Below are 57,671 nucleotides of genomic sequence, written 5' to 3' on the forward strand. Positions count from 1 at the left end.
CGTGGCTGCGATCGCGATCGGTTCGTCGAGCGGCTCGCATCGGCGCTTGGATTGCTGTGATGGAACCGCCCACCGCGGGCCCCGCAGCACCGAACATCCCACCGCAGGCTGGGGCGCCATTGCCCATGGAACCCGTGCCGCCCATGCCGATGCAGGAAGTTCCGCAGATGGAGCCCTCCGAGCCGGAACGACGTCCGAACGAGATGACTAGAGGATTCGCCATCGCGGGCATCGTCCTTGCGGTCATCGCCGCGGTGTTCGCGATGATGCCGCTGTGGGACGATGTGTCCGTGTTCGGCGTCGTCGGCCTAGCGCTAGACGTCATCGCCGCCTGCTCGCTTATCTCCGACCGCAACCGGACGCCGGTGTGGATCAGGACCGTGGTGGTCGCCGCGTTGCTCTGCATCGCGTCCATCGTGGTCGTTGCCCTCACCTGATCCGTTCTGCCCCGGTTCGATGCTGTTTTCGATTCACCATCGTTCATGATTCGGTGTCCCGAATTTTGGGCGGATGGTCTTTTCCCTTCATCGGCATGCGTTAGCCTGTAACTACCAGCGATTAAAGCTGTTGCGACACGCCGGGGAAACCGCTTGATAGAGCCGTTTCCATAGGTTCTTGTGTCCTTTCGCTTGCATCATGACGCCATCGGGTGTAAGTTTATCTCTTGCTGCTCAGCACGGGGGTTGGTCCCCTGGATTAAGCCTTTCGGGCTGGTGCTTGGTGGTTTGAGAACTCAAGAGTGTGTTTGTACTACTTCTTTATAGTCAATGATTGCCAGTCCGTTGCAGGCCTGCCTGTTTTGGGTGGGTTCCCTTGGTTGGGTTGAATTGCGGCGGGGTTTTGTGTGAATGTCCTTCCTTAAGGATGTTCTCGTCTTTTTTTGTTTTGAGAGTCATCTGTCGATGCTCTTTCGCATGTTTTTTTGTGGAGGGTTCGATTCTGGCTCAGGATGAACGCTGGCGGCGTGCTTAACACATGCAAGTCGAACGGGATCCCGGGTTTCGGCCTGGGTGAGAGTGGCGAACGGGTGAGTAATGCGTGACCGACCTGCCCTGTACACCGGAATAGCTCCTGGAAACGGGTGGTAATGCCGGATGCTCCAACATGCTGCATGGTGTGTTGGGAAAGATTTATCGGTATGGGATGGGGTCGCGTCCTATCAGGTAGTCGGCGGGGTAACGGCCCACCGAGCCTATGACGGGTAGCCGGCCTGAGAGGGCGACCGGCCACATTGGGACTGAGATACGGCCCAGACTCCTACGGGAGGCAGCAGTGGGGAATATTGCACAATGGGCGCAAGCCTGATGCAGCGACGCCGCGTGCGGGATGACGGCCTTCGGGTTGTAAACCGCTTTTGATTGGGAGCAAGCGTGAGTGAGTGTACCTTTCGAATAAGCACCGGCTAACTACGTGCCAGCAGCCGCGGTAATACGTAGGGTGCAAGCGTTATCCGGAATTATTGGGCGTAAAGAGCTCGTAGGCGGTTCGTCGCGTCTGGTGTGAAAGTCCATCGCTTAACGGTGGATCTGCGCCGGGTACGGGCGGGCTGGAGTGCGGTAGGGGAGACTGGAATTCCCGGTGTAACGGTGGAATGTGTAGATATCGGGAAGAACACCAATGGCGAAGGCAGGTCTCTGGGCCGTTACTGACGCTGAGGAGCGAAAGCGTGGGGAGCGAACAGGATTAGATACCTGGTAGTCCACGCCGTAAACGGTGGATGCTGGATGTGGGGCCCTTTCCACGGGTCCCGTGTCGGAGCTAACGCGTTAAGCATCCCGCCTGGGGAGTACGGCCGCAAGGCTAAAACTCAAAGAAATTGACGGGGGCCCGCACAAGCGGCGGAGCATGCGGATTAATTCGATGCAACGCGAAGAACCTTACCTGGGCTTGACATGTTCCCGGCGACGGCAGAGATGTCGTTTCCCTTCGGGGCGGGTTCACAGGTGGTGCATGGTCGTCGTCAGCTCGTGTCGTGAGATGTTGGGTTAAGTCCCGCAACGAGCGCAACCCTCGCCCCGTGTTGCCAGCATGCAGTGATGGGAACTCACGGGGGACCGCCGGGGTAACTCGGAGGAAGGTGGGGATGACGTCAGATCATCATGCCCCTTACGTCCAGGGCTTCACGCATGCTACAATGGCCGGTACAACGGGATGCGACAAGGTGACTTGGAGCGGATCCCGAAACCGGTCTCAGTTCGGATTGGAGTCTGCAACCCGACTCCATGAAGGCGGAGTCGCTAGTAATCGCGAATCAGCAACGTCGCGGTGAATGCGTTCCCGGGCCTTGTACACACCGCCCGTCAAGTCATGAAAGTGGGTAGCACCCGAAGCCGGTGGCCTAACCGCAAGGATGGAGCCGTCTAAGGTGAGACTCGTGATTGGGACTAAGTCGTAACAAGGTAGCCGTACCGGAAGGTGCGGCTGGATCACCTCCTTTCTACGGAGATTTCAGGCTCGTGTTTGCGAGTCGTTGTGGGCCCGGCGGCCGGATGTTCCGGTTGGTCCGGGTTGCTGGTGTGGAAGAGATCGTTGGCTTGTGGTCGTGGCCGTCGTTGGTCGTGGCCGGTGGTACGGGCATGCTTTTGGGTTCCCGGATCGCCACTTCCCGTGGTTGTTCGCGGGGGCGGGTCCGTCGTCGCGCGGCGTGGTCGTCCGGTCGTTTGGCCGGGTGGTCGGGTCGTGTGTGCGGTGGTGGTTTGAGAACTGGATAGTGGACGCGAGCAAGTGACAACTTTTGTTGTTTCTTGCTGTTGATTTCGAAGAGCACTTTTTTGTGTTCGTCGATCGTTTTGTGATCATTCTAGTTGTATTGATGTGTCGTCTGGGAGTTCGCTATGGCAGTGCTGGCGGCCGGCATCCTTGTTGGGTGTGGGTTGCTTGCAAGGGCGTAGGGTGGATGCCTTGGCAGACAGGACCGATGAAGGACGTTTGAGGCAGCGATATTCCTCGGGGAGCCGCCAACAGGGCTTCGATCCGAGGGTCTCCGAATGTGGGAACACGGCCGTCGTTATGGGCGGTCACCGGCTTCGGCCGGGGGGTACGCAGGGAAGTGAAACATCTCAGTACCTGCAGGAAAGGATATTCCGTGAGTAGTGGCGAGCGAAAGCGGATCAGGCCAAACCGCGTGCGTGTGATACCCGTCGGGGGTTGCGTGCGTGGTGTTGTGGGAGCGTGTGTCCCGGTGCCGACGTGCCGGGCGGGAGTGATAAAACCATGTGTGAGGCGAACCGGGTTGGATACCGGGCCGTAGAGGGTGATGGCCCCGTAGCCGTATGCGCATGGTCTCCTGATCGCGTGTCCCAAGTAGCACGGGCCCCGTGGAATCCCGTGCGAATCCGTGCAGACCGTTGCATAAGCCTAAATATTCCTGTCTGACCGATAGTGTACGAGTACCGTGAGGGAAAGGTGAAAAGTACCCCGGGAGGGGAGTGAAATAGTCTCTGAAACCGTGCGCCTACGATCCGTCGGAGCCTTCTTGTGGGGTGACGGCGTGCCTATCGAAAAATGAGTCTGCGAGTCAGTGGCATGTGGCGAGCGTAAGCCGTGTGGTGTACGCGTAGCGAAAGCGAGTCTTAAAAGGCGTTGTAGTCGCGTGTCCTGGACCCGAAGCGGGATGATCTAGCCCTGAGCAGGTTGAAGCGCGGGTAGGACCGTGTGGAGGACCGAACCCACCTGGGTTGAAAACCGGGGGGATGACTTGGGGTTAGGGGTGAAAGGCCAATCAAATTCCGTGATAGCTGGTTCTCTCCGAAATGCATTTAGGTGCAGCGTCGGTTGATTGCTTCCGGGGGGTAGAGCTACTGGATGCTTGCGGGCCCGTACAGGGTACCAACAGCAACCAAACTCCGAATACCCGTGAAGTGTATTCCGGCAGTGAGTCGGCGGGGGATAAGCTCCGTCGTCGAGAGGGAGACAGCCCAGATCGTCGTCTAAGGTCCCGAAGCGTGTGCTAAGTGGGAAAGGATGTGGAGTCGCATAGACAGCCAGGAGGTTGGCTCAGAAGCAGCCACCCTTGAAAGAGTGCGTAACAGCTCACTGGTCTAGTGGTTCCGCGCCGACAATGTAGCGGGGCTCAAGCACACCACCGAAGACGCGGCAGCAGTTTTTCTGCTGGGTAGGAGAGCGTCCCACACCGGGTCGAAGCGGCCGCGTAAGCGTGTCGTGGACTGTGTGGGAGTGAGAATGCAGACATGAGTAGCGAGAGCGGGGTGAGGATCCCCGCCGCTGGATGACCAAGGGTTCCAGGGCCACGTTCATCGTCCCTGGGTGAGTCGGGTCCTAAGGCGAGGCCGACAGGCGTAGTCGAATGGATGAACGGGTCGATATTCCCGTACCGGCTTGCAGCCGCCCGATCCGAGGCAGCGAGTACTAACCTCCGTCGTCGTGTGATGTTCCCTTCGGGGTTCGGATCGTGGCGGTGTTGGGAGCGTAGTTGTAGTAGGGTAGCGCGAGGAGTGACACGGACGGGTAGCCGGCCGCGGAGGTGGTTTTCCGTGGTCAAGCACGCAGGCCGTTCCCCAGGCAAATCCGGGGGGCGTCAGGGCCGAGGTGTGATGATGGGCGCCGTTGGGCGCGAATCCGGTGATCCCGACCGTCGAGAAAAGCTTCGGCGCGAGGCTGTTTGCCGCCCGTACCCCAAACCGACACTGGTGGTCTGGTAGAGTATACCGAAGCGATCGAGCGAATCCTGGTCAAGGAACTCGGCAAATTGCTCCCGTTCCTTCGGTTTAAGGGAGACCCCCGGTGGTGAGGCGCCTCGCGCGCGGAGCTGTTGGGGGTGGCACAGAAGAGGGGGTAGCGACTGTTTACCAAAAACACAGGTGCATGCGAAGACGTAAGTCGCTGTATATGCACTGACGCCTGCCCGGTGCCGGAAGGTTAAGAGGATCCGTCAGCTCACGCGAAGCGGTGAATTCAAGCCCCGGTAAACGGCGGTGGTAACTATAACCATCCTAAGGTAGCGAAATTCCTTGTCGGGTAAGTTCCGACCTGCACGAATGGCGTAACGACTTCCCCACTGTCTCGACCAGGAGCTCGGCGAAATTGCAGTACGAGTAAAGATGCTCGTTAAGCGCAGAAGGACGAAAAGACCCCGGGACCTTTACTATACCTTGGTATTGGCATTCGGTGTGGATTGTGTAGCATAGGCGGGAGGCTTCGAAGCATTGGCGCCAGCCAGTGTGGAGCCGCAAGGTGAAATACCGCTCTGTTCGCATTGGATGTCTAACCACGAGCAGTGATCCTGCTCTGGGACAGTGCCTGGCGGGTAGTTTAACTGGGGCGGTTGCCTCCCAAAGAGTAACGGAGGCGCTCAAAGGTTCCCTCAGCCCGGTTGGCAATCGGGTGGCGAGTGTAAGTGCACAAGGGAGCTTGACTGCGAGAGCGACGGCTCGAGCAGGGACGAAAGTCGGAACTAGTGATCCGGTGCCGGTGTACGGACGCGGCATCGCTCAACGGATAAAGGTACCCCGGGGATAACAGGCTGATCATTCCCAAGAGTCCATATCGACGGGATGGTTTGGCACCTCGATGTCGGCTCGTCGCATCCTGGGGCTGGAGCAGGTCCCAAGGGTTCGGCTGTTCGCCGATTAAAGCGGCACGCGAGCTGGGTTCAGAACGTCGTGAGACAGTTTGGTCTCTATCCTCTGCGCTCGTTGGAATCTTGAGGAGACCTGCCCATAGTACGAGAGGACCTGGGTGGACGAACCTCTGGTATGCCGGTTGTCACGCCAGTGGCACGGCCGGTTGGCTACGTTCGGAAGGGATAACCGCTGAAAGCATCTAAGCGGGAAGCCCGCTCCAAGATAAGGATTCCATGAGGCCTTCGGGCCTCGAGACCCCCCATGAAGAACACGTGGTCGATAGGCCGGACGTGGAAGCCCCGCGAGGGGTGGAGCCGACCGGTACTAACGGGGAAAAGGCAATCACACATCCTCCCGTTTGGGAGGGCGTCACGCACTGCGTGAACCACCCGGTACGACACTGAACAGGTCGAACGGGTCACAGAACGTCAACACTTTTCGCGTCCGCCGTCCGGTCCCCGAACCGTCACGGTTCCATCCCCCGCCCTTGTGGTGGGATGCTAATTGAAGATTTGCGGCGACCATAGCCAAGGTGAGACGCCCGGTCCCATTCCGAACCCGGAAGCTAAGGCCTTGCACGGCGATGGTACTGCACCCGAGAGGATGTGGGAGAGTAGCACGTCGCCGCTACCAAACGTAACCGAATCCCCGGCAGGACACACAGTCCCCGGGGATTCACTGTTTTCCGGCCACAGGGGAGGACCCGACCCCAGTAATAACGGCCAGGAGCACGTTCCACCGGACATTCCCGGGGAACATCCGGAGGAACGTACATTCACGGCTGGTAGGAGTACGTTCGGCCGGGTATTCCCGGGAGACTTCCGGACAACCGTACTCCTACAATCGGTATCCGTACGGTTATCCGGAAACGGGTTGAAAACACCCGGAGGAACGTACGTCCACGATTGGTAAGCGTACGTTTGGCCGGACGACCTGTGGAAGTATCCGAAGATACGTACACACATATACGGGCATGTTTGTGTTCGGCCGGATACTTTCGTCTGTGGTGTCCCGGGACATACATCCACGATTGTCCGCGTACGGTTATCCGGACATTCCTGGAGGACTTCCGGGGGAACGTACACCTACGGTTGGTAGGAGTACGTTTGGCCGGAAACGGGTTGAAAACACCCGGAGGAACGTACACCTATGGTCGGTAGACGTACGTTTGGCCGGAAGACCACCGAAAACATCCGGGGAAACGTACGCCGATGGTTCCCCCCCCACCACTGATGGTTCCCACTACCGGATGGTTCCCCTATTAACGGGGTTGTGTTTCTACGGGTTGGGGAACATGGTAACTCCCTGTGTTCCGTGTACGGTACGGAACGTGCCTATCCCGGTTTGTTTGGTTATCCCCTCACGGTGATATCGCTACCATAAATGGTGTCTTGTGTTGATGGGACAGATACACGATACGACAGATACACGAGTATGGGTGGTGAAGGATATGGGCACGAATGACATGGATAACGTAGCTCGTAAGGACATGGGACTTCCCTATCACTACGACGATCCGGCCATCATGGACGGGCAACTCGAATGGCAGAACAAGCTGTGGGAGTACAACCAGACCAAGCCCACCGAGCAGGATCGTCGTGCCGAACTGCTCAAGGGCATGTGCGCCGAGGTCGGGGAGGGCGTACACATCGAGACCCCGTTGCACGCGAACAACGGATGCCGTCGTGTCCACCTCGGCAAGGGCATCTACATCAATGCGTTCATGAGCATGGTCGACGACGCCGAGATCTGGATCGGCGACTACGCGATGTTCGGTCCGTCGGTCACCATCGCCACCGCCGGTCACCCGATCCTGCCGATCATGCGCGAGCATCACTATACGTATGCGTTGCCCGTGCACATCGGACGCAACGTGTGGGTCGGCTCCAACGTGAGCATCCTGCCCGGCGTCACCATCGGTGAGAACAGCGTGATCGGCGCCGGATCGGTTGTCACGCATGACATCCCCGCGAATGTCGTCGCAGTCGGCGTACCGTGCAAAGTCGTGCGGCCGATCGGCGAGCACGATCGCGAATACTACTGGCACGACCGTCGTCTCGACGTACAGGAGTAAGGAGACAGACATGAACGAGCTCGACAAGTGCATGGCAGGCGAGATCTACGACTGCCACGACGCCATATTCCTCGACTACAAGAACACGGCAAGGCGACTATTGGGCGAGTACAATCGACTGCCCTACGACGCGAAGACCCGCAAACGCGAGATCCTCGAATCGTTGTTCGGTCAGATCGGAGAGAACGTGTCGGTCGGACTGCCGTTCATCTGCGATTACGGGCGGAACATTCGCATCGGCAGCAACGTGTCGGTCAACATGAACTGCACGTTCGTGGACTGCAACACGATCACCATCGGATCGGACACCTTGATCGCGTCGAACGTGCAGCTGTACACGGCCACGCATCCGGTCGAGCTTGCGGATCGTCTCGTCGAAGGCTGGAAACCGGGGGATGCACACTACCGCTGGAACACGTATGCCAAGCCGATCCATATCGGCCGCGGCTGCTGGCTGGGCGGCGGCGTCATTGTGCTTCCCGGCGTGACCATCGGAGACGGCACAGTGATCGGCGCTGGATCGGTCGTCACGCATGACATCCCCGCGAACGTGGTCGCAGTCGGCAATCCGTGCCGCGTATTGCGTCCGATTAACGGTTCCGATCGCCCTGATTCCGATCATTCCGCAGTTTGACCAGACGCCGTGACAGCGACTCGATGACGAATACGGCGGGCAGCTGACTGGTCGCGTTGTATCCGCCGTTGACGCGTTCGGACGACAACCCGGCGGCGAACGACCAATCGCACATCGCGGCGAGCGTGCTGTCTGTCGCATTCGTCAACGCGAGCAGGGTCGCACCACGGGAGGCGAACCCCTCCATCAGCTCCAGAAGCTTCGGCGTCTCGCCACTCTCCGACACGGCGATGACCGCCATGGATTGGCGGGCGAACGTGGCAGTCGGATAGAACGCATCCGTCAGACCGATGGCGAACAATCCCAGATTGGCGAACGGACGTGCCCCGTAATCGGCGATCGTGCCGGATGAGCCCTCGCCGACGAACACGATCGGATCGGCATGCTCCAATAGTGAGGTCGCCTCGCCGAGCATGGCTTCGAACGCGGGGGAGTCGGCGCGCGAGAAGAACAAGGACAACTCGCTCAGATCGGCTTGGGGAACTGGGCTGCTCTTCCGTGCGGATGCGGCCTCGTGGACCGCGGCCTTGAACGAATCGAATCCTTCGAAGCCCATTTTCACGCACCAGCGCATGATGGTGGACGGGGATACGTACGTGGCGGCGGCCAGCTCGCGCACCGACATATACGCCACCGATTCCACATGCGTGGAGACGAACCGGCATATCATAAGCTCGGTCCGGTTGCAGCGCGTCAACTGTTCGAAGGTGAACATGGGCTCCACTGTAGTACGGCGACGTCGTCCGTTGGCCGTCCGCCGTCGACACCGGTCGACAGTAGGCGTACGTTCCTCCGGGTGTTTCCATGGATCTTCCGGGGGAACGTACGCCTACCGGACACGAGCGTACGTTCCCTCGGGTGTCTTCATGGGTCTTCCGAAGGAACGTACGCCTACCAGTCGTAGGAGTACGTTCTTCCGGAAGTTCACCGGGAATATCCGGAAGAACGTACTCCTGATCGTTGTTGCCAGGGGTTGTTCAGTGGAGCCCGGGGCCCATGGGGCCGTTGACATAACGTACATTATGTCAGAAGGCTACTTCTCCAGATGGAAGCCCTGGGCCGTGGCCTTGTCCAACAGCGACTTGTCGTTCACGTTCTGGGTGCTGACCTTGGAGATCTGGTCGCTGAAGGCGTCGCCGGACGATCAGTGTTGCGCAGATCGTAGTACTGATGCACGGTCCCGTCGAACTCCTCGAGACCATCCAACATAGCGGCATCGTCCGCGGTCGGGTACTGGTTCTCGAAGAACTGCATCGTGCGCGGCATGCGCGGCTTCAATGCCGGCTCCTGATCGGGCTTGCCGATCGCGAGGCCCAATACCGGGTACGTGTACTTCGGCAGGTGACACAGTTCGATCAGTTCCGGAATGTCATTGAGCAATGAGCCGAGAATCACACAGCCGAGACCGAGCGAATACGCGGCGGTCTCCATCGCGTGCAGAGCCAGCACGGCGTCGTTCTGTGCCTGCGTGAACCGGTAGCTGGACGCGAGACCCCAGTCGGGCGAAGACGTGTCGACGCCCTTGCGCTCGGCGATGCGCGCGTTGCGCTGTTCATCGAGGATGAACAGGTACAGCAGCGGCGCCTCGGCGATGTACGGCTGGTGGCCGATCTCGGCGAACTTCGCCTTGATGGACGGATCGGAGATGCGGATCGCGGACCAGTCGTTGAGATACTGGCTGGAGGCGGCATGCTGGGCGACGGTCTCCAGGACGGCGCGGGTGTCGTCGTCGATCGGATCGGCCTTGAACTTGCGGATGGAACGACGGTTCAGCAGCGTGGCGACCGTCTCATTGACGGCGGCAACATCATCAGAATGTGTGGTCATACGGCCATTATCGCAGTCGCGGAGGTTGCAGGGAAGGGTGATTCCGCTGTCGGCGGCATGCGGTTGCTCGCCACGGCAACTACCCCTCAGTCCCGCTTTGCGGGTCAGCTCCCCTGACAAGGGGAGCCAGGGAAGTTGGGACGCGCCGCGCGCGGCTTTTGGTGGCTCGCCTATCGGTTCGCACGTTGCCTGCAAACAGCTCCGCTGTTTGCTTCACGGCAACGGTCCGCCAAAGGGAGGCGGGGAATTGGAATGACATCGTTTACGTAATGGACATCAATGAGATGTGAAGGAAACATCAGGGCAACGGCGGGGAAAGCGGGAGGTGCGATGCTGTCCCCTACAAGCGTTCAGGGTGGTGCGCGGGGTGGCGCCCATCCGGCGTGATCCCGCGCACCTCACATAACGCGACAACACGTTGTCAACACATTGTGTCAACCAACCAACGGACGTCAACCACGTCGTACGCGTAAAAAAGAGAGGGACCGTATGACTACATCACGTGCCAGGAAGATAGGTGCCAGACTGGGGGCCATGGCATGCGTGCTCGCGGCAGTGCTGTCCACCGCCGGCTGCGGCTGGGGGCGTACGGTCGCCGAGAAGGAGGCCGCCGACGCGGCCGGCAACGGTGGATCGGCGGACGCCACGTCGTGCGTCGACACGTCCGGCAGCACCATCAAGGTCGGATTCGTCAACTCGCTGTCCGGCACGATGGCGATCTCCGAACAGACCGTCTCCGACTCGCTGCACATGGCGGTCGACGAGATCAACGCCAAGGGCGGAGTGCTCGGCAAGAAGATCGAGGTCGTCCAGCAGGACGGCAAGTCGGAGCCGGCCGTGTTCGCCGAGAAGGCGAGGACCCTGATCGAGAAGGAGTGCGTGGCCGCGGTGTTCGGCGGCTGGACCTCCTCCTCGCGCAAGGCCATGCTGCCGGTGTTCGAGGCCGATAACGCGCTTCTGTTCTACCCGCTGCAGTACGAGGGCATGGAGGCGAGCCCGAACATCTTCTACTCCGGAGCCGCCCCGAACCAGCAGATCGTGCCCGCCCTCGACTACCTCAAGGAGAAGGGCTACAAGAAGCTGTTCCTCGTCGGATCCGACTACGTGTTCCCGCAGACCGCGAACCGCGTGGTCAAGGCGTACGCGGAGGGCAACGGCATGCAGGTCGTCGGCGAGGAGTACACCCCGATGGGCTCCACCGACTTCACCACCATCGTCAACAAACTCAAGTTCTCCGGCGCGGACGCGGTCGTGAACACTTTGAACGGCGACTCCAACGTCGCGTTCTTCAAGGAGTACAAGGCGTCCGGCCTCAAGGCGGACACCGTGCCGGTCATCTCGATGTCCATCGCCGAGGAGGAGGTCTCCGCCATCGGCGTCGACAACGTCAAGGACCAGCTGACCGCTTGGAACTACTACCAGACGCTCGACAACGCGCAGAACAAGACGTTCGTGAAGAACTTCAAGGCCAAGTACGGGCAGAACCGCCCGACCTCCGACCCGATGGAGTCCGCATACACCTCCGTCTACCTGTGGAAGGGCATGGTCGAGAAGGCCAAGTCGTTCGACGTGGACAAGGTCAAGGCGGCGGCCGACGGCGTCACCTTCAATGCGCCGGAGGGCAAGGTCAAGGTCGACGGCGAGAACCACCACATCTACAAGACCTCGTACATCGGCAAGATCGGCACCGACAAGCTCATCCACACCGTGTGGAAGTCCGACGGCCCGATCCAGCCGGATCCGTATCTGAAGACCTACGACTGGGCGAAGAGTCTGAGCGCAAGCGTCGAAGACTCCGGTTCGAGCAACTGACGAGAGAGAAGGACACGAAACAATGGATATGCTATTTCCTCAGATCGTAGCGGGTCTGTCCAACGGATCGATCCTGCTGCTCGCCGCACTCGGCCTGTCGCTGACCTTCGGCCAGATGGGCGTCATCAACAACGCCCACGGCGAGTTCATGATGGCCGGCGCGTACACCGCGTACGTGATGAGCACGGTCATCGGCAACAAGACCGTCTCGTTGGGCGTCGCCCTCGTCGTCGGATTCGTCGTTGCCGGCCTGCTGGGCCTGCTGCTCGACGTGCTGCTGCTCGAACGCATGCGCAATCGCCCGCTCGACACGCTGCTCGTCACCTTCGGCGTATCGCTGGTACTCCAGCAGCTGGCGCGTGACATCTTCGGCGCGACCCCGGTCTACGCCTCCGCGCCCGACGCGCTGACCAACCCGGTCACGGTGTTCGGCTACAGCTTCTCTGCCGGCCGACTGTTCATCTTCATCCTGTCGATCGTGTGCGTGGCCGCGCTGTACGCGGTCCTGAAGCTCACACCGCTCGGCCGCCAGATCCGCGCGACCTCCGAGAACCGCGATCTCGCCGAGGTATCCGGCATCTCCACGAAGACCGTCGACCACGTGACGTTCTTCCTCGGCTCCGGCATCGCCGGCATCGCCGGCGTGGCGCTGAGCCTGCTCAACTCGATCAGCTTCAACTTCGGCACCACGTTCATCGTGCAGGCCTTCCTCGTGGTCGTCGCCGGCGGCGTCGGCCAGCTGAAGGGCGCAGTCATCGCCTCCTTCGTGCTGGGCCTGTGCCAGTCCTCGATCGAGCTGCCGACCTCCGCATCGATCGGACAGGTGGCCGTCTTCCTGATCGTCGTGATCTTCCTGCAGTTCCGTCCGCAGGGACTGGTCGCCATCCGTTCGAGGAACCTCGCGTGAACCGCGTGAACGTCGAAGAGAGGGAACAACAATGAACGCTACTGGTATTGGTGCTTTCTACCTCAAATACAAGCCGTGGATCGGCGCCGTCATCGCCATCGCGCTGATCTTCCTCGCGCCCGCGGTGCTGAACGTGTACAATCTCGGCCTCCTGTCGAAGTACCTGTGCTACGCGATGGTCGCCATCGGCATCGGACTGGCCTGGGGCCAGGGCGGCATGCTGACGCTCGGCCAGGGACTGTTCTTCGGCCTCGGCGCGTACGTGATGGCCATCCACATGAAGCTCGAGGACATCGGCCCCGGTCAGGTGCCCGACTTCATGGCCCAGTACGGCATCACGCAGGTGCCGGGCTTCTGGGAGCTGTTCCGCAACCCCGTGATCGCCGTGATCGGCGTGGCCGCGGTGCCGGGAGCGATCGCCGCGATCCTCGGTCTTGCGGTGTTCGGCCGCGGCGTCAGGGGCGCATACTTCGCGATCCTGTCGCAGGCGCTCGTCGCCGCCTTCGCGGTGCTGCTCATCGGCCAGTCCAAGACGACCGGCGGCACCAACGGCCTCAACGACTTCAAGGGCTTCTTCGGCTACGATCTGACCGATCCGGCCAACAAGCGCATGATCTACTACATCTGCGCGTTCCTGACCTTGGCCATGGTGCTCATCGTCTACTGGATCCGCCGCTCGTTCATGGGCAACCTGATCATCGGCGTGCGCGATCAGGAAAACCGCATGAAGTTCCTCGGCTACAACCCCGCATCCATCAAGGTGTTCGCCTTCTCGATGGCGGCCATGTTCGCCGGCATCGGCGGCGCGATGTTCGTGCCGGTCGTCGGCATCATCTCGCCCTCCGACATCAGCGTGACGCCGTCCATCCTGATGCTCGCCGGCGTGGTCATCGGCGGACGCACCACGCTGCTCGGCCCGCTGGTCGGCACGCTGATCATCCGCTTCGCCGAAACGCAGCTGTCCGAGGCGTATCCGTCCGCGTGGACGTACCTGGAGGGCCTGATCTTCATCCTGGTCATCGCCTTCGTGCCGATGGGCTTGGGACAGTTCAAGGGCGTATGGCCGTGGATCAAGGACAAGCTGGGACTCGGCGGTGCCGGGGCCATCGGTGCCGGGGCCGCTGACACGACGACCGGCGTTGCGAAGACCGCAACGGTGAACGCATGAGTGAGGAGAGGAACATGAGCTCGAACCCTACGACTCCCGCCTCGAAGGAGGATCTGGAGCAGCTGCGCGCCGAAATGGTGCAGATGCGTGACGAAGCCAAGCGCATGCGCGACGAGGCCGCGGCCATGAAGGCCGAGATCGTCGAGGAACGCACCAAGCTGCACGACCAGCTTGCGGTGCTCGACGATCGCGGCGGCCAATGGAACGACTATCTGGAGGTCAAGGGCCTCCACGTCGAATTCGACGGATTCGTCGCGGTGAAGAACCTCGACCTGACCGTCGAACACGGCGACCTGCGCTTCCTCATCGGCCCGAACGGCGCCGGCAAGACCACGATCATCGATGCGATCACCGGCCTCGTGCCGTCCACCGGATCGGCGAAGTTCCGCGGCGAGGAGCTGCTGGGCAGGAAGCCGAACGACATCGTCAAACTCGGCGTCGGACGCACGTTCCAGACGGCGTCGGTCGTCGAGGAGCTGTCCGTGCTGGAGAACCTCCAGCTCGCCGAGGGATTCCGCAAGAAGGGCCGCGACCTGTTCCGCACGGTCGGCGGCGTCTCGCAGAACATCGAGTACATGCTCGACGTGTGCAACCTGACCGACGACATGAACACGCCCGCCGGCATCCTGCCGCACGGCAAGAAGCAGTGGCTGGAGATCGGCATGCTGCTCGTGCAGGACGCGCACCTGCTCCTGCTTGACGAACCGGTCGCCGGCATGACGCCCGCCGAACGCGTGCAGACCGGCGAGCTGCTCAAGCGATGCAGCAAGAACCGCACGGTCATCATCGTCGAACACGATATGGAGTTCATGCGCCAGTTCGCCGACTCCGTCACCGTGCTCAACCAGGGTGAGATCCTCGCCGAAGGCTCGGTCGAGGAGATCCAGAACAACGAGGAAGTCGTGAACATCTACCTCGGAGGAGGCGATCAGTGATGGCAATGCTGGAAGTGAAGGACCTCAACACCGGCTACGGCAAGGTGACGGTCGTCAACGACATCAGCTTCGACGTGGCGGCTGGCCAGTGGGTCAGCATCGTCGGCAACAACGGCGCCGGCAAGACCACGCTGCTCAAGGCGTTGCTGGGGTTGCTGCCGGTCACGTCCGGGTCGATCACGTTCGACGGCGACGACATCACCAAAGTCGCGCCGAACCAGCGCATCCGACGCGGCATGGCGTTCGTGCCGCAGGGGCAGCAGTCGTTCGGCACGATGACCGTCGACGAGAACCTGCATGTGGTAGCCGACCGGTACGGTGCCGAGGCGAAGGCCCGCTACGACGAGGCCGTGGAGATGTTCCCGATTCTCAAGGAGTTCGCCGGACGCCGCGCCGGACTGCTCTCCGGCGGCCAGCGCCAGCAGCTGTCGATCGCCCGCGCATTGATCACCCGTCCGAAGCTCATGATCCTCGACGAGCCGACCGAAGGCATCCAGCCGAACATCGTCGCGGAGATCCAGAAGGCGATCCGCACGATGGCCGAGCAGAAGGGCATCGGCGTGGTGCTGGTCGAGCAGAAGGTGCAGTTCGCGGTCGAACGCGCGGACCGCTACTACGTGCTCGCCTCCGGGCGATTCATCGCCAGCGGCGAGGGCGGCGCCGATCAGGTCGAGGCCGCGAAGGAGGCCATGCGCGTGTGATGTTGTGAGTGGTGGGTTTGACCGGTGGCCCACGGTGCCGTCGAGGTGAGATGCGGGAACATCATCGCCATGACTGCCAGCAGACAGCCGATCATCACCATCAGAATCACATCCTCGTGACCGTGCGTCTGCAGCAGCGCGCCGGTCAGCGCGCCAAGCGCCAACGCGACCATCACCACTGCGCGACGGCCTAGCTTCGACTTTTCGTGGCCGTGCGCGGAGGTGTCCGCGACGACGCCGGTCAGCGTCATCGTCAGAACCGTGGTGGGCAGATCCGGAACCGACAGCTTGCGGGCCGTCGAGTTCTGGATGCCCATCGCCGGGGCGAGTAGCACGATCAGCAGGATGATATGCAGATCGATATGGTTCGCGGTCGGGAAGTTGAGACTCGGGCCGGATGAGGTGGCGGCCGCCGGCATGAACTGGTTGAGCAGACGGATGCCGACCAGCGCGGCGATCACGAACAGCGCCTGCACGCCGGTCGAAACCAGCAGATGGCGGGCGCGATGATGGCCGAAATAGTGGATGATGCGCCCGCCGATCAACGCACCGACCATGAACGCGACCAACGTCAATGCCGACGTCCACCAGACGAATCCCTGCGCATGGGCGATCGAGAATCCAAGGAAGACGATGTTGCCGGTCACGTTCGCCACGAACACATGCCCCAACGCCAGGTAGCTCAACGCATCCACCAATCCCGCGACGTACGTCAGGATCACCAGCGCGGGGGAGAGCAGGCCGTACCTGTCATCCTTGCGCGGGATCAGCGTGCGACCGGCTTCGGCGAGATGCGATGTCATGGTTGGGGAGGAATCCTTCGTACGTGGAAAAAGACCACATACAACGTACGCTGAGCCATGGGCAGGGTCGGTGCCGGGTGGTGTTCGGTGATCGAGTGGTGTCCGGACGAGAGGCGGCGTACGTTCCCGGGGGTTATCCGGGGAGGAGCCACGATCAACGTACGCTGAATGGCGGTGAGCGTACGTTGATCGTGGGCATAAAAGGGAGATCACCCGTATTCGTACGCCTACTCGTGGTGAGCGTACGAAAACGGGTGATCGAGTGGTTATCCTCCCGATGAACGTACGCTGAGCGGGAGTCAGCGTACGTTCATCGGGATTAAGTATGTTCCTTGGGGGATTAGACCGGCGCGGGACTCATAGTCGAGGCAGTGGGACCCGACTGGTGCTCAGCCCCGGTTGTCGAACATCTGCAACAGCATCTTGCTGGGTTCGAGCGCGTAGACGGTGTGCGGCAGCCGGGCGCTCAGATAGACGATGCCGCCGGGGGTGAGTTCGACTTCGCGCTCGCCGCCACCGATACGCAGTCGGCCTTCGAGCACCTGGATCGTCACGGGCATGGCCGCGGTGTGCTCGCTCAGCGCCTGATCCTTGTCGAAGGCGAAGAGCACGGCGCGCAGTCCATCCTCCCTCAGCACCGTTCGCGAGACGGTGGCCTCCTCCTGGATGTCGATCAGCGAGGCGAGATCGGCGACATAGCCCAGATGCGGGTCGACGGCGATGGCATGGCCCTCGGCATCGTGCCTGCACTTGCAGTGATGCCCGTCGTCCTGCTTGCAGCAGCCCTGCTTGATTTGCTGGTTGTCATCGGTCATGATGTGCTCCTTTGTACTTGGTGTGATCTTACGCCACGATGTCACGCTTGGGGCTTGCGTACCACGAAGGCGATGCCCGTGAGCTCGTCGCGATACTTGTCGAACGTGGACTTCATGCCAAGCACGCGGGCGCGAATGTCCTTGTTCCCCAGCACATTACGCATGATGCGCAGTACGCCGCCGATGCCCTCGTCGGCGATATTGCGCCGCATATCCAGCAGGGCCATCGGCTCCTTGCCGCTCCACAGCACCTCGAATCCCGCGGATTCCAACAGATCTCGCCATTCCGCCTCGGTGAGCGGTCGCGCGTTCACCTTGATGCTGCGTGCCAGCGCCTTGCGGATCTCGTCCTTGACGGAGTCGTCCAGATCATCCGGCTGCAGGCCGAGCTCGTGGATCGAGTAGGTGCCGCCTGCGCGCAGCAGTCGGAACGCCTCGTCGATGATCGCCCGCTTGCCGCGATCGCTCTGCATCGTGAGCATGGCCTCGCCGATCACCACGTCGGCACTGTCCGTGTCAAGTCCGGTGTCGGCGGCGTCGCGCAGGACGCAGCTCGCGGGGATGGGGCGCTGTCCGGACTGTCCTGACTGTTCCGCAGTCAGCCGGGTGATGATGTCCACAACTTGCGGATCTCGGTCCACGCCGCGATAGCTCTTCGGCCCCTGAGCCAGAATCGCCCTAGTGGTCAGACCGAGTCCCGGCGCGAACTCGACGACGTCCTTGCCGGCGATATCGGTGTTGGCGAGCATGCGTTCGGTGAGCTTCTTGCCGCCGGGGCGCAGTACGCGCTTGCCGATGCGGGCCAGCAGCCAGTGTCCCTGCAGGTGCGCGGGATCGCGATCGGACTGGGGAAGCGGTAGGGCATTGGTATCGGTCATGAGTCGCGATGCTATCGGGCTCGGCCACGCGGCACAAGAGTTTCGCGGGAAAAGACGATGAAAGATCGCGCCAAGCAAAGCGGAAGCGGCGGAGGCAGCGGGTGCCAAGTCACGCGAGAGGGAGCGGTCGTCAGGCCGCGAGTCTGGTTTTGTAGTCCTCAGCGAGAACAGGACCGCCGCCCAGCACGTCCTGTCCAAGGATCTGTTCGACCTGACTGCGGCCGATCTGGCCGGCTTCGACGCGGTCATCGACGCGTTCGGCACATGGGCGCCGGAAGCTCTACATCAGCATTCCACCTCGATCCAGCACTTGGTCGACATCCTCTCCGGAACCGACACCCGCCTGATCGTGGTCGGCGGTGCCGGCAGCCTGTACCTTGACGCCGCGCATACGCTGCAGCTGAGCCAGTCCGAGGGATTCCCGCCCGAGTTCAAGCCGCTCGCCACCGCGATGGGCGAATCGCTCGCCGAACTGCGCAAGCGTTCCGACGTGAAGTGGACGTACGTCTCGCCGGCCGCCGACTTCCGCGCCGACGGACCGCGCACCGGCGAGTACGCGCTCGCCGGCGAGGAGTTCACTACGAACGCGGATGGCGAAAGCGCGGTCAGCTACGCCGACTACGCCATCGCCATCGTCGATGAGCTGTCCAAGGCGCCCGCCGACGCGCACATCGGCGAGCGCATCTCCGTGCGCTGGTAACGCCGTCGCACACGGAGACGCTTCCCCATCCGTGCCGTGAGTCGGTGTGTGCTCCTGCGGGTCGGCGTCCGATTGGCGGAAAATGCAGCTGAGCGGCAGAATGTCTTGTTGCGCTGGTGCGGATGCGATTTGGGGGAGTTTGGACGTGGTCTGGCTCGTGCGTGGATGTTGACGCGAGTATGAAATCATACTATTTTGTGAGTATGATTTCATACTCGAGGTGTGTGCGGGAGGACATAATCATGGAATTCAGGCAGAACGAGACCTTGCGGGAGTTCGATCGGCTGAACCGGCAGATCGAGGGGCTCTACCATGAGATAGCCGCCGCCCGCGGCCTGTCCGATAGTGCATACGGTATCCTGCAGGCGATGCTGGTCCTGGGGGAGGGATGCACCCAGACCGCCGTGTGCCGGTATGCGTGCCTGAACAAGCAGACGGTGAACTCGTCCGTCAGAAGGATGGTGCAGGACGGGCTGATCGAGCTGCGTCAAGGCGAAGGTCGGGAGATGCGCATGCATCTGACCGTGCAGGGGGAGCGTGTGATGCGCGAGCGGGTGCTGCCGGTCGAACGCGCCGAAAGCGAGGTGTTCGACGAGATGCCGGTCGAGGACCAGCAGGCGATACTGCGACTGGTGAACCGCTATCTTGATTCCTTCCGCCGCAAGCTCGACGAGCTGGAGGCTGCGCGTTGACTCACCGGATGCTGAATACGATCGGGCTGGGAGTGCTCGGCATCGACCCCATCACCGCGGCGTACATGATGTCGATGAGGCTGCGAGGAGAGAGGAAGTCCCGAATCACATTGTTCTTCCTGTCGTTCGCAATCTCCACGATTCTTGTCGGCACGGTGCTTGCGGCGTCGATGGGAGCCGCGGCGGCCGGTTTCCTGCAAAGCGTCCTGCCTGATGACGGCAGTCGGTTCTGGGCGATTGCGGAACTTGCCGTATCCGTCGTCATCCTGCTTTGGGTGGCGAGACGGGTCTTTGCCGGTCCCAAGCGCGAGAAGAAGCAGCCACATGAAGCCGTCCGCGGCGGTGCGTTGGGACATATAGCCGTGGGCTTCGTGTTCGCGGTCACCTCGTTTACCGATCCCACGTTCTATGCGGTGATGCTCATCGGAGGGGAATCGCATAGTGTCGTCATGGCCGCGCTGCTGCTGGCCCTGTGGTTCGTGGTCAGTCAATGTCTGGCGATGGTCGTGTATGCAGCCATCCAATGCAATCGCCTCGACGCGCTCGCCGCTAGGCTGGACGAGTGGAAGGCGCGAAACCAGACGATGTTCAACCACATGCTGCATGGCGCGCTGATCGTTGTCGCCATCCTGCTGACTGCCGACGCGACGGCCTATTGGCTTACCGGCGGGTATCTCCTGTAGCCGCTGCCGTGCGTCCGACATTGCGTTAGTTCCCGGTTCCGCAATCCTATCCGGGCGATGAAACTCTGACAATAAAAATGCCGGGGTTCCCGGCTCTTGGAGGTCTCACGTTGCTGCGGACCCGTGTATGAGACATGGTCAGGTCTTTACCGTTGATTGGGTTCGCCTGCGTAGTTGATCATTTCCAGTTCCGGTCCCATGTCTTCGGTTTGCGTGTGACCGGTTTCGTGGAATCCGATATGTCGGTAGAATCCTTGCGCGTTCGCGTTGAATGCCATCACCCATAAGGCAAGTCGATCGTTGCCGATCGCGTGTTTGCCGGCTTCGACCAGCATCCGTCCGACGCCTTTGCGGTGATGGGCGGTCAGCACATAGAGCGAGGCCAGCTCCGCTGCGTCGGGCCGGTTGATCGGCGGTCGTGGAGTGCGCAGCAGTTCCGCAAATCCGATTACCTGATTGTCGTCCAACGCCACCAACGTCGCTTGATTGCTGTTGTTCGCAGCGTTACGCGTCAGTCTCAGTGCGAAATCGGGGGTGATCGCGTCTGCGATTTCCTGAGGGATGTGGCCTTGATTCAGCTCATGCCATGTATGTGACTGGACTTGTGCTTTCTGTCCGAACCACTGCGGTTCAATCGGAGCAATGCGAAGCGTCATGAGTTTCATTGTAGGACCGGTGTTCGCTTGTTTCGTGGGGGATTCAGTGCGAGAAACCGGGGTGGTTGCGTTGAGTTCTTCGGATTCGCGGGACTCGGGGCCGGAATCGGCGTCGGGGCGTTGGGTCTCACGAGGCGGCGTGGTTCGTTGGTTTCGTTCATGGCTTTTTGCGCGTGTTTGCCGGTGGATGCCCTGTGCTCGCGGTGTCATTGGCGCTGCGTGGGTTTGTCGTTGAGTTGGGTGTGGTAGTCGTCGATGATGTCCGCCAGCGTGATGGAGCGCATGGCCTCGGCTGTGGCGTGTTCGATCTTCTCGTAGGAGGGGGCGAGCGTGGCGTGGATATTCCGCGCCACGGGGCATGACTGTCCCTTGTATTGGTGGACGCCGATCATCGTGGCCAATCCATCGGGTTCGACGGCGTTCTGGATGTCGAGCAGTGTCACGTCCTTGGGGTCTTGGATCAGGTGCGCGCCGACGTTGCCTCGTTGGACGTCGATGATGCCGGCTTTTTTGAGCGCGGCGAAGAGCGCTCGAATGCTTGCGGGGTTGCATCCGGTGCTTTCGGCCAGCAGCGTGCTGGTGACGCGGTCGTCGCTGCCGGCCTCGTTCATGAAGATGAGGCAGTGCACTGCCACTGAGCATTTCATGCTGATGTGCATGCGTCCTCCCGTCCTTCGTGCCGTCGTTCCATGTGTTCACGCGTTGCGTTGCCGCTGTGTTGACGATATCCCGGCGTCACGATATGGTTTAATGTAATTCTAAATATTACATTACTGGGTCGTCGGAAATCCAACACCTGCGGAATCGAAGAAAGGACGCGCCACCATGCGAGCAGCGCAGATCAACCGTTACGAGAAGGACGTCGCCAAGGCCATTGCGGGGGTTGAGGTCAACGAGATCCCCGAACCGTCCATCGGCGACCGCGACATACTGATCCGCGTCAAGGCGGCGGCTGTCAATCCGCTGGAATTGCTGGTCGCCGCCGGCGCAGTCAAGCTGATCCAGGATTATCCGATGCCGGTCACGCTCGGCAACGAGGTCGCCGGCGTCGTGGAACGCGTGGGTGATGCGGTGCGCGGATTCCAGCCGGGTGATCGCGTGTATGCCCGCACGCCGATCGACCGCCCCGGCGCGCTCGCCGAATTCGCCGCATTGCCCGCCGACGCTGTGGCACCGATGCCCGAGGGCTATGATTTCGACGAGGCCGCGACCATCCCGCTCACCGGTCTGACCGCGTGGCAGGCGTTCACGGAGGTCCTGGACGCCAAGCCGGGGCAGAGCGTCCTCATTCCCGGAGGCTCGGGCAGCTTCGGACGCATGGCCGTGCCGATCGCCAAATCGCTGGGGCTGGACGTCACCGTCACCGGTAACGAGCGCTCGTGCGACGAGATCCTCGCCCTCGGCGCCGACCGGTATCTCGACTACCGTGCGGAGGATTACTGGCAGGCCGGCGTCAGTGTCGACTACGTGATCGATACGCTCGGACCGGCCGAGTTCGACCGTGAGCTGTCCGTGCTGAAACCCGGTGGCACGCTGCTCAGCCTGCGTGGCGTGCCCAACAAGGCGTTCGCCGAACGCATGCGGATGCCGTTCCTCAAGCGCGCGCTGTTCTCGCTCGCCGGATCGAAGCTCGACAAGAAGGCGCAGGCGCAGGGCAAGCGGTACGAATTCATCTTCGTGCGGGCGGATGGCGAACAGCTGCGTCATGTCACCGACATCGTGAAGGAGCGTGATGTGCGCCCCTCCATCGACCCGCACATGCTCCGTCTTGACGACATTCAAGCGGCGCTCAAGCTTGTCGCCGGCATGGGAGGACGCGCATCAGGCAAGGTCGTGGTTCGGTTCTGATCGTCGGGTAATTGACGAACGCGAATGAAAGGGAGGGGATCGGCAATGCCTATCGCTATTATCACCGGCGCAAGTTCTGGCCTTGGCCGGGCGTATATTGATGCGATCATCCGTGAGTGCCCGGAAATCCGGGAGATCTGGATAATCGCTCGCAGCAAAGGCAAACTCGAACGAATCGCCTCTGAATATCAGAGCGTTCGCATCGTGCCGGTTCCGCTCGATCTGACCGATTCGCGCAGCTTTGACGAACTGCATGACAGGCTTGACGCCGCCAAGCCTGTCATCCGTATGCTTGTCAGCAACGCGGGCGTCGGTGCGAGCCGGCCGTTCGCCGATGAGGATCCGCAGCGCCTACTGCAGTTGGTGCAGCTCAACGTCACGGCGGCCACGATGGTCACGCGCCTATGCCTGCCGTACATGCAACGCGGGTCCATGATCTTGGAGACCGGCTCCATTCTTGGAGCCTCACCTGTGGGCAACCTGGCGGCGTACAGTGCCAGCAAGTCCTATGTGCGCACCTTGTCCGTCGTGCTGCGGCAGGAACTCAAGCCGCACGGCATCCATGTCACCGTGGCGCAACCAGGACTGATGGATACGCCGATGCTGTCGCGTGGTTCTGAACCGTCCGCCGGTGCGGTCTCGGATGCGAGGCCGAGGAAGCGGACGTCGCTGCCGGTGCTGGACCCGCGTGATGTGGCGATCGGTTCAATCCGTGCAGTCAAGCGGAACAAGGCCATCTACCTGCCGCATCCGTTCAACAAGTTGCTCGCGTTTCTGGCCAAGATCCTGCCGATCACGTTTGGCGTATCTGTCGCGAACATGTGACCATACGCTGACTGCCGCGGTTCGACGGCGTCGATGAAAGGTGCCTATGCGGTGTGGATGCCGGCTTGGATGAGATTTACTGAGCCGTCAGCTGATGCTTCCGTACCTTTTTGAGGAAGTTCTTCTTGAAGGTGCGTGCCGATTCGAAGAAGCGTTCGTCGGTTGCGGTTTGCTCGTGGTTCTCGTACGTGAGCGCAGTCAGTTCGATGGTGCAGATGAAATGCCGGGGGATTACCCCCGGTTCTTGGAAGTCTCACATTGCTGCGGACATGTGTAGGGGCATACTATCAGGCCCGCATCGTTGATTGGGGAAAATCGTGGGTGCGCAGATCGGCGGAATGGCTTGAAACCGTTGAAATACCGCCGTTTTGGCAATGAAAAAGCCCTTTTCCTTTGGGCGGGAAAAGGGCGATGGCGGAGGATACGAGATTCGAACTCGTGAGGCTGTTACACCAACACGCTTTCCAAGCGTGCGCCATAGACCACTAGGCGAATCCTCCGTGTTGTCTCTCCGCCCCTAGACAAGCAGGCTTCGAACGCAACTCGTCATACGATACCAGCTTCTGCAAAATCTGCCACCATACGGCGTGTTGTGTTGTGCCGCAACGGTTTTGGGGATTACGGATTCATCGCCGATTGGGCGTGAGGCTCGTGCCGATTGGCCGCGAGGGCCGTGGCGGGGCGTAGTGAGAGAATAAAGCACATGACTGATGTGAAGAAGACGCCCAAGTCCATCGACCACCTTGCGATGGTCATCACCACGTACAAGCGCCAGAACCTGCTCGCCACTCTGTTCGAGTCGATTCTCGCGCTCGAACAGGCCCCGTGGCGCGTCATCGTCGTGGACAACGAGCAGTCCGACGAGACGAAGTCCATGGTCGCCGATCTCGAGGCCAAGGCGAACGCGCAGTGGGGTAGGACCGTCGCCGACCGGTCCGGCAACCAGTCGCGCGTCGTCTACGCGCCGCAGGCCGAGAACCTCGGCGGCGCGGGCGGCTTCTCCGCAGGCGTCAAGAAGGCGTACCAGTTGGGTGCCGAATGGTTCTGGGTGATGGACGACGACGTCGCCGTCCTGCCCGACGCGATCGCCAAGCTCGCCCCGTGGACCCTGCGCCACGAGGTCATCCAGGGATCCCGCTTCGACTATGACGGCGGCCCGTTCTACTGGCAGTACGATTTCCGCATCGGCCTGGGCATCCCGAACCCGATCGCCCCGGCCGCCTTCGGCCGCGCCGGATACCGCACGATGAACACGCTGTGCTTCGAAGGCGGCCTGTTCAACCGCCGCGTCGTCAAGGCGATCGGCCTGCCCGACCCGCGCTTCTTCATCTATTGGGACGACACGATCTACGGCTATCGCGCGAGCAAGGTCACCGCCCCGATCGTCGTGCCCGATGTGGTGCTGCGCCGCACGCGCGAGATCGGCAACTGGGACATTGCCGGCGTGCGCCAGCTCAACTCCACGTCCGACATGAACCGCTATCACATCATGCGCAATCGCGGCTACATGGCCCGCTACTTCATGGTCTACGGCGACTATCGCCCGTTCCTCTTCGCGCTCGGCACCGCCGCGACCGCCGCCAAGGAGCTCATTCGACTCGTCATGGTCGATCGCGAGCACTTGAGGACCGGCATCGTGCAGATCGCCAAGGGCTGGTGGGATTCGCGCAAGCTCCTGCGCGACCGCTCGTGGCGCCCGATGCCGGCCCCGCTGCCGGACACGCTCGATCTCGACGACTGATCCGGGCGATTCGGAGCCGCCCGTCACATGTCGATCAAGTCGATGAACACCGTTTCCGACACGTTCACGCCCGGTACGGTCACGTCCGGTACGTCGACGTCCGGCGCGTCTGTCATGCCGCGCCGTCTCGCCCCGCTCGTCGCCCTGCCCGCGTGCATGACGATCGGCGTGCTGCTCGCGTTCGCCGTGGTCGTCGCGTGGTTCCCCAAGGGGGACGCGGCGTGGCAGTATCCGCTGCATCAGATCGACGCGCCCGCCCACTACTACTTCATCCGACGCATCTTGGACGAGGGGATCGGCGCGGCCACGCACCTGTGGCCCAACGACGCGTACTATCCGCCGCTGTTCCACCTGCTCGCCGCCGGACTGATCGCGATCGCGCGGCTCTTCGGCGCTGAGATGAGCATCTACACCGCGTTCAACGTCGTGTGGATCGCCGGCGCGGGACTCGTCTGGCCGGCCGGCATGCAGCTGCTCTCCTCGTACTGGACCTGCCGCGGCGTGCGCGGCGCCCGTGCGCCAGCCGGCAGGGTTCCCGTCTTCCCCTGTGCGATGGCGCTGATCGTACCGCTGCTATCGGTTGCCTCGGCCAGCCATCCGTTCCAGATGCTCGCCTCCGGCCCGCTCGTCGCCTACGGCCTCGCCTTCTCGTTGCTGCCGTTCTGGCTGTACGCGACGCTGCGACTGTTCGACGCGATCGTCGCGCGATCCGCGATCATCCGCTGGAGCGCGATCACCGTGCTGACCGGTGGTATCACCGTGTTCGCGCACCCGCGCATGACGTTCACCTGGCTGCTGTTCATCGGCCCGTTCCTGCTCATGCGACTGCCATGGCGATTCATTCTCGCCGCGCTCGCCGCCTGCGTGCTCGGCGCGGGTGCGTTCCTCGCGTACATGATCACGCACTACAAGTCGAGCCGCTACTTCAATCCGGGCGACTGGTTCCACACGTTCGTGCCGAATCGCACGGTTCCCGACGCCCTGCGCGTGTTCGTCACCGACAACATCGACGGGCCCGCGGGCATCATGATGGCGGTGATGGTGGTCGCGGCCGTAGTCGTGACGATTATTGCGGTTGTGACCGAGAAGACGGGTTTCCTGCGCAAGGATGCGATTTCGGTGCTGTTGGTCGTGGTGCTGTTCGGGCTGCTCTACGTGTGCTCGACGGCGCTCACCGGGTGGTTCCCGAACATCGTAGCGGCCGCGTGGTATCGCGCCGAGACCAGACCTCTCACGATGATCCCGCTCGCGATCGTCACCCTGCTCGTCTTCGCCGCGAGTGCGCTGCATGAGACGACGATCCCATCCCCGCATCCGTTCCGCGCCCGCCGCACCATCTCGGCGATCATGGTCGCCGCCCTTGCCGCGCTCGCCGTGGGCGCGCAGTTCGGCGGCGTGACGAGCGGGCCCGATGGGTCGATCACCGGCTGGGGCAACGCGAATCGCGCCAGACTCGCGCACGACATCTACGCGAACATGACCCTGACCGACGCCCAGCCCGACGAGCAGCTCACGGACACGAAGTACGGCATTCTCGCCGACGTGGCACGCACGGTCGAACCGGGAGCGGCGGTCATCTCCGATCCGCTCAACGGGTCGATGTACGGCAAGACCGTGTTCGACGTGAACATGCTCTACCCGATCTACAATCCGATGGCCGAAAAGAACGGCGCGATCTTCGGCGCGGTCGAGCGTGCGTTCGACTCCGGCGACAAGACGACCCTGCTCGACACGGTCTGCCCGATCGAACAGGACAAGCCCGAATACTTCCTCGTGATGGGCGGTCAGGCGCCAAGCCTCCAGATGTTCACGTTCCGCCAGCAGTACGATCCGTTCCACCGCGAGGATCTCATCGCCAAGTACACGGCCGACGGCACGCTCGTCAAGGTGCGCGACTACTCGGATCGCGCCGACTATGCCAAGGGGTGGGCGCTCTACCGCTTCGGCTGCACACGGTGAGGTAGAACGGGAGCATGCTCTTCCAAGCCTGCTCCCTGCTGCTGGTCATCGTCGGCACCTACGCGCTCAAGCATCTGCATGTGTTCGGCGAACGCGACTACAAGGTCGCGCAGGGACTTGTGTTCAATCTGACCCTGCCCTGCGCGATCATCCTGTCGTTCGCGACGAACAAGCATGACATGCGCATGCTGTGGATCGTGCTGTTCGGCTTCTTCGCCTGCCTGATCCCGCTGTTCGTCGTCTACTTCGGCTCGCGCGGCGACGAACGCAACTACCGCGCCTTCCAGATGCTCAACGCGTCCGGTCTCAACCTTGGCGCGTTCTGTCTGCCGGTCGTGCAGACGTTCATGGGCGCTTCCGCCGGCCTGCCGATCATCATGCTCGATATCGGCAACGCGACCGTCGCCACCGCAGGGTCGCTGACGATCACGCGCACGCTGCTCAAGATGGACGACAACTTCAAGGCCCTGCCGTGGCGGCTTCGGCTGCGCAACATCGCCCGCGACTTCCTCGGGTCGATCTCGTTCGACATCTACATGCTGATGCTCGTGTTCATGTTCCTGCGCATCACGATCCCGCAGCCGATCGTCACCCTGATCACGCCGTTCGCCAACGCGAACGCGTTCTGCGCGATGGCGATGATCGGTCTCATGATGGAGGTGCCCGACAATCGCAAGGACAAGGTGGAGCTCGCGAAGGTGATCGCGTGGCGTGCGGTGTTCGGTGTGATCATCGCGCTCGCCGCGTGGTTCCTGCTGCCGTTCGACGCGCGTATCCGCGAGATCATCGTGCTGGGCGCGTTCGCCCCGGTCACGATCTTCTCGACCAAGTTCACCGATTCGCTGACCGGCAATGCGAAGCTCGCCGGCTTCTCGCTGACCGTCACCGCGATCATCGGCCTGGTGGTGATGACCGTACTGCACGCCCTGCTGCCCACGGCGTGACGAGTCCGCCCGCGCCCCGCGAGACGCGGAAACATATCGTTCTTGTAGCGGCCGTAGAATGTGCCCGATTCGTGAGACGCACGCAACGACCATACGGACGATGGGGGCCTTGATGAGACTGACACCACGGGAGACCGACAAGCTCATGCTGTATTTGGCGGGACAGCTCGCCAAGGACCGCAAGTCGCGGGGGGTGAAGCTCAACTACGTCGAGGCGATCGCGCTGATCTCCTCCGAATGCGTCGAACGCGCACGCGAGGGCGCGACCGTCGCCGAACTCATGTCCTACGGGCGCACGCTGCTGAAGCCCGAGGACGTGATGGACGGCGTCGCCGAAATGCTCGAGGTTGTCGAAGTGGAGGCCACGTTCCCCGACGGCACCAAGCTCGTGTCGATCCACAACCCGATCGAATCGACCGAGAAGCTCGTTCCCGGCGAATATCTGCTCGCGGACGACGACCTGACCCTGAACGACGGCAAGGACGCCATCGAACTCGACGTCGTCAACACCGCCGACCGTCCGATCCAGATCGGCTCCCACTTCCACTTCTTCGAAGTCAACAAGTACCTGAAGTTCGACCGCAAGGCCGCCTACGGCAAGCGACTCGACATCGCCGCCGGCACCGCCGTGCGATTCGAGCCGGGCGAGGCCCATCGCGTGCGCCTGATCGACATCGGCGGCACCCGCGAGATCCACGGCTTCAGCGCGCTCGTCGAAGGCAAGCTCGACGACCCGCAGGTGCGCGAGGCCGCGTTCAGGAAGGCCCACGAACTGGGCTTCCTCGGTATTTGATTCGATCGGCAGGAACATCGGCAGGAACGGGACACACACCATGAGCAAGACCATCACACGCAAGGACTACGCGGGCATGTTCGGCCCGACCACCGGAGACCGCGTCCGCCTCGGCGACACCAGCCTCATCATCGAAGTCGAGAAGGACTACACGCACTACGGCGACGAACTGAAGTTCGGCGGCGGCAAATCGTTCCGCGACGGCATGGGCCAGTCCAGCGTCCAGCTCGACGCCGAATCGCCCGACACCGTCATCACCAACGCGCTGATCGTCGACTGGACCGGCATCTACAAGGCAGACATCGGCCTGAAAAACGGCAAGATCAGCGCGATCGGCAAGGCCGGCAACCCGCAGACCATGAGCGGCGTCACCCCCGGCCTCGAAGTCGGCTCGGGCACCGAGGCGATCGCCGGCGAGGGCCTGATCGTCACGGCGGGCGGCCTCGACACGCACATCCACTTCATCTCCCCGCAGCAAATCCGCACCGCGCTCGCGGGCGGCGTCACCACGATGGTCGGCGGCGGCACCGGCCCGGCCGATGGCACCAACGCGACCACCTGCAACCCGGGCGCGTTCCACCTGGCCCGCATGATCGAGGCGGCCGAGGCGCTGCCGGTCAACATCGCCTACCTCGGTAAGGGCAACGACTCCAGCCCCGAACCGTTGCGCGAGCAGATCCGCGCCGGCGCCGCGGGATTGAAGATCCACGAGGACTGGGGCGCCACACCGGCCGTCATCGACACCTGCCTCGGCGTCGCCGACGACATGGACATCCAGGTCGCGATCCATACCGACACGCTCAACGAGGGCGGCTGCGTCGAGGACACGATCGCCGCGTTCAAGGGGCGCGCGATCCATACCTACCACACCGAGGGCGCCGGCGGCGGCCACGCCCCGGACATCATCCGCGTGGCCGGCTTCCCGAACGTGCTGCCGAGCTCCACGAACCCGACGATGCCGTACACGCGCAACACGATCGACGAGCATCTCGACATGATGATGGTCTGCCACCATCTCGATCGCAATGTGCCGGAGGACATCTCCTTCGCCGACTCGCGCATCCGCCCCGAGACGATCGGCGCGGAGGACGTACTGCACGATCTCGGCATCATCTCGATGATGAGCTCCGACTCGCAGGCCATGGGTCGCGTCGGCGAGGTCATCACCCGCACGATCCAGACCGCCGACAAGATGAAGAAGCAGCGCGGCCCCCTGCCGGAGGACGAGCACGACAACAACCGCAACGACAACTTCCGCGTCAAGCGCTACGTGTCGAAGTTCACGATCAACCCGGCCATCACGCATGGCATCGCCGACTACGTGGGCTCGATCGAGGTCGGCAAGATGGCCGATCTCGTGCTCTGGCAGCCGTCGATGTTCGGCGCGAAGCCGGAGATGGTCATCAAGGGCGGCACGATCGCCTACTCGCGTATGGGCGACGCGAACGCCTCGATCCCGACCCCGGAGCCGGTCTACTACCGTGACATGTTCGGCGCGCTGGGCCGTGCGCTGTCGAGCTCCTGCGCGACGTTCGTCTCGCAGGCCGCGGTCGACGACGACATCAAGGGCAAGCTCGGCCTGGCGCGTCAGGTGCTGCCGGTGCGCGGATGCCGCACGATCGGCAAGAAGGACCTGAAGTTCAACGACACACTCGCCGACATCCAGGTCAACCCGGAGACGTTCCAGGTGACGGTCGACGGCGAGCTTGTCCACTCCGATCCGGCGTACGAGCTGCCGCTCACCCAGCGCTACTTCCTGTTCTGAGGACGCGCGTGTAGCCTCTACATCGCGAAGGGTTCGTAGTAGATGTCGGTTGATGCGACGCCGTGCTTGGCGAGGATCTCGCGCACCGCGTCCATCATCGGCATCGGGCCGGCGATCAGGTAGATCGCGCCCGGGCGGATCATCGGCGCGATCAACGCCTCATCCGCGCGGCCGGTTTTCAGCCGCACGCGCGTGTTCGGCGACGAGGCGCCGAACCGTTCCAGCTCGTCGCGGTAGATGAAATCACGCTCCGATCGCGCGGTGTACAGGAAGTCGACGATGCGCGGGGTAGGGGTGGTCGCGGCTGCGTACGCGGTGAGCACGCCGATCAGCGGGGTGACGCCGATGCCGCCGGCGATCAGCACCAGCGGAGTGGGGGAGTGCGCGGGCGACTGCGCGTCATGCTCCCTGATGAACTCGGCGTAACGGCCGTACGGCGGCACGACGCGCACGCGTTCGCCCGGCTTGAGCGAGGCGATCTTCGAGGTGAAATCGCCGTCCGCGCGGATCGCGAACGACATGACCGGGGCCTGGCGGGATGTTTCCTGGCCATCGCCCGCATACGAGTTGGTCAGCGAGAACGGGTGCAGTTCATGCATCCCGCGTACGCCCGGGAACGAGATGAACGCGAAATCACCCGGATTCCAACGGATCGAGGAACGCGTCCCGGACTTTGCCGCACGCCCGGAATCGTCGATCGCGATGCGCAGTTCGGTCACGCGCGGCGCGATTGGGCGAACCGACGCGACGCGACCGCGCAGTGTGAACGCGCGACGGCTCACCGAACTCCACACGTAGTAGGCGAACACCGCGATCGTCGCCGCGTCGAAGAGGAACAGGAACGGGCGGTTCGACGCGATGTAGTCGATCACATGCACATGGATGACGATCAGCGCGATCGCCACCAGATTGAGACGATGCAGCCACACGCTCATCTCGTGACGGAACAGCCGCTCCAGCGCACGCTTGACCTTGGCGAGCCAAGCCACGCGCGACGTCAGCCACCCGGCCATGAACACCAGCGACCACACCGCCACCGCGATGAACAGATACAGTCCCGTATGCCCGGTCAGGCTGATCAGCGCGCCCGCACCCGGCAGCAGCGACTGGTGTACGAACGCGAGGGTGATCGCCAGAATCGCCAGCACGCCATGAATCATGTACATGTGCGGCAGGCCGACCGTGCGGTCCACCCAGCGCGGACGGCACGCGAGATACACGGCCGCCAGCATCCACGTGTACGCGACGACGCCGATCTCCGCGCCGAACAGCGTATCGGCGTACAGCGTCGGATAGCCCGCGGCCAGCGTCGCGAGGAACGGCAGCGGCACGATGAACAGCACCGTGGCCCATGCGAGGGCGATATGCGAGGTGAGGAATTTCATGATCGGTCCTTGATGTCTCTCTTCGTTGTTTCTGATGTTTCCGGCGTGATCTCGGCCACTGTTCCATCTGTGCGCACGAGCACCGCCTGGAGCGTCGCTCGGGCGATCATCGTTCGGAAGTCGCGCTCGCCGGCGCTAATCGCGGCCGTCGCCCACATGTCCGCAAACGTGAGGCGATCGTCGACGACGGTGACCTGTGCGAGATCGTGCGTACGTCGGGTGATGTGTTCGCCGCGTGCTGACGTGCCCGATGTGGCGATGCCGCCGTTGCGCATGGTGATCGTGCGCAGGGTCGCGTCGTGTGTGGGTGAGAAGGGGTCGGCGACGCCGATGTTCCACGTGAAACAACTGTTGTTGCTCACGCCGGTTTGGATGTCGCCTCCTCCTCCGATCGCTGCGGCCTCGCACCGTCCGGCGTCGAGCAGCGGCTTGAGGAATCGGCGATGCGCTTCCTCCACGGCCCAGCCCTTGACGATGCCGGTCGGGTCGTAGACGCCCTTATGCATTGGATCGAAGTGACCGTCGGTCAGGGCCTTGGCCTGTTGCGCGAGCGCGTAGATCTCGGCGAACGCGGGGTTTCTCAGCAGCGCCGACCAGTCGCCGCGCCTCGCCGCCGCGACCTGGGAATCATCGCGGAACGGCGAGAACGTCGAGTCGATATCGGCGAGGAACGTCGCGATACGCGGTGTGATCTCGTCGAGCAGCATGTCGAGTCGTTCCGTGGCGGCCTCGTGGCCGCCGACGAGCTGAATGGTGAACGGAATGGTCATCGCATGGATGACGCGCGCCCTGATGACCGAGGCTGTCATTTGCCGGCGTTGAGTGACTGGTTGATGGCGTCCTGCAGCGAGTTGACGAACGCCGTGGAGGTCTCGGTCGCACCCGAGACGAACTGGATTTCGGCGCTCTGCGCGCTGATCGCCCGGTCCGTCAACTCGGGGATCGCCTGCGCGTTCACCGACTGCGAGCGGCCGTGGGTCGGCATTTTGACCGTCGCGATGTCGGTGATCTTGCCACCCTTGACGGTGACCTGCAGCTGGATCTCGCCGTACGCGTTCGGTGACGCGACGGATGTGTATGTGCCGTCCTGGAGTTCGCCGGACGATGCGGAAGATGAGGAATCCCCGGATGAGGTGCCCGAGCCATCCGCGCCGCTGGAACCGGACGTCGATCCCGAATCGGCGGAACCGCCTCCCGATCGGGTCGACTGGGCCAGAGCACTGGACGCTCCCTGCTGGGCCAGATGCGGCTTGACGAACAGCAGGAACGCGTCGGCCACGATGGCCAGTCCCGCGACTACGGCGATGGCCGCTTTCGTGATGGTTGCCTTCATGATGGATCCCCCTCATATAAGTGACGAAACGCCTTGTTGGGCATGCCGGATACGTCATGGCTAAGCCCTGTGGAACGCGTGCTGCATGGTACTGCGTAAGCCGTTGACGCGTTCCGCCGGTGTCACGATACCTATTGCGATCTGGGTGGAAAATAGGGGAAATCTGAAAGTGAGCTGAAAAACGCTATGATTGTGACATATCTCTCATCGAGGTATTGTCGGCGGCTGTCAGCCTTCGGTCACCATGTCGGCGACATCCTTGATGAAGTCGAAGGCGTCGTCGCCGCGCGTGGTGAGCAGGCGCACGCACACGCCGTTCACCGCGCGGCTCACGCCCAGTTCGCCGGTGAGGCCGATCGCGTCCGCGTGTGATCGGATGCGATCGATCAGGGCATCCTCGGCTGCGATGCGCGTTGCCTCGGTGCTGGCGCTGTTGCCGTCATCGCCGTCCACCTCCGGCAGGTGCGCGTACAGCACGCCGCAGTGGGTGAACTCGCGCCACATGCCGATGCCCGTGTAGTCGAACGCGTCCGGTTCAAGCAGCATGCGATCGGCGAACGCTAGACGGTCGCCCACATACACGCGCATGCGGTTCGTGAACCGGCGCATCGCCCACCGCTCGTCCATGCCGACGCGGCCGCACGTCACCACATCCGCATACACGAACGTCGACTCGTGGTCGATATGTGCCGTCGTCAGATTCGAGAACGTGCTCCCGCGGAACGGGATCACCGGGAATGGCAGGAACACGGCCTTCGCGTCGCCTCGCGCGGTCAGTTCGATCGTGCGCGACGCCGACCCGTCGGCCGTGTCCAGCACCTTCTCGTAGCTCTGCGTCCTGATCGTCGAATCGGTGTCGGGGCCGAAATCGATCTCGATATGCGCCTCATCGCCTTTCAGGAAACCGGGGGAGGCGAGCATCACGATGAAATCGGAGTGACGGCCGTTCGTGAACGGCGTCATCAGCTTGAACGGCGCCTCGAAATACACGTCGTCGATCTTCGTGCGCCCATGACGGAACGCGGTGGCCAGACGGAAAGTGCTACTGCCCATGGAAACTCCCGGATCACACGCCTTCGAACAGGACGTTCTTCTTGATCCACGCGATCACGTCGTCGACGCCCGCGCCTCCCATCAGGTCGGTGAAGATGTACGGGCGGCCGTTGCGCATCTTCTCCGAATCGCGGGCCATCACGTCCAGATCGGCGTGGACCAGCGGCGCCAGATCCGCCTTGTTGATCACGAGCAGGTCGGAGCGGGTGACGCCCGGGCCGCCCTTGCGCGGGATCTTGTCGCCCTCGTCCGTCGCGATCACATAGATCGTCGCGTCGGCCAGATCCGGGCTGAACGTCGCGGACAGGTTATCGCCACCCGATTCGACGAACATGATCTGCACGTCCGGATGCATGCGAGCCATCTCCTCGCACGCCTCGAGGTTCATCGAGCAGTCCTCGCGGATCGCGGTGTGAGGGCAGCCGCCGGTCTCGACGCCGACGATGCGGTCGGGGGAGAGACGACTGTGCTCGATGAGGAACTCGGCGTCCTCCTTCGTGTAGATGTCGTTCGTGACGACGCAGATGCTGTATTCGTCGGCCATCTTGCGGGTGAGGCGCTCGATGAGGGCGGTCTTGCCGGAACCGACGGGGCCGGCGATGCCGATGCGTACGTAGGACATTGTTTCTCCTTATATTGCGGTTGGCTGGTGTCCGGTATGGGCCGCGATATACGATGCACGACACACTCAAGGCCGTTCGGCCAAGCCTACGGTCGCGCATCGTATATCGCGGCCCACACCTCGTTTGCGCGGAATTGGTGCGTAGGATGTATGTCCTACGTAGGGGAGTAGGGGCGAGGGACTAGCTCATGTAGAGGCGGGAGTAGAGGGTTTCGTGTTGCATGGCGGCTATGTCGAGGTAGGCGCCGGAGATGCCGAGATCCTCGGGTTTCAGGGTCAGGGCGATGTCCACGGCGCGGATGAGGCGCGGGAACGCGTCGTGCAGGGCGACCTGGCCGACGTACTGGCTTAAGGGGATCGCCTTCGCCGCGCACATCGTCAGGGCGCTGAGCAGCGAATAGCCGTAGGTGACGGCGGCCTCACGCACGCCGGCCGCGTGATCGGCCGCGTACAGGCCCATCGCGATCGCGTGGACGCCGCGGCATCGTCCGTCTGCGATGAGACGCGCGTACAGGTCGAGTTTCGGCGACCCGTACAGCGCGTCGGTCGCGCCCTCCAGGCGGTGGCGTTCGGTGGCGTGCTCGTGTACGGCGATGATCTCGCCGTCGCGCGCATCTCGCATCTCGTGGGCGGCGTCCATCTGTCGGACGAGCTTGAGCAGACGGGTGCACATGCGCTCGCTGCCCTCGCGGATCTCGCGCGCCGACTGCAGGGCCGACGCGAGCTCGTCCAGCGCGATCACCTTGCGCTCCAGCCCGGCCGCCGACATGCGTCGATCGGTGCCGTACTTGCCGGCGAGGACCATCTGCCCGATCTCCCTGTACGGGGCGACGGCCAGATAATCGCGCACGTACTGCTCGAAGTCGGCGCCGCGACGCAGGAAATCGCGCTGCACGAACGTCTCCATGCCGTTGGACAGCGCGAACGCGCCCACCGGGAACACGCTGTCGCACACCTGCAGCATGGCGAGGTGTCGCGCCTGCGCGTCATTGAGCGCCGCGATGTCGGCGTTTTTCATGGTCATCGATGGTGCCTCGGATCGGGAGATCGGAATGGAAGGTGCCGGACGTGGCTCAGTGTGTGTGCCAGGTGTGGCCGCCGTCGTGGCTGTGCGAGCCGTCCGGGCGATGCAGTACGCCGTTGAGCTCGTATTCGGCGTCGGCTTCGGCCTCCTGCTCCTCCTCGGCCACGTCGCCCGTGGTCTTGTTGGTGCCGGGGATGATCGTGCCGGTGCCCGCGTGCGCCTTGACGATGAGGAATCCGTCGAAGCTGCCCTCGATGATGTGCGGTTCGTAGCCGATCTTCTTCGTGTACTCCATCGTCGGGTGGTCGTACGGCACGAGCACGCGGTCATCCTCCACCTTGAGGCTCAGGTGACGGTTGCCCAGCTCGAAGCACAGGCGACCCATCTCCTTCATCGAGTCGACCGGGATCTCGATGAGCTGCGCGGTGCGGATGCGCGCGAAATAGCGCTTGTCGGCGGTCTCGGCGAGCACGTCGCCGTCCTTGATGGTCTGGCCGACCATCACGCCGAGTTCGGTGCCGTCCTCGGCGACCTTCATCATGCGCTTCTTGTCCGTTTCGAACCAGTCGAAGGCGACCGGCACCTCGAGTTTGCCGTCGTCGTAGTGCTGGCTGATGATGTTGCCGGTGATCTCCTTGGCGATCATCCGCCCTCCTTATCGTGAGTGTCATGCGGTTCATGCGGCGTGACGAGATACTTCGTGTGCGTGGGCTCACGTTGCCGTGATCGTCATGCCGGATGTCCGCTGTACGGACACTCAGTCTAGGGTCCTCGATGCGTCGTTATGTAACGAGCGCATGATGGAAAATCCGGAAAATACTTTGGAAGAAGTCCTCTGAATCGCGATTTTGGCGTGACGGTGAAACGCTTGTAATCGGCGTGTTGCCAATGTTTGCAACCTGTGTGGGGTCGTCGTTTACATGGTGCAACGCGCATGTGATATTACGTTCCCAGCAACGCAAGGTCGAATGGTCTTTTCGACTGCGCTGCAACGTTCTTCATCAGCAATGTCCACGATATGGACGAGAGAGAGGCTGCCATGTTGTACGACCCGCAATCCGTGACGTTGGCGATGCATATTCCCGACAACTTCATCTCGCCGTCCACCGGCGCGGTGTTCTGGGTGATCATGATCCCGGTCTGGGTGCTGTGCTTCCGCTCCGTGATCCGCAACAGCACCCCCGAGAAGATGGCGTACCTCGGCGCGGGCGCCGCGTTCTCGTTCCTCATCATGATGTTCAACGTGCCGACCCCCGGCGGCACCACCGCGCATGGCGTCGGTGGCGCGCTGATCGCCCTGCTGCTCGGCCCCCAGTACGCGACGGTCGCCGTGTCGGTCGCCCTGCTGCTGCAGGCGCTGCTCTTCGGCGACGGCGGACTGATCACGCTCGGCGCCAACTGCTTCAACATGGCGTTCGTCCTGCCGTTCGTCGCCTACGGCCTGTACGTCGGACTGCGCAAGATTCTTCCCGACGGCTGGAAGGAACGCGTGGCCGAGTTCATCGCCGGCTACATCGGCATCACGCTCGCCGCGTTCTGCGTCGCGCTCGAGCTTGGCGTGCAGCCGCTGCTGTTCCGTGACGCCGCCGGCCAGGCGCTCTACTTCCCGTTCTCCTTCACCGTGACGATCCCCGCCATGCTCATCCCGCACCTCGCGGTCGCGGGCGTGGTCGAAGGCCTGGTGACGGTGGTCGTCGTCGAATTCGTGCGCCGCACCGCTCCGGAGATCATCGAGGCCAACGCGCGTGTGACGACGTCCGACGGACCCGCGTCCTCCGCCCATTCCGGTCTGCGCACCTCCGCATGGATCGCGCTCGGCGTCGTTGCGTTGCTTTCTCCGCTGGGACTGATCGCCACCGGCGACGCGTGGGGCGAGTGGGGTGCCGAGGACTTCATGGCAGCCACCGGACTTGACTATGTTCCGCAGTACATCGCGCATGGTTTCACGTGGAACGCTCTGCTGCCCGACTACTCGCTCGCGGGACTGCCGGACATCGTCGGCTACATCCTGTCCGCCGTGATCGGCATCGCCGTCATGACCATCGTCTTCCGCCTGCTCGCCCTCGCCGTGCGTGATCGCAAGGCGGTCGGGGCGAAGGCGTGATCGCCTGATGGCGTCCCTTCCCGCGTGGCTGGGGGAGCCGGAACGGTACGAGCCGGTCGATGACCGCTCGTCGTTCATCGAGCACAATCTCGCCCACCTCGGCGGGATGCTCGAACAGGTCGGCGCCCCGCTGCCGGTCACGCACAGTCCGGTCGACCGCGCGTTGTGCGCGGTATCGCCGTCCCTGCGCATCATCGGCGTGCCGGCCGCGATCGTGTGCGTCAACGCAACGCGCAACATGCTGTTCGCATACGTGATGCTCGCCGTCGTGCTCGTCATGCTGGCGATGCGCCCGGCGCGCATGATCGTCGCGATCGTCAAACCCGCGCTCGCGGTGTGCGTGCTGAGTTTCATCCTCTCTGCGCCGAGCGTGTTCATCGGCCAGTACAGTGCGCCCGTGCGACTCGTCGTCAAGGCGTTCGTCGCCGTGTCGCTGGTGATCGCACTCGCCCGCACGGTGCCGTGGAACCACCTGATCGCCGGGCTCAAGGGCGTCGGCTGCCCCGATTCGGTGATCTACGTGTGCGATGTGACCGTGCAGTTCATCGACATCCTCGGTCGGTCGATGGTCTCCCTGCTCGACGCGCTGAGACTGCGCAGCGTCGGCCGCGACTCGCACAAGCTCATGTCCGCGGGCCGCGTGATGGGCGCGCTGTTCCTGCGTGCCAATACACAGGCGAAGCAGATGGCTGAGGCGATGGTCTGCCGCGGCTTCAACGGCCACTACCATGTGCGCCGCGATCCGCTCGTCACCGTACCCAACGCGATCTACGCGCTCGTCATCGCGGCGATGATCGCGTTCGCCGTCTACTGCGGATAAAGGGCATTCCGCACCGGCAATCCATCGATGAACGGACTACCCCTCAGACCTGCTTCGCAGGCCAGCTCCCCTGACAAGGGGAGCCAGAGGTGGTGGGATCTTAGACTGGAGGAATGATGTTTGACGGGGATCCGTTAGTCGAGTTGTCGCATGTCTGCTTCGCGTACCGCGATGTCGGTGCGGACGTCACAGGCGCCGAACCCGGCCGTCGCGCCGTCCTCAACGACTTCAATTTGACGGTCAATCGCGGCGAGTGCGTCGCACTGCTGGGGCCCAACGGTATCGGCAAGACCACGGTGATGCGCATCATCAACGCGCTTGAATTCCCGACCGCCGGCGAATACCGCTTCGGCGGCACGCCCGTCACGCGAGTCGAGGTCGAAAAGCGCAACAGCCGATTCGCCAAGGCGCTGCACCAGCGCATCGGCTTCGTGTTCCAGAACTCCGATACGCAGCTGTTCTGCCCATCGGTGGGGGAGGAGATCGCGTTCGGTCCGACGCAGATGGGTCTACCGGATGCGGAGGTCGAACGTCGCGTGAATGACATCATCCGGCTGTTCGACCTGGAACGATTCGTCGATCGCGCGCCCTACCGCCTCTCCGGCGGGGAGAAGAAGCGCGTCGCCGTTGCCTGTGTGATGTCGCTGAACCCTGATCTCATGGTGCTCGACGAGCCGACCGACAGCCTCGACTCGGAGAACACCGCGCTGGTCGTGCGCGTCCTCAAGGCCTACGTCGAGGCCGGCAAGACGGTCCTCATCTCCACCCACCATCACGACATCGTCGAAGCGCTCGGCGCGCACATCGTACGGATGGGCTGAGCGCGCCGAAGTGCAGGCGAAAGCGTGTCGGATTACAGCATGTGCGCGGACGAAAACCTATTTCGTATTGTTGTCAGTGCCATATTTTAGGAAAAGACCTTCTTGGGTTACCAACTGATTGCATACGTTGAATAGGTCCATTTCTTTCTTGAGGCCGTAAAAAGTTACGGAGAAACCGCCACAAACACTGATGAGTACTCGTGGTGAATCGAGTAACACTTGAAGTGATGTGAAGTCATCAATGATGACTTTCTTGATGGCTGAATCCATTTTTTCTGGTGGATAAGATCTTATGTTTCTATCGTATTCGTAATCTGCTGAAGGATTTTCGGGTCTTGTCAAATAGACTTGACAAGGTGTATAGTACATTATTTTAAGCAGTATACGAGAAATCTTTTCTGCAAATAAGCCAATATATGTATTTTCAAAATATTCTTCCAATTCTAGGAAGGATGGATCATTGGTATCGTATGGTATGTAATCAATGAAATAATATTGACTTGATTGTTGTAGAAAGTCAACGTCTTCGTACATATTCGACTACTTCCCTAATACTTCGCCATTGCTGCCTAGTGAGGCAATTCTATTGCCGTTTTTGTTCTTTAGCTTCCACTTTCTTCCGCCATGCCCTGCTGTGTCTTTGTCTATGGTCCATCCGCCCTTCTCTCTATAGGCGTTTTTACCTTTGACCTTATCTTTAAACTTACTTAAATCTACATTGCCGTCGCTGTTGCGTAACCTTGAAGGAATCGCTCCTTTTACTCGAGCAATTTCTTGTTTGGCGGAATCGTTAAGCCAATTTGTGATTGTCTTGTAGAGCCATGATCCTACGGCAACTGTAGCGCCTGCAACTACTATGGCACCCGTAGCGGCAATAGCGATTTCACCTATTCCGGGTATAAAATAAATGCCAGCAGCAATGGCAACCCTTGTCTGATTGCCTCCGATATCTGCTATTAATACAGCCTTATTCAGTAAGGATTCAAACTCTTTAATTGTGTAAAATCTTCCGCTAATGCTAATTCCATCGGTTTTTATTATGATATCATGTGGATTTGATGAATATGAATATTTTATAGAGTGTGTGCTGGTTCTGTTTTCTTGTGAGTATGCAAGTGGTGATATGTTTGCCGAGAGAATAATTGTCAAAATGATAGCGGCAGTTTTTCTAAATGTCATTTAGATCGATCTCCTTGTCGGTCCGTTTATTTAAGTTTGATGCTTAACAATATTATCACATGTACTATTGTGCTAGTGTTCTGCGCCGTAAATTCGTTGATGAATTTACGGCGCAGAACATAGGTCGCGTCAACTATCCACTTGGTAAACAAGTCCGGCCTGAGTGCCTAGTCCGGTCTGAGCTCATTACGCCCGACCCCATAGGATCACCACGATAACCCACATTTCCCGCCTCATCGCGTCCGATCCCGTAGGATCCGACGTTATGGTGGCTTGCGGGGTTGTGAAAACGTCCGATCCTATAGGGGCCGGCGTTGAGAGGTGGGGGAAGCGGAGAAAACGTTCGATCCCGTAGGATTCGATCGGCGAACGAGGTGGATCGGGGATGGATGCGTGACGAGTCTGCCGCTCAACGCAGGTCAATCGGTTGATGTTCGTCGGGTGGCAGAAAACCGTGCCACTCAACGCGATTCCGGCGATTTTCAGCGTTGAGTGGCAGACGCATCGGCGGCAGGGACAGTCCTTGCGATACCGGTTGTTGTGGAATCGTTGGAAAATGGCCGTTTTGACAACACGTCAAAAAGACGGTGAGGCGGCAATGACGCATCGTCGTGCCACTCAACGCCAAAACCGCCGAAAAATGCGTTGAGTGGCACCGCAGGAGGCGCAGCCGGGAGGCATGGCTGAGGGGATGCGGGCGGGCGACATGGCCGAGGCGGCACGGCCGGACGACGCAATTGAGTCGGTCTGTGGTGGCGCGGCCGAGTGTCTAGCGGTCTGTCTTGCAATTGTTTGAGTGGTATCGGCCCCCCTCTGACGGGACGTTGCCGTGAAGCAAACAGCGGAGCTGTGTGTAGGCAACGCGCGCAGCCGACAGACAAGTCAGTCGGCTGCGCGCGTAGTGCGTCCATAGCTGCAGGACGAGCTAGTCCGCGAAGCGGGTCTGAGGGGTGGTCAATTCATCAACGAATTTACGGCGCGAGATACTAGTAGTGTTTACACTAGTTTGCTTGCTGCGCTCGATGTGAAAGTGTATTCCCCGTCTGTCGACAGAGGAATACCGGATCGACGATCTGCATTACATCGGAGGTCTCGGCATCAACGCAAATCGCACGTAGGAAAACGAGATGTTGGGCATCGATGAAGAATGGACCGCGGTCCGAAGTTGGCGTTGAGCGAAGCGCGTCGCCGTCGCCTGTGTGATGTCGCTGAACCCTGATCTCATGGTGCTCGACGAGCCGACCGACAGCCTCGACTCGGAGAACACCGCGCTGGTCGTGCGCGTCCTCAAGGCCTACGTCGAGGCCGGCAAGACGGTCCTCATCTCCACCCACCATCACGACATCGTCGAAGCGCTCGGCGCGCACATCGTACGGATGCCCGGAACCGCATAGCTTGGCTCCTCTCTGACGAGGGGAGCTGTCAGCGACGCAACAATCACACGCCGGCTTGCGTGAGGCGCTCGCGAATCGCGTTGATGATGCCCGGGTCGTCCTCCAGCGTGGGCAGGAAGATGTCCCCGGATTCGATCGCCTGGACGCGCGCCTTCATCTTGGCGGCGAGTCGCCCGTCCGTCAGGAACAGGCGCTCGACGATGAACGGGCCGTGCTCGTCCACCAGCGTCTCCTCGATCTTCGGGTGGCCCACATGGTTCGTGGGCACGATCTCGACGCCGATCGCCTTCCCCACCCGCGCGGCGAGCGCCTGCAGCTGCTCGAACGGCTCGGGGAAGTGAGGCGTGCCGTGTGCGATGAGCAGCACGCGACGGTTCGGGAACGCCTGTACGGCCGCGCCGAGCGTACGCTCCAGATAGCGTTCGACCGCCTCCGTCTCGGCCAGCGGTTCGGTCACCGTGACCTTGATCGCGGGGTCGAGCACCTTGGCCGAGCGCTCCGGAATGTCCCAGCGCATGTGCGTGGCCGAATAGAGGAGCACCGGCACGATGACCAGATGGTCGACTCCGGGCTGCGACTGCAGGTCGGTGATGCCGTCCTCCAGGGTCTGCTCGTCGCCCTCGAGGAACGAGATGCGGCCGAGCTGGCCCTCGTCGGCGATGAATCCGGCGAGCAGTTCGAGATTCGACTCGGGGATCTTGCCGCGGCGGCCATGCAGTACGTAGAGATAACCGGTGGTCATGGTGTCGGTGCTTCCTTTGGGGTGGTTCGGTGTGATTGCTCAGGCGGCGAGGGTCTTCGCCAGATCCTTCAGACGCTTGATCGCGTCGTCGTCGGGAGCGAGCTCGATCTTGACGCTCGGTGCGGCCAGTTCCGCGCCGTCGTCGGTGACGAGCTTCTCGAAGAAGTCGACCGCCGCGCAGAAGTGCGGGTAGCTGGTGTCGCCGGTGCCGATGACCGCGACCTTCTTGCCGGACAGGTCGGCGCCGTCCAGATCGTCGTAGAAGTCGACGATGCCGCCGGGGACCTCGCCGTTCGCGCCGTCGGACCAGCTGGCGATGACGTAGTTGTCGGCGCCGTCGAAGAACTCGTCGACCTCCACGCCGTCCTCCGCGTCGATGACCTCGACGTCCTGGCCCAGATCCTCCAGCGCCTCCTGCAGGATCTCGACGGCTTCCTTGGTGTTGCCAGTCGCGCTGGTGTAGATGATCTTGGTGCTCACTTCAGTACCTCCGGTAGGGTTTCGATGAATTGGTTGAGGGTTTCCTGGAAATGATCGGTTCCCTGACGGTTGTAGTAGTCATAGAACGTTTCGGTTCCCACGTGGTTGTCCTGATAGTCGGTCAGGATCGACGCGACCGCGTCGGCGAGCTGCTCCTTGGAGAACACTCCCTTGAGCGGCTCGTTGAAGTGGCCCTCGCCAAGGAGGCTGCCACCTACGGAGAGCTTGTAGCCCTCCACATGCTGACGGTCGGGGGTGCGCGCGTGCACGCCCTCGATGCCGATGTCGGCGATGGAACGGTGGGCGCAGTTGCTGCCGCATCCGGTCATCGTCACGTTGATGGGGGTGTCGAACGCGAAGCGCTTGTCGAGGTTCTCGATCAGCGGCTTGAACACGGTCTTCGTGTGCGCGTTCGCGAGGTTGCAGTACTCGGCGCCCGTGCAGGTGTTGCCGTAGTCGGCCAAGAGATGCGGGTGGATCGAGAAGCGCTCGAAGATCGGCAGAGCCTCGACCTCGGCGAGCTTGTCCTCCGGGATCCACGGGATGATCATGTTCTGGCAGTGATCGAAGCGGATCTCGTCGCGTCCGTAGTTGCGGGCCACGTCGGTCAGTGCGCGGAAGTCGTCCGCGGTGATACGGCCGGACGGCACGGAGACGCCCACGTAGTAGTAGCCGTCCTGCTTCTGGCGATGCACGCCGAGCGCGTTGCCGCTGTTCCAGCCCTTGACCTTGCTGCGACCCTTGGTCTGCAGGTCGGGCAGGGATTCGCGCACCTTGTCCTCGAACTGCTCGGCGCCCCAGTCGGCCACGAGGAACTTCAGTCGCGCCTTGGAGCGGCTGCGGCGGTAGCCGTAGTCGCGGTAGACCTGGCAGATCACCTCGGCCACGTCGGCCACGCGATCGGGGGTGACGAAGATGTTGAGCTGCTGCGCGAGGTACGGCTTCATGCCGAGACCGCCGCCGACGAACACGTTGAAGCCCTTGACGGTGTGGCGTCCGATGCGCTTGGTGGCGGGCGTGAAGGCCACGTCGTTGATCTGCGCGTCAGCCGAGTTGTACACGTTGCTGCTGATCGAGATCTTGAACTTGCGCGGCAGGTTCGAGTAGTCGTAGTTGCCCTGGAAGCGGTGGTAGACGTCCATCACGGTCTGGCGCGTGTCGAACAGCTCGTCCGGGTCGATGCCGGAGAGCGTGTTGTCGACGATGTTGCGGGTGATATCGCCCTCGGCTCCCACCGTCGTCAATCCCACGTTCGTGATGCCGGCGAAGATGTCGACGAGCTCCGCGAACGGGATCCAGTGGTACTGCACCGCCTGACGCGTGGTCAGGTCGATGATGCCGTGACCGTACTTCTCGCCGATCCAGGCGATGTGATCGGCCTGCTTGACCGTGACGCGGCCGCCCGGGATCTTGATGCGCATCATGAAGTACCCGTCGGTCTGCGGCTTCTGGACCGTCAGACCCGCGTACTTGAAGTACATGAAATAGCTCGGGTCGATTTCCGAGAACGGCTTCTTCACCAGCTCGGGGAGGTCCTTGAACACGTCAAGGCCGTCCTCCTTGAGCTTGGCGATCTCGTTGCCGTTGAGCTTCTGGTCCGCCCATGTGGCGATGTAGCTCATGCTGCCCCCAATTCGAGTGGTTGAACCCCTGTTGAGTCGGGAGCCTACAAACGCCGGATTGCGGTGTCAAAACGGGGATTCGTGGGTTTTACAGGGTCGGGGTGGCGTGAAACCGTTGCGATTTCGCCGTTTCTCGCATGTTTCACGTGAAACATGCGGGTCCGAGGTTGGTTGATGGTTCTAGTTGTCGTCCGTTATCAATCGTTGGAATTCCGCCGTTTTGCGGATTGTGGCCGCACTTCGTGTCACCGGCGTCGATCCGTATACTGACGCCTATATGATCCGACGGCCGGTCATCGGGGCCACGGGAGACCGGCATCGTATTGACTACCCCTCAGTCCCGCTTCGCGGGCCGGCTTCCCTGACAAGGGGAGCCGAGGTGGTGGCGGTGCGGGGAGACCGGCATGGGGTCATGAACATCAATACGGATACATTGGGGGGAAACCACATGAGCGAAGCAACCACTATCGAGCAGACCGAGGCAGAGAACGCCGGGGCGCCCGCCATCACGGACGTGACCGTGATCGGCGGTGGGCCGGTCGGCATGTTCGCCGCGTTCTACTCGGCCATGCGCAATCTCGACGTCACGCTCGTCGACAGCCTGCCCGAGCTCGGCGGTCAGGTCGCGGCCCTCTACCCGGAGAAGCCGATCCACGATATCGCCGGATTCGTCTCCGGCACCGGCGCCGAACTCGTCAGCAACCTGAAGAAGCAGATCGACACGTTCCCCGAACGCATCACCGTATATACCAACGAGGAGGTGCGTGGCCTCGAGCAGCTCGCCGACGGCACGTTCACGCTGACCACGCCCGCGCGCGAGATCCGCACGCGCTCGGTGATCGTGGCGATCGGCTCCGGCGCGTTCACGCCGCGCCCGCTCGCCATCGACTACGATCGCGAGCGACTCGACGGCCATGGGGTCTTCTACTTCGTCAAGCATCTGGCCGATTTCGCCGGCAAGACCGTCGCCGTGGCGGGCGGCGGCGACGCGGCCATCGACTGGGCGCTCGAACTGGAGCGCATCGCCGGCAAGGTCGTGCTCATCCATCGTCGCGACAACTTCCGCGCGCTCGAATCGAGCGTCGCGCGACTGAAGGAATCGACCGTCGCGATCCTCACGCCGTACAAGTTCACGTCCGTGACCGGCGTGCCCGACGGCGACGGCCTGCACATCGAACTCGCCAAGATCAAGAGCGACGAGACGCTTGATCTCGACGTGGACGCGCTGCTCGTCAACTACGGCTTCACCTCCGACAACCATCTGCTCAAGGAATGGGGACTGCCGGTCAAGCGCGGCGATCTGGAGGTCAACGAGTATCTGGAGACCGAGGTGCCACGCATCTACGGCGTTGGCGACGCGGTCAACTATCCGGGCAAGGTCAAGCTCATTTCCGCCGGCTTCGGCGAGGTGCCGCGCGCCGTCAACCACCTGGCCGAGCAGCTCTACCCTGATCGCAAGCAGCCGTTGCACGAGTGACACACGAATGACGTGCGTATAGCCCGTCATAAGCAACGTCTTCAATGAAGCCGCCTCGGCGCGCCGATGATTGCGGTAACGTCGCCGGTATCCGCGAAAGCGCCTCCATCGCCCGGGGGAAACGACAGGGCGATGGCAGGGGAAGAAAGCGACGCCGCGGAGCACATGTGAATGGGGGCTTCAACTTGCGTACTCGTACATCATCCATATCCGATTCGTCAGCGACGGCCGGCCGCATCCGGGTGATCGTCGCCGCGATGCTCGCCGTCCTGACGATCCTCGTCTCCGGCGCGTTCGGAGTGCAGCCGGCCCGCGCCGACGAATCGACCGGTCTCAAGACCCTGCGATTCGGCTACCCGTCGTCCGGCACCAATTGGAACAACGGCGTGCTCGGCGTCGCCCTGGAGAAGGGCTATCTCGACGAGTACCTGAAGCCCCTCGGCTACAAGGCCACCGGCACCGGCTTCGTCGGTGCCGCGCCCGCGCTGCACGAGGCGCTGACCGGCGGCGACCTCGACTACGTCGACTACGCCGGATTCGCCGGCATCCTCGGCAAGTCCAAGGGCATCGACACGACGCTCTTGGCCGTGACCGAATACAACTCCGGCTGGCGACTCGTCGCCTCCACCAAGTCCGGGATCAAGTCGATCAAGGACTTGAAGGGCAAGAAGGTCGCGTACATGCGCGGCGCCACCCCGCAGATGTACCTGATCAAGGTGCTGCAGCAGGCAGACCTCAAGTTCTCCGACATCGAGGCGGTCAACACCGATCTGCCGAGCGGCCTGTCGACGCTCGCCACCAACGGCATCGACGCGGCCGTCGTCTCCGCCGGACAGGAGCAGCAGCTGGTCGATGAGGGCAAGGCAAGGGTCATCCACAGCGGCATCAAGGCCGATCGCAAGATCTTCTACGAGCCGACCGTGCTCATCGGACGCACCGACTTCGCCAAGCAGCATCCGGACGTGTCCGCAGCGGTCATCAAGGCGCTGCTCAAGGCCAAGGACGACATCGTCAAGGATCCGGACGCGTTCAACAAGCTGTCCGCGCAACGATCCGGCAACCCGCTCAACGTCGTCGAGGCCACCGCCGTCGACGATCCGAAGGTCGGCCACCCGGTGACGCTCACGCCCGCGCTCATCGACTCGATGAAGCAGGTGCAGCAGTTCGAACTCGACAACAAGCTCATCGCCAATCCGATCGACGTGCAGGCGTGGGCTGATCCGGCTCCGCTCAAGCAGGCCATCGAGGAATACGAGCAGGACAAGGGCGTGGCCGACGCGAAGAAGGACGCCACGGCCGCCGTCGCCGGCGTCGTGGACGAACAAGCCGCCGGGGCGACCGGAGCCTCCGCCGATGCGGCCGCACGGAACCACGCGAACACGGCTTTCGCGGCGATCGCGCTGCTCGTCGGCTACGTGCTGTTCGCCGTCGCCGTGACCGTCGGCCGCAACCGCCTACGCGCCTGGCTGAACGTGCTGAATCGCAAGGAGATTGCGTCCGTCGCCGATGACTCGGCCGACGAATCGTCCGCTTCGACCACCGCCTCCCTCACCTCGCGCATCCAGTCGCTGGGCGTCGCCAAGCGGGTCCTCGACGTGGTCTTCCTCGTGCTGCTGCCGATCGGCGTGTTCGTCGTCTGGCATGTGGCGACCGCCTCCGGGCTGATCTCCACGCTCGTGCTGCCGACGATCTCCTCGGTGGCCGACACGATCGTCGGTCAGCTCACCTCCGGCACGTTCAAGGGCGACCTTGCGATCAGCATCAGCCGCATCCTCAAGGGCTACGGACTGGCCGCCGTGTTCGGCATCTTCTTCGGCGTGATCATGGGCATGAGCCTGTCCGCGAACCGCTTCTTCATGCTCGCGTTCAAGGCGATCCGCCAGATTCCGATGATGGCCTGGGTGCCGCTGCTGGTCATGTGGTTCGGCATCGGCGAAGGCTCCAAGGTGGCCGTCATCTTCCTCGCCGCGTTCTTCCCGATCCTCATGAACACGATCGACGGCATCACGCGCGTCGACCGCAAGCTCGTCGAGGTCGGCAACATGTACCAGCTCTCGCGGTGGCGTCTCTTCCGCGAGATCTACCTGCCGGGCGCCCTGCCCTCGATCTTCGTCGGACTCAAACTGGCCCTCGGCATCTCCTGGATGGCCGTCGTCGGTTCCGAGATGATCGCGGCCAGCTCCGGCATCGGCTTCCGCATCAACGATGCGCGCAGCCTCATGGATTACTCGATCGTATTCGCCGGCATGATCGTCATCGCCGTGGCCGGCGTGCTGATGGACGTGGTGCTCTCCGCGATCTCGCGGGCCGTCACCCCGTGGGAAACGATTAGAAAGGCAACAGCATGACCGTGGACTTGGATATCGAAGGACTGGGCAAGAGCTTCGTCGTCAAGGGCAAGCCGATCACCGTGCTCGACGGCATCAACCTGGAGGTGCGCGACGGCGAACTGCTCGTCATCGTCGGCCACTCCGGCTGCGGCAAATCGACCCTGCTCAAGATCATCGCCGGCCTCGAACAGCCGACCGCCGGCCGCTGTGAATTGAACGGCCACGAGATCACCAAGCCGGGCACCGACCGGTGCATGATCTTCCAGGAGCATCGCCTCTTCCCGTGGATGAGCATCGAGAACAACGTGCAGTTCGGTCTGAAGGGGCGACCCAAGGCCGAACGGCAGCGCATCTCCGACCATCTGCTGAACCTCGTCAAACTCGGCGACTTCAAGGACGCCTACCCGAGCCAGCTGTCCGGCGGCATGTCCCAGCGTGCGGCCATCGCCAGGGCGCTCGCCACCGACCCGGAGATCCTGCTGCTCGACGAGCCATTCGGCGCGCTCGACGCTCTGACCAAGATCGAACTGCAGGACGAGCTTCTGCACATCCGCAAGCAGCAGCACAACACGATGATCATGGTCACGCACGATATCGAGGAGGCCGTGTATCTGGCCGACCGCATCGTCGTCATGTCGACCCGCCCCGGGCGCATCGAGGAGATCATCGACGTCGATCTCGGCGAGCATCGCGATCGCGGCAGCAACGAGTTCGCCGCATACAAGAGCCGCGTCTACGACCACTTCCTGCGCGCGCGCGAAGTCGTCAAGGCATCCTGAACCGTAACTTCCCCCGTTCACTCTCACCAGCCATCCCACTAGCTACCTCACCAGCCACCCCATCAACCAGGAGGACACATCACCCATGGGCTATCCCACCATCTACCCGACCGGCGTCACCATCTACGACAAGGACGCGGCGTGGAACGGCTACACGCTGTTCCCGACCCCCAAGGGCGCGCTTCTCATCGACATGAACGGACGGGAGGTGAACCGCTGGGCCGGACTCGCCGGATTCCCGAACAAGCTGCTGCCCGGCGGCTCCGTGTTCGGCTCCTCCGGCGCTCGCGGCGGATCGGCGGCCTATCAGGACCAGCTCGACCTGCTGCAGGTCTCGTGGGACGGCAAGGTCGAATGGAAGTGGGATCACACCGAACTCGTCCATGACGAGGGCCGCGAGCCGCGCTACATGGCCCGTCAGCACCACGACTTCGAACGTGAGGGATCGCCCACCGGCTACTACGCGCCCGGACTCGACCCGAAGACCGACTCCGGCAACACGCTGATCCTCACGCACGAGAACTCATACCACCCGGAAATCACCAACCAGCTGCTCATCGACGACAAGATCATCGAGGTCACCTGGGAGGGTGAGGTCGTCTGGGAGTGGCGCGCGGCCGACCACTTCGAGGAGTTCGGATTCTCCGAGGCGGCGCGCAAGTCCCTGTACGCCAACCCCGCGATGCGCGGCGAGGCGGGCGGCGACTGGCTGCACGTCAACTGCATTTCCACGCTCGGCCCCAACAAGTGGTTCGACCGCGGTGACTTGCGATTCGCCCCGGAGAACATCCTCTTCGACGCGCGCAACGCGAACATCCTCGCCATCATCGACAAGCAGACCGGCAAGATCGTGTGGAAGCTCGGTCCGGACTTCGCCGAGAACGAGGCCGTGAAGAAGATCGGCCCGATCATCGGCCAGCATCACCTCCACCTGATTCCGCGCGGACTGCCGGGCGCGGGCGATCTGCTCGTCTTCGACAACGGCGGCGCGGCCGGCTACGACGCGCCCAACGCCATCGCTCCGGACGGCGTGAGCGCCGTGCACCGCGACTACTCGCGCGTGCTCGAGATCAACCCGGTCACCTTGGAGATCGTCTGGCAGTACACGCCGGTCGAGGCCGGATTCATGCCGTTCTCCGACGGATCCAAGTTCTACTCGTCGTTCATCTCGTCGGCTCAAAGGCTCGAGAACGGCAACACGCTGATCACCGAGGGCTCCGACGGCCGCCTGATCGAGGTGACGCCCGACCATCGGATCGTGTGGGAGTACATCAGCCCGTATTTCAAGGAGTTCGCGCCCGGATTCGCCACCAACATGGTCTACCGCGCCTATAGGGCGCCCTACTCGTGGGTGCCGCAGGTGCCGAAGCCGGAAGAGGAGTCGATCGTGCCGATCGACGTGACCACGTTCCGTGTGCCCGGTGCGCGTGACGACGTGCTCAAGGTGACCACCGTCGACGGCGTCGACCCGAACAAGCAGTCGCTCACCGGCACGGATGACGACGAGTTCGGCGGGGATGGGAAGTCCGGTGGGAAGGGTGATTCCGGCAAGGACGGTGGTGCTGACGGATCCACCGGTTCCGCCGACGGATCCGCCGGCTCCGACCGGACCGATGCCGCCCCCGACCACGCCGATTTCTGCATGGTCCGCCTCGACAAGGACGACATCAAGAACCTGAGCGCCGCCCGCAAGTCCGACGGCGGCCTCTTCGGCAAGTCCGGCGGCCCCAAGATCACCTACACCCTGTAGATGAGCCTGTAGGAACCTGCCGGGGCCTTGTCTGTAGGTTCCTGCCTGTGGGTTCCGGCCGGGGTTCCTGCCGGTATCCGGTCCTTGGAAGTCTCGGCCCTTGGAGTTCCGGTCCCCGGACCCCCAAACCCCGTTCCCCGTACGCTGAGTGTCGGTCAGTGTACGGGGAACGGGAGTATCAACGGATAATCACCCGTATTCGTACGCCTGCGTCGCGGCAGCATACGAATACGGGTGATTCAGTCGGAATAGCCACCGTCACCGTACGCCTGCGTCATCTCAGCGTACGGTAACGGTGGCTAGTGGATTTGACCCTACTTGCAGAACTCTTCGTCGGCCCAGGTGAGCACGTTGTCGAGGATGTCGAGCTGTTCGCGCAGCTCCTCCTCGGTGATGATCAGCGGCGGGCAGACGTTGAGGTTCGATTCGCGGCCGAACGTATAGAATCCCCGTTCCCGCAACTTGGCGAAGATGGCCGGCATGCGTCCGTTGGACGTGTGGTACGGGGCCATCAGTTCGCGGGTCTCCTTGTTTACGACCAGTGTGAGTGCGGCGAACAGGCCGATGCATCGCGCCTCGCCTACGCAGGCGTGACGGCGTGCGAAGCCCTCCAACGTCGGCTTGAGCACGCTCTCCAACTGCCTGACATGGGCGCATACGTCGTGATCCAGATAGTACTGGGTGGCGGCCAGACCGGCCGCGCAGGCCAATGGATGACCGGAGTAGGTCAGACCGCACGGCAGCGGGTGGGTCTCGAAGAACTCGGAGATCGCCTTGCTCGCGATCACACCGCCCAACGGCACTGTGGCGCCGGTGACGCCCTTGGCGAAGGTGACGAGGTCCGGCACCAGATCGAAGTTCTGCCAGGTGAACATCTTGCCCGAACGCGCGAACCCGGCCATCACCTCGTCACAGATGAGCAGAATTCCGTTCCTGTGGCACAGTTCCGCTACGCCCTCCATATAGCCCTTCGGCGGCACGAGCACACCGTTGGCGCCCACGATCGACTCCATGAGGATCGCTGCGATGGTCTCCGGCCCCTCGTAGGCGATCTGCTCCTCCAGCTGGTGCAGATACTGACGGGTGCATCGCGCCTCATCCTCGGGCGTGCGATCGAACCCGTCCTCGTAGACGGACGGGTTGAGGAAGTGAACGAAGCTCGGAGCCGCACCGCCCACCTCATAGGCGAACCTGCGCCAGTCGCCGCTGGCGAACGCCGATCCCAACGTGGATCCGTGGTAGGAGCGATAGCAGGAGAGGATCTTCGGCCGGCCGGTATAGAAGCGGGCGATCTCAATCGCGTTCTCATTGGAATCGGAGCCGCCCAGCGTGAAGAACACGCGCTGGAAGTGATCCTCGCCGGCGATCCTCACCAGCAGGCGGGCCAGTTCGCCGCGCGGCTTGACCGCGAAGCTCGGGGCGATGTAGCACAGCTCCTCCGCCTGCTTCCTGATCGCCTCCACCACCACCTGATTCTGATGGCCCAGATTCGAACAGACCATCTGCGAACTCATGTCCGCGTAGCGCTTACCGTCGTAATCCCAGAAGTAGATGCCCTCGGCGCGCTTGACCGCGATGACCGGCCCGCCTTGCTTCGCCCACGGCTGGAGCACGTACTCCTGATGCAGTCGCGCCACTTCCTGTCCGGTCGGGTCGTTCACGGTCGGATTGCCCATAGTGTTGTATTCCCCCTGATTCACGTCGGCATTCATCGTCGTCGACGAGACGTATGCGGCCCTCCCAACGAGGCCGATGGCCGAAGTATAAGCATGGCGATCCAGTGAGACGAAACGGTGCGGAAAGCCCGGAATGGCGGGGTTATGCGGTTCGTTAAACGGTCATAGGAAGCGTCTATAAGCGATTTTCGTTTTTTGGGGCCTGCGGGCCGATTGCACCGGTTACTGTTGAGCACAGAGGTTCCGTTAAGAGGTCACGGCGTGCAGACGCCGTCGCATTCAGCACGGAACGTTTGTGTGCCGATCCCGTTGTATGGGCGGCGGCACGCAAATCCACAAGACCGTAGCTACTTGTTGTTCTGGTTGCGGGCCCAATGATTTTCACAGCAATAAGGGTCTCGGCCAGCGTGACGGACAGTCACAGTCGCGACCCGGCCGGACACGGGGGAAAGCAAGCATGACTGCGGCAATAGGCATCGAACGAGCGAAGACGTGGACGCGTCCTGTGACCAGGCGCGTGGCACCGGGGCCGAATCAGGGCCCCGAAGTCATCCGCAGGCGCATTCCGGTCAACAGGCTGCAGGCGCTGATCTCGCTGGTCGGCTTCGTGGCCGTCTGGTGGGCGGTCACCGCTACCAAGCTCATCAACCCGCTGTACCTGCCGAGCCCGGGTGCTGTGTGGAATGCCTTCATCAAGGCCAACACCTGCAATCCGATCGCCGCCGGATCGACGCGTATCGTCTGCGGCGTGCAGCAGTACTTCCTGTGGCAGCATCTGCTGATGAGCCTCGAACGCATCGGCGTCGGACTCGGCTTCGCCATCGTCGCTGGCGTGCTGGTCGGCTTCCTGCTGTCGAGCGTCGCATGGCTCAGCCGCGTGGTCATGCCGTACATCAACTTCGTGCGCGCCTTGCCTCCGCTCGGCTACATCGGCCTGCTCATCGTATGGTTCGGCATCGGCGACACCACCAAGATCTGGCTGCTGTTCCTCGCCGCCTTCCCGCCGATCGTGCTCGCCACCATCGACGGCATCAAGGGCGTGAGCAAGGACCGCATCAACTCCGCGCTATCGCTGGGCTCCTCGCGACTGCAGCTGCTGTCGCTGGTGGTCCTGCCGAGCGCCCTGCCCAGCGTGCTCAACGGCATCCGTCTCGCTGTCGGCTTCGCGTGGACCACGGTCGTGGCCGCCGAGCTCAACAACGGCATCCCGGGCATCGGCGCGCTCGCCTACCTGTCCGGCACGGAGATGAACACGCCGCTGACCATCGCCTGCATCATCGTGATCGGCATCGCGGCGCTCGTACTCGACGGCATCCTGCAGCTGGTGATCCACGCGCTCACGCCGTGGGTCGGCAAGGAGTGATTCCGGGGGAGTGGTGACGCGGACGGTGGGGGCCGTCCGCGAATCACAACACGTGGGATGTTTCACGTGAAACAACGACTTATCCGAAAACAATAGAAGGGGAAACCATATCATGTCTATCGATCTCAAGCGTTCCGGTTGGGCGAAGCGCGCACTCGCACTGGTGGCCACCGTCGCAGCCGTCGCATCGGTCGCGGCCTGCGGTCAGATGCAGACCGCCGATCAGGTGGCCGGCAATACTGACGCGAGCAATGCATCCAGCTCCTGTGTGACCAAGGAGAACACCGACTTCACCGGAACGCTGCGCATCGGCTGGCAGGCCATTCCGAACGCCGATCTGGTGGTCAAGGATCAGAAGCTGCTCGAAGCCTGCCTGCCGAAGGCCAAGGTCGAATGGAGCCAGTTCAACTCCGGCGCGGATACATTGCAGGCGTTCGGCGCCAAGTCGCTCGACATCGCGCTGCTCGGCTCCAGCCCGACGGTCAAGGCCGCCAGCGCGCCGCTGAACCTGCCGGTGCAGGCCGTGTGGATCAACGACGTGATCGGCGAGGCCGAATCGCTCGTCGCCAAGGACGGCATCACGTCCGTCAAGGATCTCAAAGGCAAGACGGTGGCCGTGCCGTTCGGCTCCACCTCGCACTTCTCGCTGCTTTCCGCGCTGCAGAACGAGGGATTGAGCGAATCGGACGTCAAACTCATCAACCTCGATCCGGACAAGATCCCCGCCGCATGGCAGCGCGGCGAGATCGACGCCGCATGGGTGTGGGATCCGGTGCAGAGCGAACTCAAGAAGGCCGGCGCGAAGCCTGTCACCTCCAGCGCCGAAACCGCCAAGCTGGGCGCGCCCACCTATGATCTCGAAGTGGCTGCGACCGACTTCATCAAGACCAACCCGTCCGTGCTGGAGACCTGGACCGCCGTGGAGAATCACGCCATCAAGCAGGTCGCCGCCAAGGATGGCAAGGCCATCGACTCCATTGCCTCCCAGCTGGGCATCGACCCGGATCAGGTCAAGCAGCAGCTCGCCGGATACGAGTACCCGGACGCGAGCGAACAGGCCAAGACCTTCGCGGACGACCTGCCGGCGACCTTCAAGAAGACCGCCGAATTCCTCAAGCAGCAGAACGGCATCGACGCGGTGGGCGACAGCTACGACTCCGCGCTCTACGCCGACGCGATCGAGCAGGTCGCCAAGGAGAACTGAGGCGATGACCGTTACATCGACAACCGGTACGGAGAACACGGGCGATCAGGGCGGCGTGGTCATCCGCCACGTCACCAAGACCTTCGACACCGAACGGGGCGAGAAGGTCACCGCATTGCACGACATCAACCTGACCATCGCCAATCACGATTTCATCTGCGTGGTCGGCCAGTCGGGGTGCGGCAAGACCACATTGCTGAGCATGCTCGCCGGATTCGAGAAGCCCACGGAGGGCGAGCTGCTCATCAACGGTCGGCGCATCGAACGCCCCGACGCCAAGCGCGGCGTGGTGTTCCAGAAGCCGCAGCTGTACCCGTGGCTCAACGTGCGTCGGAACGTGGAGTTCGGCATGAAGGTGCAGGGCGTGGATCGCGCGCGTCGCGAACGCATCGCCGGCGAGTACCTCGAGATGGTGGGTCTGTCCGACGCTGCAGATCGCCGCCCGTACGAGCTGTCCGGAGGCATGCAGCAACGTGCACAGATCGCGCGCGTGCTCGCCGCCGATCCCGACCTCATCCTCATGGACGAGCCGTTCGGCGCGCTCGACGCGTTGACCCGCGAGAACCTGCAGGTGGAGCTGCGCCGCATCTGGCAGGAGAAGCGCAAGACCGTGTTCTTCATCACCCACAGCGTCGACGAGGCGATCTTCCTCGGTACGCGCGTGATCGTGATGACCGCCCACCCCGGCACCGTCAAGATGGACGTGCCGGTGACCGTGCCGCGCGACCCCGACCATCCCGAGGATATCGACGCGGTGCGCAACACCCCGCAGTTCATCGCGCTCGAGCACGAGATCTCCGGCGCGATCCACCACTGACCCACTGACCCTCAGTACCAACTAGGTCACCCATCAGGAACCGGGCCCGACGACCCGGTTCCCACCTCTGGTTTTCTCTTTGCACATGAAAGGGCGTTTTGATGACGTCAACAATGCAAGCGCAAACACAGTCGCAATCCAAATCAATATCCTCACCAGTGCCGAGGAATCGCACGGCGTCGAAGTCCGCAACAAAGTTCCTGGTCTTCCCTGTCGTCACGCTCATCCTCGCTCAGATGGGCACGTCCGGCGACAACGGCGCTTTGGCCATCGCCACATCGGCGTTGACAACTCAGTTGCACGCGAACATGGCCAGCATCCAGCTGTCGAACATGATGTACCCGCTGATCGCCGGCTCGTTCATGGTGGCCGGCGGGTTCATCGGTACTCTGTTTGGGTGGAAACGAACCTTCCGCGTCGGCGCGGCGCTGTGCGCGATCGGCGAGCTGATCTCCGCACTGTCGCCCAACATCGACGTGTTCAACTGGGGTGGCCGCACGTTCGTGGGACTCGGCGCGAGCCTGCTGATCCCGTCCGTGCTTGGTCTGATCCCGAAGATCTATGAAGGCAAGCATCGTGCGCTGGCATTCGGTTGCGTAGGTGCCGCTGCAGGTGGCTTCTCATCGTTCCTGCCGCTCGCATTGGGCATCGTGATGGGCCTGAGCGGATTCCGCGTGGTGTACGGTGTGCTGTCGGCATACTTCATCATGCTGCTGTTGCTCTCGCTTCGTCTGCCGAGGATCTCGAAAACCGAAGTGAACCACAAGTTCGACGTGCTGGGCGTCACGCTCGCGGCCATCGGATTCTTCCTGGTGCTCTTTGGTCTCTCGCGCATTTCGGCATGGGGACTACTTGAGGCGTTCCCGCAGGCTCCGTTCACGGTGTTTGGACTGTCTCCGGCGATTCCGCTGGTCATCATCGGCGCGATCGTGCTGGTCGTGCTCGGCGTGGTGG

General features: G+C 62.3%; 48 protein-coding genes, 1 tRNA gene, 3 rRNA genes and 2 pseudogenes (1 of these 54 running past the window's edge). 33 read left to right on the forward strand and 21 right to left on the reverse strand.

What is annotated here, in order from left to right; genetic code table 11:
* The first annotated feature begins 143 nt into the window (after nt 1-143).
* The 6 genes from BCAL_RS06890 to BCAL_RS13955 all read left to right on the forward strand — a co-directional run bounded on the left by BCAL_RS06890 (nt 144) and on the right by BCAL_RS13955 (nt 8,290).
* The gene (locus BCAL_RS06890) at nt 144-437 is read left to right on the forward strand and encodes a hypothetical protein (RefSeq protein ID WP_043167907.1); all 294 of its coding nucleotides are present in this window, start codon (nt 144-146) and stop codon (nt 435-437) included.
* Between the two features lie 484 nt (nt 438-921).
* A 16S ribosomal RNA gene (locus BCAL_RS06895) occupies nt 922-2,437 on the forward strand.
* A 431-nt stretch (nt 2,438-2,868) separates the two neighbouring features.
* Nucleotides 2,869-5,930 (forward strand): 23S ribosomal RNA (locus BCAL_RS06900).
* 165 nt (nt 5,931-6,095) lie between these two features.
* Nucleotides 6,096-6,212, forward strand: a 5S ribosomal RNA gene (gene rrf / locus BCAL_RS06905).
* The 16S, 23S and 5S rRNA genes sit together here, the layout of an rRNA operon.
* A gap of 859 nt (nt 6,213-7,071) precedes the next feature.
* A complete protein-coding gene (locus BCAL_RS06910; RefSeq protein ID WP_238549650.1) occupies nt 7,072-7,656 on the forward strand; it encodes a sugar O-acetyltransferase in 585 nt (194 codons plus the stop codon).
* Between the two features lie 10 nt (nt 7,657-7,666).
* Nucleotides 7,667-8,290, forward strand: a complete 624-nt coding sequence (locus BCAL_RS13955; protein ID WP_043165990.1) for a sugar O-acetyltransferase — start codon at nt 7,667-7,669, stop codon at nt 8,288-8,290.
* On the opposite strand, the gene BCAL_RS06920 is transcribed toward BCAL_RS13955, so the two are convergent.
* A complete protein-coding gene (locus BCAL_RS06920; protein WP_052119151.1) occupies nt 8,247-9,005 on the reverse strand; it encodes a MurR/RpiR family transcriptional regulator in 759 nt (252 codons plus the stop codon). The two genes, BCAL_RS13955 and BCAL_RS06920, sit on opposite strands and share 44 nt — an antisense overlap.
* Before the next feature lie 318 nt (nt 9,006-9,323).
* Nucleotides 9,324-10,117, reverse strand: a pseudogene (locus tag BCAL_RS06925) (nitroreductase family protein).
* 489 nt (nt 10,118-10,606) lie between these two features.
* On the opposite strand from BCAL_RS06925, the gene urtA reads away from it, so the two are divergent.
* From urtA to urtE, 5 genes are read left to right on the forward strand one after another with little or no spacing between them, the layout of a single operon-like run.
* Nucleotides 10,607-11,929, forward strand: a complete 1,323-nt coding sequence (urtA, locus tag BCAL_RS06930; RefSeq protein WP_238549651.1) for an urea ABC transporter substrate-binding protein — start codon at nt 10,607-10,609, stop codon at nt 11,927-11,929.
* Nucleotides 11,930-11,951: 22 nt separating this feature from the next.
* Entirely contained in the window at nt 11,952-12,836 is an 885-nt protein-coding gene (gene urtB / locus BCAL_RS06935) for an urea ABC transporter permease subunit UrtB (RefSeq protein WP_043165994.1), read from the forward strand.
* 31 nt (nt 12,837-12,867) lie between these two features.
* Nucleotides 12,868-14,004, forward strand: a complete 1,137-nt coding sequence (gene urtC / locus BCAL_RS06940) for an urea ABC transporter permease subunit UrtC (protein ID WP_081887329.1) — start codon at nt 12,868-12,870, stop codon at nt 14,002-14,004.
* 14 nt (nt 14,005-14,018) lie between these two features.
* The gene (urtD, locus tag BCAL_RS06945; RefSeq protein ID WP_081887330.1) at nt 14,019-14,939 is read left to right on the forward strand and encodes an urea ABC transporter ATP-binding protein UrtD; all 921 of its coding nucleotides are present in this window, start codon (nt 14,019-14,021) and stop codon (nt 14,937-14,939) included.
* Entirely contained in the window at nt 14,939-15,640 is a 702-nt protein-coding gene (gene urtE, locus BCAL_RS06950; RefSeq protein ID WP_238549652.1) for an urea ABC transporter ATP-binding subunit UrtE, read from the forward strand. Before urtD ends, urtE begins: the two co-directional genes overlap by 1 nt.
* Here urtE and BCAL_RS06955 read toward each other — a convergent pair.
* The 3 genes from BCAL_RS06955 to BCAL_RS06965 all read right to left on the reverse strand — a co-directional run bounded on the left by BCAL_RS06955 (nt 15,604) and on the right by BCAL_RS06965 (nt 18,136).
* Nucleotides 15,604-16,443 (reverse strand): YoaK family protein, encoded by an 840-nt coding sequence (locus BCAL_RS06955; protein ID WP_052119152.1) that lies wholly within the window; start codon nt 16,441-16,443, stop codon nt 15,604-15,606. The two genes, urtE and BCAL_RS06955, sit on opposite strands and share 37 nt — an antisense overlap.
* 389 nt (nt 16,444-16,832) lie before the next feature.
* Nucleotides 16,833-17,258 carry a cupin domain-containing protein gene (locus BCAL_RS06960; RefSeq protein WP_238549653.1) on the reverse strand — a complete coding sequence of 142 codons (426 nt, stop codon included), beginning with the start codon at nt 17,256-17,258 and terminating at the stop codon, nt 16,833-16,835.
* Nucleotides 17,259-17,299: 41 nt separating this feature from the next.
* Entirely contained in the window at nt 17,300-18,136 is an 837-nt protein-coding gene (locus tag BCAL_RS06965) for a class I SAM-dependent methyltransferase (RefSeq protein ID WP_043165996.1), read from the reverse strand.
* Between the two features lie 310 nt (nt 18,137-18,446).
* Between BCAL_RS06965 and BCAL_RS06970 the strand changes: the two genes are divergently transcribed.
* The 3 genes from BCAL_RS06970 (at nt 18,447) to BCAL_RS06980 (ending at nt 20,211) form a co-directional block, all read left to right on the forward strand.
* The gene (locus BCAL_RS06970; RefSeq protein WP_476559202.1) at nt 18,447-18,836 is read left to right on the forward strand and encodes an NAD(P)-dependent oxidoreductase; all 390 of its coding nucleotides are present in this window, start codon (nt 18,447-18,449) and stop codon (nt 18,834-18,836) included.
* A gap of 242 nt (nt 18,837-19,078) precedes the next feature.
* The gene (locus tag BCAL_RS06975; protein WP_043166000.1) at nt 19,079-19,528 is read left to right on the forward strand and encodes a MarR family winged helix-turn-helix transcriptional regulator; all 450 of its coding nucleotides are present in this window, start codon (nt 19,079-19,081) and stop codon (nt 19,526-19,528) included.
* 8 nt (nt 19,529-19,536) lie between these two features.
* Entirely contained in the window at nt 19,537-20,211 is a 675-nt protein-coding gene (locus BCAL_RS06980) for a hypothetical protein (RefSeq protein ID WP_202961951.1), read from the forward strand.
* A 146-nt stretch (nt 20,212-20,357) separates the two neighbouring features.
* On the opposite strand, the gene BCAL_RS06985 is transcribed toward BCAL_RS06980, so the two are convergent.
* Both BCAL_RS06985 and BCAL_RS06990 read right to left on the reverse strand, forming a co-directional pair.
* Entirely contained in the window at nt 20,358-20,867 is a 510-nt protein-coding gene (locus BCAL_RS06985; RefSeq protein ID WP_152600350.1) for a GNAT family N-acetyltransferase, read from the reverse strand.
* 206 nt (nt 20,868-21,073) lie between these two features.
* Nucleotides 21,074-21,526, reverse strand: a complete 453-nt coding sequence (locus BCAL_RS06990; RefSeq protein WP_043166005.1) for an RrF2 family transcriptional regulator — start codon at nt 21,524-21,526, stop codon at nt 21,074-21,076.
* A gap of 166 nt (nt 21,527-21,692) precedes the next feature.
* Here BCAL_RS06990 and BCAL_RS06995 point away from each other — a divergent pair, with 166 nt between their 5' ends.
* On the forward strand, nt 21,693-22,715 hold the full coding sequence (locus tag BCAL_RS06995; RefSeq protein ID WP_043166007.1) for an NADP-dependent oxidoreductase: 1,023 nt from the start codon (nt 21,693-21,695) through the stop codon (nt 22,713-22,715).
* 45 nt (nt 22,716-22,760) lie between these two features.
* Complete coding sequence (locus tag BCAL_RS07000) at nt 22,761-23,540, forward strand: SDR family NAD(P)-dependent oxidoreductase (protein ID WP_043166009.1); 780 nt, start codon at nt 22,761-22,763, stop codon at nt 23,538-23,540.
* A 412-nt stretch (nt 23,541-23,952) separates the two neighbouring features.
* Here the strand turns inward: BCAL_RS07000 and BCAL_RS07005 are convergent.
* A tRNA-Ser gene (locus tag BCAL_RS07005) sits at nt 23,953-24,040 on the reverse strand.
* 203 nt (nt 24,041-24,243) lie between these two features.
* Here BCAL_RS07005 and BCAL_RS07010 point away from each other — a divergent pair.
* The 5 genes from BCAL_RS07010 (at nt 24,244) to ureC (ending at nt 30,742) form a co-directional block, all read left to right on the forward strand.
* Nucleotides 24,244-25,281, forward strand: coding sequence for a glycosyltransferase family 2 protein (locus BCAL_RS07010; protein WP_043166012.1), 1,038 nt, complete (start codon nt 24,244-24,246; stop codon nt 25,279-25,281).
* 42 nt (nt 25,282-25,323) lie between these two features.
* Nucleotides 25,324-27,240, forward strand: a complete 1,917-nt coding sequence (locus BCAL_RS07015; RefSeq protein ID WP_238549655.1) for a DUF6541 family protein — start codon at nt 25,324-25,326, stop codon at nt 27,238-27,240.
* A gap of 14 nt (nt 27,241-27,254) precedes the next feature.
* Nucleotides 27,255-28,184 carry an AEC family transporter gene (locus BCAL_RS07020; RefSeq protein WP_043166013.1) on the forward strand — a complete coding sequence of 310 codons (930 nt, stop codon included), beginning with the start codon at nt 27,255-27,257 and terminating at the stop codon, nt 28,182-28,184.
* 112 nt (nt 28,185-28,296) lie between these two features.
* Complete coding sequence (ureA, locus tag BCAL_RS07025; protein WP_043166016.1) at nt 28,297-28,977, forward strand: urease subunit gamma; 681 nt, start codon at nt 28,297-28,299, stop codon at nt 28,975-28,977.
* Between the two features lie 40 nt (nt 28,978-29,017).
* The gene (ureC, locus tag BCAL_RS07030; protein WP_043166018.1) at nt 29,018-30,742 is read left to right on the forward strand and encodes an urease subunit alpha; all 1,725 of its coding nucleotides are present in this window, start codon (nt 29,018-29,020) and stop codon (nt 30,740-30,742) included.
* A 17-nt stretch (nt 30,743-30,759) separates the two neighbouring features.
* On the opposite strand, the gene BCAL_RS07035 is transcribed toward ureC, so the two are convergent.
* The 7 genes from BCAL_RS07035 to BCAL_RS07065 form a co-directional block, all read right to left on the reverse strand.
* A complete protein-coding gene (locus BCAL_RS07035) occupies nt 30,760-32,127 on the reverse strand; it encodes a ferric reductase-like transmembrane domain-containing protein (RefSeq protein ID WP_052119154.1) in 1,368 nt (455 codons plus the stop codon).
* Nucleotides 32,124-32,897, reverse strand: coding sequence for an FAD:protein FMN transferase (locus tag BCAL_RS07040; RefSeq protein ID WP_160268289.1), 774 nt, complete (start codon nt 32,895-32,897; stop codon nt 32,124-32,126). Before BCAL_RS07040 ends, BCAL_RS07035 begins: the two co-directional genes overlap by 4 nt.
* A gap of 35 nt (nt 32,898-32,932) precedes the next feature.
* Nucleotides 32,933-33,460 (reverse strand): FMN-binding protein, encoded by a 528-nt coding sequence (locus BCAL_RS07045; protein WP_043166021.1) that lies wholly within the window; start codon nt 33,458-33,460, stop codon nt 32,933-32,935.
* Nucleotides 33,461-33,688: 228 nt separating this feature from the next.
* Nucleotides 33,689-34,513, reverse strand: coding sequence for an urease accessory protein UreD (locus tag BCAL_RS12750; RefSeq protein WP_081887332.1), 825 nt, complete (start codon nt 34,511-34,513; stop codon nt 33,689-33,691).
* 13 nt (nt 34,514-34,526) lie between these two features.
* On the reverse strand, nt 34,527-35,135 hold the full coding sequence (ureG, locus tag BCAL_RS07055) for an urease accessory protein UreG (RefSeq protein ID WP_043166023.1): 609 nt from the start codon (nt 35,133-35,135) through the stop codon (nt 34,527-34,529).
* A 181-nt stretch (nt 35,136-35,316) separates the two neighbouring features.
* The gene (locus BCAL_RS07060) at nt 35,317-36,159 is read right to left on the reverse strand and encodes an urease accessory protein UreF (RefSeq protein WP_238549656.1); all 843 of its coding nucleotides are present in this window, start codon (nt 36,157-36,159) and stop codon (nt 35,317-35,319) included.
* A gap of 49 nt (nt 36,160-36,208) precedes the next feature.
* On the reverse strand, nt 36,209-36,805 hold the full coding sequence (locus tag BCAL_RS07065; protein WP_043166025.1) for an urease accessory protein UreE: 597 nt from the start codon (nt 36,803-36,805) through the stop codon (nt 36,209-36,211).
* Nucleotides 36,806-37,177: 372 nt separating this feature from the next.
* Between BCAL_RS07065 and cbiM the strand changes: the two genes are divergently transcribed.
* The 3 genes from cbiM (at nt 37,178) to BCAL_RS07080 (ending at nt 39,904) form a co-directional block, all read left to right on the forward strand.
* Nucleotides 37,178-38,263 (forward strand): cobalt transporter CbiM, encoded by a 1,086-nt coding sequence (gene cbiM, locus BCAL_RS07070; RefSeq protein WP_202961952.1) that lies wholly within the window; start codon nt 37,178-37,180, stop codon nt 38,261-38,263.
* Nucleotides 38,264-38,270: 7 nt separating this feature from the next.
* On the forward strand, nt 38,271-39,083 hold the full coding sequence (locus tag BCAL_RS07075; RefSeq protein ID WP_043166027.1) for an energy-coupling factor transporter transmembrane component T: 813 nt from the start codon (nt 38,271-38,273) through the stop codon (nt 39,081-39,083).
* A gap of 113 nt (nt 39,084-39,196) precedes the next feature.
* Nucleotides 39,197-39,904, forward strand: a complete 708-nt coding sequence (locus BCAL_RS07080; protein ID WP_202961953.1) for an energy-coupling factor ABC transporter ATP-binding protein — start codon at nt 39,197-39,199, stop codon at nt 39,902-39,904.
* Between the two features lie 57 nt (nt 39,905-39,961).
* Here BCAL_RS07080 and BCAL_RS12755 read toward each other — a convergent pair whose 3' ends face one another.
* Nucleotides 39,962-40,438, reverse strand: a complete 477-nt coding sequence (locus BCAL_RS12755; protein ID WP_081887333.1) for a hypothetical protein — start codon at nt 40,436-40,438, stop codon at nt 39,962-39,964.
* A 6-nt stretch (nt 40,439-40,444) separates the two neighbouring features.
* Nucleotides 40,445-41,083, reverse strand: a complete 639-nt coding sequence (locus BCAL_RS12760; RefSeq protein WP_081887334.1) for a hypothetical protein — start codon at nt 41,081-41,083, stop codon at nt 40,445-40,447.
* A 1,196-nt stretch (nt 41,084-42,279) separates the two neighbouring features.
* On the opposite strand from BCAL_RS12760, the pseudogene BCAL_RS07085 reads away from it, so the two are divergent.
* A pseudogene (locus BCAL_RS07085) lies at nt 42,280-42,477 on the forward strand (ATP-binding cassette domain-containing protein); the annotation flags it as partial.
* A gap of 43 nt (nt 42,478-42,520) precedes the next feature.
* On the opposite strand, the gene BCAL_RS07090 reads toward BCAL_RS07085, so the two are convergent.
* Genes BCAL_RS07090 through BCAL_RS07100 form a run of 3 tightly spaced genes read right to left on the reverse strand, consistent with a single transcriptional unit; the run spans nt 42,521 to nt 45,321 of the window.
* Nucleotides 42,521-43,219, reverse strand: coding sequence for a sirohydrochlorin chelatase (locus tag BCAL_RS07090; RefSeq protein WP_043166030.1), 699 nt, complete (start codon nt 43,217-43,219; stop codon nt 42,521-42,523).
* Nucleotides 43,220-43,258: 39 nt separating this feature from the next.
* Nucleotides 43,259-43,699 carry a flavodoxin domain-containing protein gene (locus tag BCAL_RS07095; RefSeq protein ID WP_043166032.1) on the reverse strand — a complete coding sequence of 147 codons (441 nt, stop codon included), beginning with the start codon at nt 43,697-43,699 and terminating at the stop codon, nt 43,259-43,261.
* Entirely contained in the window at nt 43,696-45,321 is a 1,626-nt protein-coding gene (locus BCAL_RS07100; protein ID WP_043166034.1) for a nitrite/sulfite reductase, read from the reverse strand. Before BCAL_RS07100 ends, BCAL_RS07095 begins: the two co-directional genes overlap by 4 nt.
* 448 nt (nt 45,322-45,769) lie before the next feature.
* On the opposite strand from BCAL_RS07100, the gene BCAL_RS07105 reads away from it, so the two are divergent.
* The 4 genes from BCAL_RS07105 (at nt 45,770) to BCAL_RS07120 (ending at nt 51,657) form a co-directional block, all read left to right on the forward strand.
* Nucleotides 45,770-46,798, forward strand: coding sequence for an NAD(P)/FAD-dependent oxidoreductase (locus BCAL_RS07105; RefSeq protein ID WP_052119156.1), 1,029 nt, complete (start codon nt 45,770-45,772; stop codon nt 46,796-46,798).
* A gap of 185 nt (nt 46,799-46,983) precedes the next feature.
* Entirely contained in the window at nt 46,984-49,146 is a 2,163-nt protein-coding gene (locus BCAL_RS12765) for an ABC transporter permease subunit (RefSeq protein WP_160268290.1), read from the forward strand.
* Nucleotides 49,143-49,907, forward strand: a complete 765-nt coding sequence (locus BCAL_RS07115) for an ABC transporter ATP-binding protein (protein WP_043166036.1) — start codon at nt 49,143-49,145, stop codon at nt 49,905-49,907. Before BCAL_RS12765 ends, BCAL_RS07115 begins: the two co-directional genes overlap by 4 nt.
* Nucleotides 49,908-49,992: 85 nt before the next feature.
* A complete protein-coding gene (locus BCAL_RS07120) occupies nt 49,993-51,657 on the forward strand; it encodes an aryl-sulfate sulfotransferase (RefSeq protein ID WP_081887336.1) in 1,665 nt (554 codons plus the stop codon).
* 314 nt (nt 51,658-51,971) lie between these two features.
* On the opposite strand, the gene BCAL_RS07125 is transcribed toward BCAL_RS07120, so the two are convergent.
* A complete protein-coding gene (locus BCAL_RS07125) occupies nt 51,972-53,333 on the reverse strand; it encodes an aminotransferase class III-fold pyridoxal phosphate-dependent enzyme (protein WP_043166038.1) in 1,362 nt (453 codons plus the stop codon).
* A 457-nt stretch (nt 53,334-53,790) separates the two neighbouring features.
* Here BCAL_RS07125 and BCAL_RS07130 point away from each other — a divergent pair, with 457 nt between their 5' ends.
* From BCAL_RS07130 to BCAL_RS07145, 4 genes are all read left to right on the forward strand, one after another.
* Nucleotides 53,791-54,696, forward strand: coding sequence for an ABC transporter permease (locus BCAL_RS07130; RefSeq protein ID WP_081887337.1), 906 nt, complete (start codon nt 53,791-53,793; stop codon nt 54,694-54,696).
* Nucleotides 54,697-54,808: 112 nt separating this feature from the next.
* Nucleotides 54,809-55,900 carry a taurine ABC transporter substrate-binding protein gene (locus BCAL_RS07135; protein WP_043166041.1) on the forward strand — a complete coding sequence of 364 codons (1,092 nt, stop codon included), beginning with the start codon at nt 54,809-54,811 and terminating at the stop codon, nt 55,898-55,900.
* 4 nt (nt 55,901-55,904) lie between these two features.
* The gene (locus BCAL_RS07140) at nt 55,905-56,717 is read left to right on the forward strand and encodes an ABC transporter ATP-binding protein (RefSeq protein WP_043166043.1); all 813 of its coding nucleotides are present in this window, start codon (nt 55,905-55,907) and stop codon (nt 56,715-56,717) included.
* Nucleotides 56,718-56,875: 158 nt separating this feature from the next.
* Nucleotides 56,876-57,671 carry the 5' end (the start) of an MFS transporter gene (locus BCAL_RS07145; protein WP_052119157.1) on the forward strand. The gene runs 839 nt beyond the window's last position, so the window shows 796 of its 1,635 coding nt (coding positions 1-796); it begins with the start codon at nt 56,876-56,878; its stop codon lies beyond the right edge, outside the window.

The organism is Bifidobacterium callitrichos DSM 23973 (genome assembly GCF_000741175.1).
Lineage (GTDB): Bacteria > Actinomycetota > Actinomycetes > Actinomycetales > Bifidobacteriaceae > Bifidobacterium > Bifidobacterium callitrichos.

Bases quoted from the DNA above. Each gene is read 5' to 3' on its own strand.
- BCAL_RS06890 (WP_043167907.1), top strand. From the start codon at position 144: ATGCCGATGCAGGAAGTTCCGCAGATGGAGCCCTCCGAGCCGGAACGA.
- BCAL_RS06910 (WP_238549650.1), top strand. From the start codon at position 7,072: ATGGGACTTCCCTATCACTACGACGATCCGGCCATCATGGACGGGCAA.
- BCAL_RS13955 (WP_043165990.1), top strand. From the start codon at position 7,667: ATGAACGAGCTCGACAAGTGCATGGCAGGCGAGATCTACGACTGCCAC.
- BCAL_RS06920 (WP_052119151.1), bottom strand. From the start codon at position 9,005: ATGTTCACCTTCGAACAGTTGACGCGCTGCAACCGGACCGAGCTTATG.
- urtA (WP_238549651.1), top strand. From the start codon at position 10,607: ATGACTACATCACGTGCCAGGAAGATAGGTGCCAGACTGGGGGCCATG.
- urtB (WP_043165994.1), top strand. From the start codon at position 11,952: ATGGATATGCTATTTCCTCAGATCGTAGCGGGTCTGTCCAACGGATCG.
- urtC (WP_081887329.1), top strand. From the start codon at position 12,868: ATGAACGCTACTGGTATTGGTGCTTTCTACCTCAAATACAAGCCGTGG.
- urtD (WP_081887330.1), top strand. From the start codon at position 14,019: ATGAGCTCGAACCCTACGACTCCCGCCTCGAAGGAGGATCTGGAGCAG.
- urtE (WP_238549652.1), top strand. From the start codon at position 14,939: ATGGCAATGCTGGAAGTGAAGGACCTCAACACCGGCTACGGCAAGGTG.
- BCAL_RS06955 (WP_052119152.1), bottom strand. From the start codon at position 16,443: ATGACATCGCATCTCGCCGAAGCCGGTCGCACGCTGATCCCGCGCAAG.
- BCAL_RS06960 (WP_238549653.1), bottom strand. From the start codon at position 17,258: ATGACCGATGACAACCAGCAAATCAAGCAGGGCTGCTGCAAGCAGGAC.
- BCAL_RS06965 (WP_043165996.1), bottom strand. From the start codon at position 18,136: ATGACCGATACCAATGCCCTACCGCTTCCCCAGTCCGATCGCGATCCC.
- BCAL_RS06975 (WP_043166000.1), top strand. From the start codon at position 19,079: ATGGAATTCAGGCAGAACGAGACCTTGCGGGAGTTCGATCGGCTGAAC.
- BCAL_RS06980 (WP_202961951.1), top strand. From the start codon at position 19,537: ATGCTGAATACGATCGGGCTGGGAGTGCTCGGCATCGACCCCATCACC.
- BCAL_RS06985 (WP_152600350.1), bottom strand. From the start codon at position 20,867: ATGACGCTTCGCATTGCTCCGATTGAACCGCAGTGGTTCGGACAGAAA.
- BCAL_RS06990 (WP_043166005.1), bottom strand. From the start codon at position 21,526: ATGCACATCAGCATGAAATGCTCAGTGGCAGTGCACTGCCTCATCTTC.
- BCAL_RS06995 (WP_043166007.1), top strand. From the start codon at position 21,693: ATGCGAGCAGCGCAGATCAACCGTTACGAGAAGGACGTCGCCAAGGCC.
- BCAL_RS07000 (WP_043166009.1), top strand. From the start codon at position 22,761: ATGCCTATCGCTATTATCACCGGCGCAAGTTCTGGCCTTGGCCGGGCG.
- BCAL_RS07010 (WP_043166012.1), top strand. From the start codon at position 24,244: ATGACTGATGTGAAGAAGACGCCCAAGTCCATCGACCACCTTGCGATG.
- BCAL_RS07015 (WP_238549655.1), top strand. From the start codon at position 25,324: ATGAACACCGTTTCCGACACGTTCACGCCCGGTACGGTCACGTCCGGT.
- BCAL_RS07020 (WP_043166013.1), top strand. From the start codon at position 27,255: ATGCTCTTCCAAGCCTGCTCCCTGCTGCTGGTCATCGTCGGCACCTAC.
- ureA (WP_043166016.1), top strand. From the start codon at position 28,297: ATGAGACTGACACCACGGGAGACCGACAAGCTCATGCTGTATTTGGCG.
- ureC (WP_043166018.1), top strand. From the start codon at position 29,018: ATGAGCAAGACCATCACACGCAAGGACTACGCGGGCATGTTCGGCCCG.
- BCAL_RS07035 (WP_052119154.1), bottom strand. From the start codon at position 32,127: ATGAAATTCCTCACCTCGCATATCGCCCTCGCATGGGCCACGGTGCTG.
- BCAL_RS07040 (WP_160268289.1), bottom strand. From the start codon at position 32,897: ATGACCATTCCGTTCACCATTCAGCTCGTCGGCGGCCACGAGGCCGCC.
- BCAL_RS07045 (WP_043166021.1), bottom strand. From the start codon at position 33,460: ATGAAGGCAACCATCACGAAAGCGGCCATCGCCGTAGTCGCGGGACTG.
- BCAL_RS12750 (WP_081887332.1), bottom strand. From the start codon at position 34,513: ATGGGCAGTAGCACTTTCCGTCTGGCCACCGCGTTCCGTCATGGGCGC.
- ureG (WP_043166023.1), bottom strand. From the start codon at position 35,135: ATGTCCTACGTACGCATCGGCATCGCCGGCCCCGTCGGTTCCGGCAAG.
- BCAL_RS07060 (WP_238549656.1), bottom strand. From the start codon at position 36,159: ATGACCATGAAAAACGCCGACATCGCGGCGCTCAATGACGCGCAGGCG.
- BCAL_RS07065 (WP_043166025.1), bottom strand. From the start codon at position 36,805: ATGATCGCCAAGGAGATCACCGGCAACATCATCAGCCAGCACTACGAC.
- cbiM (WP_202961952.1), top strand. From the start codon at position 37,178: ATGGACGAGAGAGAGGCTGCCATGTTGTACGACCCGCAATCCGTGACG.
- BCAL_RS07075 (WP_043166027.1), top strand. From the start codon at position 38,271: ATGGCGTCCCTTCCCGCGTGGCTGGGGGAGCCGGAACGGTACGAGCCG.
- BCAL_RS07080 (WP_202961953.1), top strand. From the start codon at position 39,197: ATGATGTTTGACGGGGATCCGTTAGTCGAGTTGTCGCATGTCTGCTTC.
- BCAL_RS12755 (WP_081887333.1), bottom strand. From the start codon at position 40,438: ATGTACGAAGACGTTGACTTTCTACAACAATCAAGTCAATATTATTTC.
- BCAL_RS12760 (WP_081887334.1), bottom strand. From the start codon at position 41,083: ATGACATTTAGAAAAACTGCCGCTATCATTTTGACAATTATTCTCTCG.
- BCAL_RS07090 (WP_043166030.1), bottom strand. From the start codon at position 43,219: ATGACCACCGGTTATCTCTACGTACTGCATGGCCGCCGCGGCAAGATC.
- BCAL_RS07100 (WP_043166034.1), bottom strand. From the start codon at position 45,321: ATGAGCTACATCGCCACATGGGCGGACCAGAAGCTCAACGGCAACGAG.
- BCAL_RS07105 (WP_052119156.1), top strand. From the start codon at position 45,770: ATGAGCGAAGCAACCACTATCGAGCAGACCGAGGCAGAGAACGCCGGG.
- BCAL_RS07115 (WP_043166036.1), top strand. From the start codon at position 49,143: ATGACCGTGGACTTGGATATCGAAGGACTGGGCAAGAGCTTCGTCGTC.
- BCAL_RS07120 (WP_081887336.1), top strand. From the start codon at position 49,993: ATGGGCTATCCCACCATCTACCCGACCGGCGTCACCATCTACGACAAG.
- BCAL_RS07125 (WP_043166038.1), bottom strand. From the start codon at position 53,333: ATGGGCAATCCGACCGTGAACGACCCGACCGGACAGGAAGTGGCGCGA.
- BCAL_RS07130 (WP_081887337.1), top strand. From the start codon at position 53,791: ATGACTGCGGCAATAGGCATCGAACGAGCGAAGACGTGGACGCGTCCT.
- BCAL_RS07135 (WP_043166041.1), top strand. From the start codon at position 54,809: ATGTCTATCGATCTCAAGCGTTCCGGTTGGGCGAAGCGCGCACTCGCA.
- BCAL_RS07140 (WP_043166043.1), top strand. From the start codon at position 55,905: ATGACCGTTACATCGACAACCGGTACGGAGAACACGGGCGATCAGGGC.